Origin of the sequence: Burkholderia sp. Ac-20349, assembly GCF_017104865.1 — a bacterium.
Taxonomy (GTDB): Bacteria; Pseudomonadota; Gammaproteobacteria; order Burkholderiales; family Burkholderiaceae; genus Burkholderia; species Burkholderia aenigmatica.
The window spans coordinates 1-50,651 of sequence record NZ_JAAGPM010000054.1 but is presented as its reverse complement, the minus strand read 5'-3'; the positions used below and the strand labels follow the sequence as shown (position 1 = coordinate 50,651).

The window sequence follows — 50,651 nt, the reverse complement described above, 5'->3', positions numbered from 1 at the left end:
TGCGTACCTCGAGGCCGGCCTCGCCGGGCTGGGCATTCTGTGGCTACCCGACTACATGGCCCGCGCGCATCGCGCCCGCGGCGAACTCGTGCCGCTGTTCGAGCGATGGCAGCTCGAACCGATGCCGCCTGCGCCGCGAGCGCGCCTGCCAGCACGAGCACGACGTCGGTCGCCGCGATCGCGGCACGCCGTATCGCATTCGTTCCACCGGACCTCGACTGCATCGTCACGCACCATGCGCCGGGAACCCGCAACGCCCCTCCGGCATGCGGGGGCGAACCGGCGTCGACGTCGGCCGCGCCGCGCCGCGCGTGCCGAGCAACCTGCGATAGTCGGCGCGAATCAGGTCGTAGCATTCACACGCGTGATGTTCGAGGCCGTCGCGGTCGAGCACCGTGATGCGGCCGCGGCGCTGCCGGATCAATCCGGCTTCCTGCAGGTTGCCGGCCGCTTCCGTCACGCCTTCGCGCCGCACGCCGAGCATGTTCGCGATCGTCTGCTGCGTGACGGCCAGTTCGTCGCCGTCGATGCGATCGTGCGCAAGCAGCAGCCAGCGGCTGAGCTGCTCGCTGACCGAGTGATGCCGGTTGCACAGCGCGCTGCGCGAAATCTGCGCCATCGTCGCCTGGCAGTAGTTCAGCAGCAGACGATAGGTCGCCGGCGAGCGCTCGAATTCGGCACGCATCACGCAGCTCGGCACGCGATAGGCCATCCCGCCGATGCGCACCTCGACCCGATGCGACACCGAGGCGCCGCCGGCCAGCGTGGCCAGCCCGACCACCCCCTCTCGGCCGATCTGCGCGACCTCGACCATCGCACCGTCCTCCATCAGGTGCTGCACCGACATCATTGCCGTCGTCGGGAAATGCACGTGGCGCATCGGCTCGCCGACCCGGTCGAGTGCCCCGGCCTTGACCCGGACCAGTTCCAGATGCGGCGCCATGGTGCGGATGCTGTCCTCCGGGAGGGCTGCGAGAATGGCATTCGCCGAGTAGCTCGAGTGAAGATGAAGCATGTCTGTATCCCTTTTATTGTCCGCACCGCCTGCTGCCGCGTGCACGGAACTCGTTATCGCGATGCGCGCCCGGACGTTCCCAGCGGTTGCGGCCCACAACCCTGATTCCGACCGACCATCGGCTTGTCGCCGCCGGATCGAGTCGACCGTCCCGTTTCGACACGCCAGCCCGAATAAGCGATTTACGTGCCAATACATGCCCATCCTTAATATGTGAATCACGCCGGATTTAGATCGCCCGAATAATCGGCTAAAAAACAAAAAACCGTCTCATTTCCGGACACTCTTCCGGACCATGGACACTGCACGCCATTTGACTGATCATTTCTTTTGCATCGAGCCGAAGCAGCCGAACCGGTGCCACGAGGCTTGTCGCTCATATACTTACAGTCTATTTTCAATTGTTTACATGACGTCCCGGACTTTGCTCCGCGGAGACACCCCACCTCACACGGTCGTTTGAAACTGTCTCAAATTTGAATCGACACACTAATTCAATACTCTGTGACCTATCGCACACTTCGCACGCAACACATTGATTTTCAATCGCATTCTTGCGAGCACCATTTATTTGTCAAATAATGTTCAATGCCCGTCACGCACTCTCCCCACGCGATACGCGCCGCCACTCGATTGATTCACGGCTGACACCGAATGAATCGCCGCCGTCGCATTCTGTTTTCGGATGATTAATTCCGGCGAAATGAATCATTAAATCCAGATAACGTTTGCTCTCACGCAAAAATCGTCAAACTTTGTGAAATGACGCAATGTGCAATTGATCCAATTCAATAGCGTGCTAGCCTTTTCGCCAGTACCGTCACTCCATTCATGACGAACACAAGTCCGCACGAGCGTGCGAATTCCCCTTTCCGGGGTATCGCCGCGACGACGCGCGACCGCCACCCTACGAGGATGCGCCGTGACTCACCAGGCCCCTGACGCCGTCGCGCACGCGAACGGCATGATCGAGCTTTCCCACAGCTTCGACGCGAACCGGTTTCTCGCGGCCATCGACCGCGACGAGCTCGCGACGCTGGCGCCCCACCTTCAACTCGTCCACCTGAAATCGGGGCAGGTGCTCTGCGAACCCGGCGAAATGCTCGCCGCGGTCTACCTGCCCGTCACGACCGCGATTTCGCTGCAGTACGTGTCGTCCGGCGGCATGACGCTGGAAGTGGCGGAGATCGGCAGCGAGAGCGTGGTATGCGACGACGTGATCGGCGGCAGCGGCCGAATGCCCTGCCGCGCAGTCGCCTGCCGCGACGGCTTCGTCTACCGGCTCGACCGGCGCATGTTCGCCGCCGCGTTCGATGCGTCGCCGGTGATCCGCCATCTCGTGTTCGTCTGCGTGCGGCTGCTGATGGCACAGGTCTCGCAGATCACGTTCTGCAGCCGTCATCACGTGCTCAAACATCAGTTATGCAGATGGTTCCTGCTGGCATACGACCGCACGCGCAGCATCGAGATCCAGGTGACGCACAGCATGCTGGCGCAGATGCTCGGCGTGCGGCGCGAGACGGTGACCGATGCGGCCGGCGAAATCCAGAAGCTGGGCCTGATCCGGCAATACCGGAGCTCGATCGAGCTCGCCGACCTCGACGGCCTCGAAAAAATGTCGTGCGGCTGCCGGGCGATCGTGCGCGACGAGATGAGGCGCATCCTGTCGGCCGACTCGGGCGTGCCGGCCGCATCGCGCACCTGACCGGCCCGCCTGCGCGGCGCGGCGCTTCGTTGCGCGTGGTTAGCTCGGGGTTAGCTGTTTGTAGGGTGGCGAACAGAACGCAGTGTCTGCCAATGGTCTACTGATGCCGGACTGCCGGGGGGACGTCAGCGCGTATCGCGCGTCTGCCCGAGCGGACGACACCACGCACGCCGGAGCAGCACGTGAAAAACGAAATCAGAACCATCCTGAAGCACGTCGCCCACCTCGAAGCCGCGATCGATTCGATCGGCGACGGGGACGACCTCTACGAAGCGGGCCTCTCCTCGCTCGACACGATCCAGCTGATGCTTGCGGTCGAGAAGCAATTCAACGTCGAGATTCCCGACGAGATGCTGAACCGCAACCTGTTTCGCAGCATCGATGCGCTCGCGGACACGATCGCCACGCTGCAACGCACCGAGCATTCCGCATGAGCGCGCCGCTTCCCGAACTCGCAGCCGACAGCGATTCGCGTCGGCTCGACGAGGCCGCGCATGCCGTCGCGCAGATCGCCGCGCAGCACGCGGACGCGGTCGACCGCGACGCGCGCTGCCCCGTCGAGGCGATCGAGGCGATGCGCGCGCGCCGCCTGCTCGGCGCGATGGTGCCGGCCCATCTGGGCGGCGCTGGCGCGTCGCTGGAAGACATCGTGTCGGCCTGCTCGATTCTCGGCCAGGCCTGCGCGTCGTCGGCGATGGTGTTCGCGATGCACCAGATCCAGGTCGCGTGCATCGTCGATCACGCAGCCGACCAGGGCTGGCACAAGCTGTTCCTGCAGCAGCTCGTGCGTCACCAGTGGCTGCTCGCATCGGCCACGTCGGAAGACGGCGTCGGCGGCAACCTGCGCGCGAGCCAGTGCGCGCTCGAAATCGACGGCGGCGAGTTCCGGCTGCGCAAATCCGCGCCGACGATCTCGTACGGCGACTATGCGGACGGCATCCTCGCGACCGCACGACGCGATGCGGACGCGCCGGCTTCCGAACAGGTGCTCGTCACGCTGCTGCGCGACGGCTACACGCTCACGCGCCGCGGCGAATGGGACACGCTCGGGATGCGGGGCACCTGCAGCAACGGCTTCGAGCTCGACGCGCAAGGCGCCACCGTCCAGTGCCTGCCGGTGCCGTTCGCGAAGATCGCCGAGGAAACGATGGTGCCGGTATCGCACATCCTGTGGGCCGCCGTATGGATCGGCGTGGCCGGCGACGCGTTCCATCGCGCACACCAGTTCTTCCGCGCGCAGGCACGACAGACCGATGGCGCACCGTCGCCCGCGTCGCGGCGCATCGCCGAATCGCTCGCGCTGATGCAGGCGATGCAGGCCCGCGTCGACAACGTGCTGCGCCTCCACGCGAATGCGACGGCGCGCTCGTGGTCGGCCGGCATGGCCTGGGCCGCCGAAATCAACACGCTGAAGACCTACGTGTCGACGACCGCGCTGGAAGTCGCGCACCAGGCCATGATGATCTGCGGGATGGCCGGCTACAAGCAAGGCACGCCGTTCAGCATCGGTCGCCACATTCGCGACCTGCACGCGGCGCCGCTGATGATCAACAACGACCGCATTGCCGCCAATACCTCGAACCTGCTGCTCGCGCTGCGTCCTGCGACGCTGGAGAAACACTCGTGAACGATCGCCTTGCCGTGCCCTCCTCCGCCTCCGCTCCCGCCGACGCGCCGCTCGACCGCGCGGGCGTCAACCCGCTGCGCGACGAACTGATCGATGCGGGCCTGCTGGTCTCGACCGGCATCCAGGGCCTGTTCGGCCGCAGCGAACGGTTCGAGCGCGTCGTCGAAGCGCTCGATGCGTTCGTCACGCGCATCGGTGCCGACCAGCAGGCGGAAGTGCTGCGCTTCCCGCCGGCGATGAGCCGCACCGAGTTCGAGCGCAGCGAATACATGAAGAGCTTCCCGCAGCTCGCGGGCAGCGTGCATGCGTTCTGCGGCGACGAGCGCCAGCACCAGCGCGTACTGCAGTGCCTCGATCGCGGCGACGACTGGACGGAAAGCCAGAAGCCGACCTACGTCGTGATGACGCCGGCCGCGTGCTACCCCGTCTATCCGGTCGTCGCGCGCGCGGGCGCGCTGCCGGTAGACGGGCGGATCGTCGACGTCTTCTCGTACTGCTTCCGCCACGAGCCGTCGCTCGATCCGACCCGGATGCAACTGTTCCGGATGCGCGAATACGTGCGGATCGGCACGCCCGAGCAGATCGTGTCGTTCCGCGAGACGTGGATCGAACGCGGCACGCGGATGATCGAGGCGCTACGCCTGCCCAACGCGATCGATCTCGCGAACGACCCGTTCTTCGGGCGCGGCGGCAAGATCGTCGCGAACAGCCAGCGCGAGCAGAACCTGAAGTTCGAGCTGCTGATCCCGATCGAGCACGACGGTCGCCAGACCGCCTGCCTGAGCTTCAACTACCACATGGATCATTTCGGCCTGCTGTGGGACATCCGCACCGCGACGGGCGACGTTGCGCACACGGGCTGCGTCGGCTTCGGCCTCGAACGGCTCACGCTCGCGCTGTTCCGCCATCACGGCTTCGACCTCGACGCATGGCCGCGCGAAGTCCGCGACGTGCTGTGGGGCACGCCATGAGATTCGTGTCCCGCGACGGCGAAGACGCGTCGTTCGAGGATGTGCGCCACCGCGCGCGCCACTACCGGCCGCATCCGCTGCACAGCCAGGAGATGGTCTGGAAACAGACCAACTGCTACGTCGACATGTGGCTCGAGGTGCTCCGGTGGTGGGGCTTCAATCCGTACGCGGCGCTGCCGTTCACGATTGCGCTCGACTTCGAGGGCGACCAGTTCACGTTCTTCAAGTTTCCGCACGACGAACTGGAGCGGCTGTACGGCATCGTCGTGCAGGAGCACTCGATCTACGAACCGCTCGACCTGCACATCGAGACGCAGGTCGCGCGCGGCCACCTGATGATCGTCGAAGTCGACGCGTGGTTCCTGCCCGATACGCGCGGCAGCAGCTACCGCACGCAGCACACGAAGACGACGATCGGCATCGATGCGATCGACCGCGCGAAGCGCCAGATCGGCTATTTCCACAACAGCGGCTATTACGTGGCCGAGGATGTCGACTACAACGGGCTCGTCGGCGGCAGTTCGCCGATGACGCTGCCGCCGTACGTCGAATGCGCGAAGCGGCGGTTTGCGCCGCTCGACGAGCGCGCGCTGTGCGAAACGTCGCTCGCCGCGCTGCAGCGCCACCTGCGGCGCCTGCCGGTGGTCGACCCGATCGCCGCGTTCCGGCGGCAGTTGCAGACCGACGCGCGGACGCTCGCCGACTCACCGCTCGAGCACTTTCATGCTTACTCGTTCAATTCGGTTCGGCAGCTCGGTGCGAATTTCGAACTGTTCGGCCACTACGCGCGCTGGCTGCAGGCCAGCGGCTGCGTCGGGCCGTTCGCCGAGATCCGCGCCGCGTGCGATCGCATCGCGTCCGAAGCGATGGTGCTGGAATTCCGGCTCGCGCGCGCCTGCGCGCGCGGCAAGGAAGAGCACGGCGACTCGACGCTCGAAGCGATCGAGGCTGCGTACGCGGATGTGGTCGCCTGCGCGCGGCAGATCGGCTTGCCGCTGCGGCACCTGACGCCCGTACACAGCGACACTGCGGCACCCGTGCCGGTCATGCGGTGACGCGCACGCGTGCCCTGCCCGCGTGGTCGATGCTGGCGACGGCCGCGGGTGCCGCACGGGAACCGCGCGACCTCCCGGCCGCCGGCGCCGACTGGATCCCGGCGACCGTGCCCGGCACGGTCGCGCAGTCGCTCGCGCTCGCCGGCCGGCTCGACGACGCCGAATCGCTCGACGAGCGCGACCACTGGTACCGGATCGAACTGCGCGGACACGGGCCGCGCGTGCTGCGCTTTCACGGCCTTGCGACGCTCGCGCAAGCGTGGCTCGACGACACGCCGATCCTCCGCTCCGACAGCATGTTCGTCGCGCACGACGTAGCCGTGTCGCTCGACGGCACGCACCGGCTGACCCTCTGTTTCCGCGCGCTCGCGCCGCACCTGCACGACACGCGCGCGCCGCGCCGCGCGCGCTGGCGCACGCGGCTCGCGGAGCCGGCGGCACTGCGCACGATCCGCACGTCGCTGTTCGGACACATGCCCGGCTGGTTCCCGCCGCATGTGCCGACCGGCCCGTGGCGGCCCGTGGACGTGCTCGATCCGGCCGACGGCCCCGTTCTCGTCGAATGCGACCTGCATGCGCGCATCGAAGGCGACACGGGCTGGCTCGACGCGGAACTGACGTTCGCCGCACCGCTGCCCGACGCGCTCGCGGCACGGCTGTCATGCGGCCAGCACCACGCCACGCTCGAACGGGCCGGACCCGACCGTCTGCGCGCAAGCGTCGCGGTGCCCAGCGTGCGCCGCTGGTGGCCGCATACGCACGGCGAGCCGGTGCTGTACGACATTGCACTGCATATCGGTGACGAGCGGCGGCCGCTCGGCGCGACGGGTTTCCGCACGATCGAGGTCGACGCCGGCGCCGACGGCAAGGGTTTCGGGCTGCGCATCAACGGCGTGCCCCTGTTCGCGCGCGGCGCGTGCTGGAGCAGCGCCGCGCCGCTCGCGCTGCACGCGGACGACGCCACCTACGCCCGCCTGCTCGGGCTCGCGCGCGACGCCGGCTTCAACATGATCCGCGTCGGCGGCACGATGGCCTACGAGGCCGATGCCTTTCACGCCTGGTGCGACCGGCTCGGGCTGCTGGTCTGGCAGGATTTCATGTTCGCGAACTTCGACTATGCGCTCGACGATCCCGCGTTCGCGGACAACGTCGATCGCGAGGCGCGGCAGTTCCTCTCGCGTCACGGCGCATCGCCGTCGCTTGCCGTACTGTGCGGCGGCAGCGAGATCGCGCAACAGGCCGCGATGTCCGGGCTCGGGCCGAAGCAGCGCTTCCTCGAGTTGACCGCCGAGCGGCTGGCCGGCCTTGCAGCCGCACGCCGGCCCGACCTCCCGTACGTGCCCGATTCGCCCGACGGCGGCGTGCTGCCGTTCGCGCCGCGCGAACGCGTGTCGCACTACTACGGCGTCGGTGCGTACCTGCGCCCGCTCGACGACGCGCGCCGCGCGGACGTGCGCTTCGCGAGCGAATGCCTCGCGTTCTCGAACGTGCCGTGCGATGCGACGCTCGCCGAGCTCGGCTGGCCCGGCGTGCACGAGCCGCGCTGGAAGGCCGCCGTGCCGCGCGACCCCGGCACGTCGTGGGATTTCGAGGACGTTCGCGACCACTATCTGCAGACCCTCTACGACGTCGCGCCCGACCGGCTGCGGCGCGAGGATCCGGCGCGCTACTTCGAGCTGTCGCGCGCGGTGATCGCGGACCTGATGCGCGACACGTTTTCCGAATGGCGTCGCACCGGCTCGCGCTGCGCCGGCGCGCTCGTCTGGCAATTCCTGGACGTGATGCCGGGTGCCGGCTGGGGCATAATCGACGCCGCGCACCGGCCGAAATCGGCGTGGCATGCGTTGCGCCAGGTCCTGCAACCCGTGCAGGTGCTGGTCGTCGACGAAGGCTTGAACGGGCTCGACGTGCATGTCGTCAACGAGCGCCCCGCGCCGCTGTCGGCAACGCTCGAGCTGGTCGCGCTGCGCGACGGCCGCACGCCGGTCGCGCGGGCCGGCTGCCCGGTGCGGATCGCGGCGCACGACACGCTGCGAATCGGCTCGGCCGAGTTGCTCGGCCGCTTCTTCGACTGGACCTATGCGTACCGCTTCGGGCCCTGCGAACACGACACCGTCGTCGCGACGCTACGCGCCGCCGACGACGGCGCGCTGCTGTCGCAGGCGTTCCATTTCCCGTCCCGCACGCACCCTGCCGTGCTGGCGCGCCGCGAACTCGGGCTGGAGGCGTGCGTGTCGCGCACCGGCGACACGTGGCACGTCGACATCGACACACGGCACGTCGCACGCCATGTGCAGATCGATGCGCCGGGCTTCATGCCGCGCGACGACTGGTTCCATCTCGCGCCCGGCACGCCGGCGCGTGTCGTGCTCGTTCCGCTCGAAATGGGCGGGAACAACGGGGCCGCGGCCGATGGGCCGCCCGTGGTGGAAATCCGGGCCGTGAACGCCGCACGCACGGTGCGCGCCACGCAGGCAGGTTGACATGACGCTCGCGGCTGCCGAACGCCGCGAGCGCCCCGGTCGTATCTCAGTCGGACGAGCCTGTCCCGCGCGGCCGCTCGATTCCGTAAGCCTCCATCCAGCGATACAGCGTCGCACGCGACACGCCGAGCTCGCGTGCCGAAGCCGCAACGCGCCCGCGCGTGCGCAGCAGTGCGGTTTCGATTGCCTCGCGCTCGATCGACTTGCGGATGTCGGCCACCGACGGTGACGCGGCATCGAGACAGTATTCGAGTTCGAGATCCTGCGCGGTAATCAGGCGCCCTTCCGTCATCACGACCGCACGGCGCACGCGGTTGATCAGCTCGCGGACGTTGCCGGGCCAGTCGTGCTTGTAGAGCGCCGTGATCGCATCCGTCGAGAAGCCGCGCACGCGATGGCGCGCATCGCCGCGAAAGCGCTCGAGCATGTGATGCGCGAGCAGTTCGATGTCCTTGCCGCGCGCGCGCAGCGGCGGCTGGTCGATGCGCATCACGCACAGTCGATGGAACAGGTCCGGCCGAAAGCGTCCTTCCTCCATGGCACCGCGCAGGTCGACGTGCGTCGCCGATACGATCCGGACATCGACCGGCACCGGATCGCTGCCGCCCAGGCGATGGATTGCGCGCTCCTGCAGAAAACGCAGCAGGCTCGCCTGGCTCTCGTGCGGCAGGTCGCCGATCTCGTCGAGCAGCAGCGTGCCGCCGTTTGCCGCTTCGACATAGCCGATCTTGCGCGCGTTCGCGCCGGTAAACGCGCCGCGCTCATAGCCGAACAGTTCGGACTGCAGCAGATGCGGTGGAATGGCCCCGCAGTTGACCGCGACGAACGGGCCGTTGCGGCGCTCCGAATGGCGATGGATCGCGACGGCCGTCAACTCCTTGCCGGTGCCCGTTTCGCCGAACACGAACACCGGTGCATCCGTGCGCGCGAAGCGCCGCACCGTGTCGAACAGCCGCAGCATCGCGCTGCAGGTGCCGACGATACCTTTCTCCTCCGATTCGAGACGTTCCCGGTCGCGCGCGAACAGGCACTCCATCCCGTACGCATGGCCGACCGTATCGGCGATCCGCTGGTGCGATGCGGGCAACGTGACGTAATCGAAGCAATAGTCGCGCAACAGCGCGCGCACGTTCGGCGAAGCGGTCTGGCCGGCGTCGACGAGTGCAACCCAGACGACGTCGCGCATCGACGCGCAGGTCGACGCGATGCTGCCGATCGCGTCGGCATGGCCGCCGCTGAGGTCGAGGATGCCGCAGGTGATTTCGCCGGACGTTTCGCGCAGGTCGCTCGCCTGCGCGACGATCGACACTTTCCAGTCGCGTCGCGCCAGTTCCTTTCGCAGCATGACGGACGGCGACTGCGTCCAGTAAATCAGCGGACGCTGCCCGTTACCACTCCCCGCGCCGGCGCTCTTATCGCGCGTTATTGGCATATTCATAGCGAACCATCACTTTCTCCACTCCGCGAACCGTTCGCGTGCGCTGCGGCCGGCGGCGCATGGCCGCCTTTCCGCGCTGCGTTTCCGCAGCTTTGGCGAAGATCGAAACTGCACACGGCGAGAGCCCCCGGAGGTCGAGCCGGATGTCATCCGGCCTCGTTGTCATCGAACTCGAAGGGAACGCGCGGCTGCGGGAGCCACGACGTCCCCGCTTTGAGGCGACCCGCCATCCAGGCGGAGCGCGTCGGCAGACGGGAATGCCGTCGGCATGTGCGTCACGTCGTACACGACAGGTGCGCCCGATGCTGAACCGGATGGCCGCCAACCCGTTGCCGGAATGACCGCCGCATCCCATCCGCTCCTGAATTTACACCCCGTTTGGAGATGGTCTTGTTACCAAAAGATAAACCTGAATCAACCGGTTACGCGACTGGTCGCCCCGCACTACACGCGTTTGACCACTCAGATTTGATTATCTATGAGCATTCCAGTCAATCAGTGGCAAATACTACTTTTCCGCAAAATGGGGGGGGCTGATTGCCCGTGATTTCCATCGAAATCCCCGGGAAAGGCCGGCACCGCGTTCCACTCACCGCATAATCGCGCGCGCCGCCGGACGGCCGCATCGTATCGCGATGGCGCACGGCCCGCTCATCCCCCGCTCGTCCGTTACACGCCGTAATCAACCGCCCTCCATCGCGCATCGAATTTCGCGGTGCCGACGCGCGGCGAAACGCATGTCGCTCGCGCCGGTCGTCCTCCGGCGCATCGTCGCGGCCACGCGTGAAACCGGTTGTGCCGACACCGATCTCCCGCAGTGCAGCATGACGGTCCGACGCGCCGTGCATGGACCCGCCGCGACTGTGCGTTGCACTCCGTCGGCGCGAATGTGGCCTGCACGTGGTCGCAATGGGCCAGGCCGCACCGCGCGATTGCCAGCGGCAACCACGGTAGATCGCTGCGGTAGCGCATGCGGTCAGACAACGGCATGCGGATGAAGGACGTGTGCGCCGCACGGGCACGCACGATCCTGAAGAAATTCGACGAAGCAGCATTGGGTCGGCCTGCACCAAGCTGCCGACCGCCTGCGTGAATATGTGCCCGGTACCGCCACGCACGACCGGCCCGTCGTGAACGCTCGCAATCTTCAAGTCCTGCCCCCGGTTCTTTATTGACATGCGATGTTGACTGGCCACGCATCGAGGCGGGCCACCAGGATCGCGGCCATTATGGAAAAGCACCGGCTGCCGTGGTGTGTGCTACCGCACTTAGCGACGCTCGCGCGGCAAGCCGCGGCTGCGCGTACCGCGCCTGCCGTGCGAATCCGGATCGTGAGTACGCTTTCGAACAGACCGACGCACGGCGTCCCCGGATGATGAGGATCGCCGCGCCGCACGGAACGATCGCGTCCGTGCGGCACGGCGTGCCGAAGGCATCACGCGAGGACAGCATCATGGAATGGCATTGTTGTGAATTCGAACATCTGGGCGCCGTCGATCTCTATGCAATCCTGCGCGCGCGCAACGCCGTGCTGGTGGTCGAGGACGCGCACACGCATCTCGACATCGACGGCAAGGACGCGGGCGCGCTGCATGTCTATGCGAGCGTGCGCGACGGCGACACGATGGAAGTCGCGGCCTACGCACGCATCCTGCCCGGCGACGACATCGATCCGGACGTCGTGATCGACAAGGTACTGACGAGCGAAAGCTGTCGCGACGACGATACGCTCGAGCGGCTGATCGAGCGTGCCCTCACCGCCGCGCAGGCTGCGTGGCCCGACACCGCGGTGCGCACGCACGTGCCGGCGCCGCGCCAGGCGTTCTACAAACGTTTCGGATTCCGCAAGGCCTACGGCCCGTATCTCGAACAGGGCACGCCATTCATCGGCCTGGTCCGGCCGGCCAGCCGCGCCGCCGGCGCGCTGCGCAACCTGCTCACCCGGACCGTTTCGGCGCACCGGTCGCGCAACGACGACGCGCGAACCGACAGCCATGCACACAACCGGCTGCCCGCCGACACTGGAGCCAATCGATGACCCCCACCCTTCGCCCGGTTCCCGAACCCGAGCTGCCGCACATCCTGCCCGTGATTCTCGCAGGCGGCTCGGGCACGCGACTGTGGCCGCTGTCGCGCGAGCAGTATCCGAAGCAGTTGATCGAGCTGGTCTCGAACGAATCGCCGTTGTCGACGACGGCGCGCCGCCTGAACGGCATCGCGAACGCGTCGCTCGGCGACACGCTGCTGCTGGTCTGCGGCGAACAGCATCGCGTCATGAGTGCCGCACAGGTGCTCGGCCGCGCGGCGCCCGCCCGCATCCTGCTCGAACCGGCGGCACGCAACACCGCGCCCGCGCTCACGCTGGCGGCACTCGACGCGAACCAGCTCGCGGACGATCCCGTGCTCGCGGTCATGCCGGCCGATCACGTGATCGCCGACGTCGGCGCATTTCAGGACGCGATCGCACGCGCGGCGCGCTACGCGCAGGAAGGCGCAATCGTCACGCTGGGCGTGCTGCCGCGGCGCGCGGAAACCGGCTACGGCTACATCCAGGTCGGCGAGCCGCGCGCGGGCCGCCACGGCGGCCAGGGTGGCTACGCGATCGCGCGCTTCGTCGAAAAGCCCGACGCGGCGCTGGCCGAGCGCTATCTGCAATCGGGCGACTACTGGTGGAACAGCGGGATTTACGTCACGCGTGCGTCGGTCTGGCTGCGGGCGATCGGCACGCTCGCGCCCGACATCCATGCGGCCTGCGAAGCCGCATGGCGTGCGGGCATCGCCGAGGATCCGTTCTTCCGGATCGACGCGGCGGCCTTCGACGCGTGTCCGTCGGACTCGATCGACTATGCGGTCATGGAACGGCTCGCGGAACACCGCGAACTCGGCATCGAAGGCATCGTGGTGCCGCTCGCGGCCGGCTGGTCGGATGTCGGCACCTGGGATGCGATCTGGGAGATCATGCCGAAGGACGATCACGGCAACGTCGCGCGCGGCCCGATCGTGTTCGAGGACACGCAGGACAGCCTCGTGCGCTCGGAGGGCCGCCTGATTGCGTGCGTCGGCATGAAGGACGTCGTCGTGATCGAGACGCCCGATGCCGTGCTGGTCGCGAACAAGCACGACGTGCAGCGCGTGAAGAACATCGTCGCGCGGCTGAAGACCGAACGGCGCCCGCAGGCGAGCGAACACCGCAAGGTGCAGCGGCCGTGGGGACACTACGATTCGATCGATCTCGGCGAACGCTTCCAGGTAAAGCGGATCGTCGTCGAGCCGGGCAAGCGGCTGTCGCTGCAGATGCACTATCACCGCGCCGAGCACTGGATCGTCGTACGCGGCACGGCGAAGGTGACGCGTGGCGACGAGACGTTCCTGCTCTGCGAGAACGAGTCGACGTATATCGCGGTCGGCGAACTGCATCGGCTCGAGAATCCCGGCCGGATTCCGCTCGAAATCATCGAGGTGCAGTCGGGTGACTATCTCGGCGAGGATGACATCGTCCGTTTCGACGATCAATACGGGCGGGCCGTCGAAGTACGGGAGGCAAAACCGGCCCCGATTGCGTCAAAGAAAACGCACGCGCCAGACGTCGCTCGATAAGCACGTGCCGACCATGCCGCCGAACAAGTGGAAGACCGGCGCGCGGCCAGCCAGGTTCCGGCCGTCCAATGTAAGCCATCGCACCCAGCACGTCGCACGTGCGTAGCACAATGCTTCAGACACGTGGCGTCACACGTCCTCGAACGAACGATCACCGTTGCGCGACATGAATCGTCCGATCCCTTCCAGCAGCAAGGACGCATTTCGTCCTCTTGCCATATCGGTGCCCCATCGAGTGGATCGATCCCCCGACAACGTCGACATATCGCGCGCCCGAGCGAGGTAGAACGGACACGGACGGCAAGACTTCATTCCATCCATTCACTTAGTCATACATATTTTTAATGTTCCCCATCGACCGAATTGAATGTCGTCGACATGGCGACCCGTCGGATATTCGCTTTTGCGGTCGACCTCGCGTCATCCGGTCGAACAGGCAGCCCAGAAGATGACCACTCAAAGGATCGTTCATATCGTCGAAGCGTTTGGTGGTGGCGTGCTTTCAATGCTCGTCCATCTCGCCAATCACGCCGCGGCAACCGGCGTCGACGTGACCGTGCTGCATTCCATTCGCCCCGAAACGCCGAACGATTTCCCGACGCTCTTCAGGCCCGACGTCAAGCTCGTCCACGTCGACCTGACCCGCGAAGTCAGTGTCAAGAAGGACCTGCTCGGTTTGCGCACGCTGGTTCAATGCCTTCGTGAATGCCGTCCGACGGTGATCCATCTTCATTCGTCGAAGGCCGGCGTGCTGGGACGAGCCGCAGCAAGGATCGCCGCACCTGCCGCAAAGGTGCTCTATTCCCCGCATGGCCTGTCGTTTCTGCGCTGCGATGTTTCCCTCGCGAAGCAGTTCGCCTACCTGAGTTTCGAGCGAATGGCAGCCCTCCTCGGCGGAACCATTGTCGCCTGCTCGGACAGCGAACTCAGGGAAATCAAGGGAAGAATTCGAGCGAAATCGGCCGTGCTGGTGGAGAACGGCGTCAACGTCGTCGAGATCCCTTCGCGTCGGGCACGTGACGATCACAAGATTGCAATCGGAATGAGCGGTCGCGCGTCGTTCCAGAAAAATCACCAAGCCTTCGTACAGCTGGCGTCCGAGCTGCACGACGCCGACGTCGAGTTTCTCTGGATTGGCGGAAACGCCGAAGAGATTCCGGATCCTCGAGACAGTCAGGCAATTGTCTGCAGCGGCTGGGTGACGCGTTCGCGCGCACTCGAGTTGACGTCCGGACTGGACATCTACGTCCAGACCTCGCGCTGGGAAGGCATGCCGCTGGCACTGATCGAGGCTCAGGTGGCCGGCCTGCCCGCCGTGGTGACGGACGTCGTCGGCAACCGCGACGTGGTCATTCACGGTGTGACCGGATATGTCGCGTCAAGTGTCGACGAGATGTCGCGGTATGTGGCCCTGCTCCGCGACGACCGGCAGCTTCGAGAACAAATGGGGGAATCTGCCAGAAAGTTTGCGCTCCATCGGTTTTCGATGAGTTCCATCTTCAGGCAGTGGCAGTCCCTTTACGGACTGAACGCACGCCAGCTTCGCGCCGATGCCCGGTATTTCGAGCATGCCGCGCCTGAGCAGGTCAAGGCCTGACCCATCGCCGAAATCGCGAACCGTGCGGGTCCGCCTCGACAGCGATGCACTCGGCAAATCGGTCGCCCCCCAACAATCGAACCGATGCACGTCATGGACACGATGCAGGCGGTGCGGTTGAACACGATACGGACGCGCGCCGCCACGCATCGATTACTCCGGATTTGACATGAGCAACCTCAAAGAACCCAGGAAACTCGTTTATAACGGCCGTTTCGCCACCCAGAAAACGACAGGAGTGCAACGCGTCGCACGCGAGTTGATCGCTGCACTGGTCCGGTCGCAACCGCAAGATTCCGTCACGCTCCTGGTTCCGCCACATACCGATGCCGTGGTGAGCGGCACGAAGACGGTCAAGGTCGGTTTCGCCAAGGGCGTGATCTGGGAGCAACTGGTCCTGCCTCTATTTGCTCACCGCGACCGGATCGTCAACCTCAGCAATTCAGGTTCCATTTTCCTCGGCAACCAGATCATCTATATGCACGACGCGGCGGTATTCGACACACCCGCGCACTTCTCCCGACCGTTCCGGGCCTGGTACCGGATCATGTTCTGGATTCTTGCGCGCACGTCCGTTTGCGTGTTGACGAACTCCAGCTTCTCGCGCGATCGCCTCGCACACCACTGTGGTGTTTCAACGGACAAAATCAGCGTCGTACCACTGGGTTCGGACCACCTCGACGCACTGGAGCCAGACCCGAGCGTATTGAAGGAGCACGCGCTCACGCCCGGCCGGTTCGTGCTGGCGGTCAGCAGCATGAACCCCACCAAGAACTTCGGCCGGCTGATCGAGGCATTTCGGCAAATCGACGACCCGTCGGTCGATCTCGTCATCGTCGGCATGCGCAATACCGCCGTGTTCGGCGTGCAGGACGAGATCTCCGCGCCCGAGCCGAACATCAAGTACGCCGGGTACATCAGCGACGAGAAGCTGAAGGCGCTGTACCAGCATGCGGCCTGCTTCCTCTATCCGTCGATTTACGAGGGGTTTGGCATTCCGCCGCTCGAGGCGATGCGATATGGTTGCCCGACCCTGGTGGGAAGATCGGCAGCGCTGCCGGAAGTCTGCGCCGATGCGGCGCTCTATTGCGATCCCTATTCGTCGGACGACATTGCAGAAAAATTGCGCAATTTGCTCGATTCTGCCGATCTCAGGGCGGACCTGAAACGCCGGGGAGCCATCCATGCCGAGCAATACAGCTGGAGCAAGAGCGCGGAAATGATGACGCGGATATTCAATACGCTTTGAGCTGGCCGATGCGAGTCGAGCCGGATCAACTCGGTTTCGACTCACTGTTCATCGGACGGAGAATGAGCGCTCGCCGCCAGCCGGCAAGCGCTCGCCCACGTTGACCGCCCCCTCCGATGCCGTTCTCCAGCGCGGCAAACGACACCAACCGAACAGCGTGGGACCGTCCCCTTTCCCCGGCCTCGTCGGTGCCGCTACGTGAATCCACGACACCGTGGTTTCCCGACATTACACGCGCTGGCGCTCGGTCGAGCGAACCGGAAAACCACGCATCCGCACGCGTTCGACGACCGGCCGGCTCGATCCAGTGTATGTATTGAAGACGTGCCCCGTGATATCGGCACCGATACTCCGCAAACGCGACAACGCAGTCTCAACGTCGGCGACGCGCGTCACGCCGCTGCGTGAAACAAGGACGTGCGCGTCGCACTTCACGCCGACGATGCCAAGCACGTCGTTGTTCGGCAGCAGCGGCGGTCCATCAATGACGACGAAGTCGTAACGCTCGCGCAATGACGCGATGAGTGCCGTGAACCCCGCGCCTTCCAGCAACTCGCCAGGAGACGTCTTGACCGGAGCACCCGCCGGCATGATCGACAGGTGGCTTCCCGCCACAGGTAACGTCACGGTATCGGGCGACACCGAGCCGTCGAGCACCTGGGTAAGGCCCGGACCGCCGGCCATCGACGAAGCACGCAAGTCGGCGTTGATCAGCAGCACGCTGGCGTTCGTTCCCGCCAGCAGGTACGCCAGATTCGACGACACGAAACTGCAGCCGACGCCCGCTGTCGTCCCCGTGAACAGCAAGACCTTGCCGCCCTTGCCACCCTGACCAGGCGCCGCGAGTATCACCTTCAGGCTCGCTCGCAATGCGCGCACCGAATCGATACCCGTGTCGTCGGGATGCGTCGCGGCCAACGGCAACGCTGTCAGGCGCGGTCCGCCAGGCGCGGCTGCCAATGCAGGCGACGGCGCCACGATCGCGAGACAGGGGCGATCGGCCACCCTGGCCAACGCGGCTGGCGAATGAAGTTCACGGCGATACAGCGACAGCAGATGCACACCCGTCAATGCGAGGAACACCCCTGCAAACAGCGCGCCGAGCACGACGATGCCGCGCTTGGGCCACACCGGCCGGAACGGTGCGACTGCCCAGTCGACGGCCGTCACGCCCGGCGACGCGCTGGAAATGGCGAGCTCGAGCTGCTGCGCGTTGGTCAGCACACTGGTGTAGAGCTGCGTCGCGATCGTCACCTGGCGCGACAGCCGCACGAATTCGCGCTGCGTCGTCGGCAACTGAGCCGCCATTGCACTCGTGTCACGGATCTCGCGCTTCACCTGCTCGAGCTGCGACTGCACAGTCTGATACTGGAAGCTCTTTGGCAGAAAACGCTGCCTGACGTCGTCGAGCGAGATCTGCAACGCGGTCTGGTGCTCGGCCAGCGTGTTGAGGCGACTGATCAGCGCGGCGCCTTGCTGGTCGACGTCGATCGCACCGTTCTGCGTCCGGTACCGGTTCAGATCGTCCTCGGCTTTTTGCAAGTCGTGCTTCAGTACCGGTAGCCTTTGGCGCAGCGAGTCGAGATTGCGCCGTGCGCGATCGGTCCGAAACGCGAGGTCACGCTGCAGATATTGCTGCACGATCGCGTTGACCATCTTTTTCGCTTCCCGCGCACTGTCCGCCTGGTAGCTGAGCCGAATCATCGAAGGCGATTCCAGTGTCGAGTCGCGGTTCGGCACGACCGTCTTCAGATGCTTCGATACGTTTTCGAAAACGAGCGGCTCCGGCTGCTTGCGCACCGTGAATGCGATACCCGGACGAGCGCGCAACACGTCGACGCGCAGCCGGCCGGCCGTAGCTTCGCCCGGCAACCTGAACGGTACCGTTTCACCGACCGTGCCATGCGCAAGCGCATGGTTGTCGTCGTCCTGGAGCGTCCAGGTGCTCGCGTCGTCCGCCACGATCCTGAATCGATCGCCAAGCGCATTCGTCGGAATCGAGAATTCGCCGATGTCGAGCCTCTCGCCCCCCCACGCATAACCGGTCAGCCCCAGTGGCGCCGGCGCGAGCGTATCGTCCGAATCCGAGCGCGATGCGACGATCGAACCGATCAGCGGAAACCGGCTTGCATTGCGGATATCGAGATCGGCACCGGTCGCCTCGATCGCACTGTCAATGACCGCGCGGGAAATCAGCATCTCGCTTTCGTCGGACGCGGACGGCGACGCCGCGATCGTTCCGGAGACGTCCGACAGCGAACTGATCGAAGAGCCGGGCTTGGTCTGGACACGCAGCAGCGCTTCGGCCCGATACTGCGGCGTGGCCAGCAACGCGTACAGCACGCCAGCAGCGAGCGTTACGCCGATCGTTGTCAAGAACAGGCGGCGATGCTGGGTGACGGCTTGCCAAAGCTGCACCATCCCGGATTCGTCCGGTACTCGCTGCGGATATTGGATGTTTCGTGCGTTGGATGTCATGTTGATTTTCTGTATGAGGCGACCGTTTCCGATCTTGCTTGCCGGCTATCGGCCAGCCGCCGAGACGATGAACACCGGGCCCTGCTCTTCGCGGAGTGTCAGCCGACGACGCGTGATGTCGAGCGACGCTCCATAGAGATCGGATGCGGACGTGCCGGCAGCAGGCAACTGCGACAGGTCGACGTCTACCGCGCTGTTTTTTTCATAGCACCAGACCACGTACTTCACGACGCCGTCGGCCCGCAATTGCAGGATGGCAAAGCGGCGGACCGGGTCGAGAAACAATCCTGCGTCGCGGGCGTTCGCGGTAAACGAGAACAGATGGCGCACCGCGACGTATGCGGGCAGCGGCGTGTTATCGGCGTCCAGCAGGCCGAAATTGTGCTCCATGTTCTTCGGGTCGCGGCCATCGTTGCGCATGTCGTAGTAGGCGGTGAGCCCGATCTGCGCGATCCAGTCGACCAGCAAACGCCGTACCGCGTAGCGCGCCTGGCGCTCGCGCGCGACCGGATCGTGACCGTCACGGGTGTGCGCCACGTACTTGTATGCATAGGTCGGATACGACCATTCGGTGGCCCAGATGGCGGGAGCGATACGATACGTGGCGAGCTCGCGCGTGAGCGCAGCATAGTCGCCCAACGCGGTTTCCGGCGCACTCTGCCGATACGGATGTACGCTGACCGCATCGGGTGCGGGCTGCGATGCGCTGCCGATATCACCGACCGCCCGGATGAATGTCATGTCGACCTGCTGAACGCCGCCTGTCGCAACGACCGCATTCGGATTCGCCGCCTTGACCGCCCGGACGGTCGCTTCCAGCAGGTTCCGGTACGCGGCCGGCGATGGCGGCGCGAGCCAGTAGTCCTTGTGATCCTGCTCGTTCCAGACTTCGAAGCGTACGGGCTGATCGCGATAGTGCCGCGCGGCTTGCGTCGCATACTCGGTGAATGCGTCGATCTGTGCGGGCGACGTCGGCGGCTGCTTGGGCGCGTATCGCGGATGCCCATAGCCGAGGATGAACAGCGCGCCGAGCCCACGCGCGCGCAGGTTGGCGACGAGTGCATCGTAGCGCGAGAAATCCCAGCCTTTCGGCGTTTCCACCGAATCCCAGAACAGGTCGGTACGGACGAACGAGAAGCCGGCGTCTCGTACCGCGTCGAGCAACGCCGGATCGGCGATCTCGTGAATCGCGACACCCGAATTCGCGCGCGTGTCGAAAAAGCGCGGGAGCGCGACGAACGGCAGCGTCGACGTTTGCGTCCCATTCGGCAGGACGACGGCCGGCTCGTCCGAGCTGGCGGGATTCGATGCCGTCGATATGACGACGGCCCCAAGCAGCGCGGTCGCGAACCACCTCGCCCACGACCTCGCGCGTGCAGGTTGAATGGTCAGGCTCATCGACTGCCCACCCAAGTCGCCGCGCGTCCCGGGGCATCGCGCCCGGCTCGACGCTCACGGCCGGCATGCACGGTCAGCGTGCGGATCGCGAGGCCCGTGAAGAGCAGACAGCCAAGCGCTTCGAAGATGTCAGTCGTCACGCCGCTCAACAGCACGAAGAGCAGCATCAGCCACGCTCGCGGGTCATCGGTACGACTTGCAAGCACGCGCTGCGCAAATACGAGCATGACGAGCATGGCTCCCGCTACACCGAGATTCGCGACGACATAGAGCGCGGCATTATCGGAGTAGCCGGTATTGAAGCCGAAGTCGGCCGTATAGTAAGCCGTCGCGGAACCGAAGCCGCCGGGCCCGACGCCGAACCAGAGCAGGTTTGCACTCGCCATGCCGTCGAGCAGCTTTGGCCACGTGTTCAACAGCCGGTCCTGCATCGAAGCGAGCGACCCCGTATCGGGGACACCCACGTTGATCGTCGCGGCGATCACCCACCCCGCAACGGGCAATACGATCATCAAGCTCGTCAGGACGATACAGGCGCGTCTGAGGCCTGCCGTTTTCAGCGCGGCGAAACAGAGCAGCACGAGCGAAAGCGCAATGAGTGTCGTCTTGTTGGTGGTGGCCCAGATCGCGGCCGCCGACATTGCGAGCAGCGCCGCGATGGCCATCGCGTTGCGCAGGCGCGGGACGAGCCACGTGGTCAGCAAACCGATCACGAGGCCGGTCGTGGCGCTGCTTCGACCAAAGCCGGTCAGGCGCGGGACGGTACCGACGTAATTGGACGACGCGAGCTGCACATTGACGCCGTCCACGTCGATGCTGCCGCCCACCCATGGCAGGTGTACCAACCCGTTGAGCATGACGCCGGCGCAGCAGGCCGTCGTCAACACGACGAACGCGAGCCGAATCGGGCTCGACTCGAGCATGTCGAGCGCGCCGGGCGGCATCAGGAGCACGAACAGCAACGGCGCGACCGTCCAGATCCAGAAACACGCGGCCACGAGACTGACGCCGTTCGCGAGCGAAACGCACAGCTGCACGGCCAGGTAACTTCCGACGAGCAGCGTATCGATGCGCGGGCGTATCACGAGGCCGAGCACGATGCAGCCGACCATCAGCGCCTTGGGCAGATAGCCGAGCATCGAAATGCCGGCGAGCGACGTGTAGTAGCGGATCGCGCCGGAAAAGACCTCGCTCGCGATCGCGATCATGAATGTGGCGGCCCAGAGCCGGTTAATCGATCGGTTTCCGTTCATGATGCTGGAGACACATGTTGTCGAGCGGAGCGACGCGAAGGCGTGGCGCGCGACATGGTGCGCGCAAGCCGCCCCGTGCGAATTGCGCCGACCAGGTGCGGCGAAGTACCGCCGGCCTGCGTTCAGGTCCGGCCAGTATAGGTGGGCGCACTCGGAAGAAACGTTCGACAACCCACACTTTCAGTGCCCGCCGCGTGGCGGAATCGCGCCGCCACCGTCCCCCGCGTCGTACGTGCAGCACCGCGAATCGCGTCACCCCGAACGCACCGGCACGTTGACCAGACCAACCCGTTCGCGACGGAGAACGTACGCAAGAGCGACCGCGACGGCCGTTTCGGCGATCAATACTGCGATAGCGGCGCCCCGCTCGGCAAACAGCATCGCAAGCGGCGGCAGCAAGGTCACGTTCAACATGCCGGACGAGATCAGGATGACGCTGAAGGCACGCTTCATGCCGAGCGGCAGCATCGTTTGAACACCGAACAGATCCGTCATGCAAGCCATGAACGGCACCAGGGCCAGCCAATGCAGCACGCCGACCGTCGGCGCGAACGAACTGCCGTACAGGATCCGGACAGCAATCGGCGCGCATGCGTAGATGGCTGCCGACATGGCCAGCACGAGCGCGCCCTGCACGACGATCAGCTTGCGCAGGAACGCAAATGCCTCGTCGCGAGCGTGATGCATCAGATAAGTGACATGTGGATAGGTTGATGCCCGCAGCGGCTGCAACAGACCCACCGCGGCCCGGATCAGTTTGTCACCTGCAGCGAAATAGCCGGCGGCGACGTTACCCGAGACGATGCTCAGCAGCACGGTATTGGTCGACGCGTAGAACGAGATCGACGTCGACGCGAGGAACACCTGAAAGCCGGCTTGCAGCGCTGCGACGATATCGGCAAACCGCACGTGTACGCGCTCGATCTCGCGCCGAAAGAAGAGATATGCCAGCAACGTGATTCCGCACAGCAACGGCACCGCCGCGTTGATCATGACCGCCGGCAGGAGATCGTCCGGCGTGCGCACCCACAGGAAGAAGGCGGCGACACTGAGCACACGGTACACAACCACCGTGACGCTGTACACGCTCAGCCGCTGGATTCCCTGGAAGTACCAGCCTGGTGTAAGCGCGGCGCCGATCGCCATCCCGAATCCGATGAGCAGCGCCGTACGCTCCGCTGCGAAATGCGGAATCAGCATCGTCAGTGCAATGAGCACGACGAAGCCGGCGACGGTGATCAGCCACTGGGCGCAAACCGTCGTCCAGAAAATGCGGGAGCGCTCCGCCCTGTCTTTCGCGAGCGCGACACGCGGCGTTGCGGTCAGGTCGAAACTGTAGTTCGCCAGATTGATGAAGTACGTTGCAACCGCCAGCACGAACGACAGCGTGCCGTACTGTTGCGGGCCGAGTACACGCGTCAGCAGCGGCAACGTGACGAGCGGCACGACATATGTCGAGATTTGCAGCGAAAACAACAACGCAAAGTTTTTTCGAACGGCGGTCATCGTGCTTTCCGGGCTGAATGTGAACCTTGCACCGACCGTCAATGTGCCCGCGTGCGCGGACCGTCCCCGCCGATGCCGAGCACGGCGTACAGCGACGACGCATAGCAGTCGACCGAGTAGAGCGACCAGTCGTAGCGACGGTTCTCTCTGTCGAGGTGCGCCCGCAATTCGACGAGTGCGCGCGCGAAGTCCTCAGGCGTATTCCGGTAGCAAATCTTGTTGCCGATTTCGTCGCCGAAGGTCGACAGGCTTCCGATGTCGTGCACGAGCGCCGGCAGGCCGAGCATTGCGGCTTCAACGATGACGAGGGGCGCGTTTTCCACCCAGATCGACGGCAACACGAGGGCATCGTGCATGGGCAGTGCCGCGAACAACGTGTCGTGATCGAGGCGTCCAGCGAAACGCAGCCGCCCCGATTCGACGAGTGTCGCGTACTGATTTTCCAGGTTGCTCCGCTCAGTTCCGTCACCGTAGATGGTGAGCGACGCAATCGCATCGCCGGCCGGTTCGGCCATCCGTGCAAGAAACGGCGCAAGGCCCTTGTCCGGCTCCACACGACCGACGAACGCGAGATCGAGACGGTTGCCTCTCGCGGGCTTCGGTGCGCGGGAAATCAGCCCGGCGTCGATCGGGTTCGGCACCAGTGTCGCGGGCGTTCGACCTGATCGTGCGATCAGGTCGCGCATGAACGGGCTTGGACAGAGGATTTCGTCGAACAGGCCGATCGGGTCGAAAAGTGCATTGACCGCATGCCAGTGCAATTTCTTCGCGATGTCGTGAAGAAAGCCGCGCGGACTGGCGGCGAAGGCAAAACGCCGGGCGCGATGCAGTTGGTCGAGCGACAACGGCCGCGCCTTTCCCCGGGAATAGACCATCAGACCGGGGTTGTAAAACAACAGATGGTAGTCGTGCGCGGTCATGTACAAGCCACATCCCGAGCGCCGCTTGTAGCGGGCCAGCACGGGCAGGATCGCGCTCGACAGCAGATTGTGATAGTTGTGAACGAGGATCCGTTGCGGACGAAATCGCTCGAGCAGCGTGACGAGCGCACGCGCAGCCGCAGGCGACCACGCGCGCGAACGCCGGCTATCTTCGACATCCGGCAGCGCGTGCTCGTCGAATGTTTCGACCACAACGTCATCACGTGCGCGCAGCACGTCGACCGATACTCGATAGACCTCCTCGGCTCCGCCCCTGCGAACGAAGTCGTTGATGACCAACACACGCATCACGGCCGGCCTCAATGTACGTTGCACTGTGAGCGCGACGCGTCGTCACGGTCTTCGTACGCGGGAAGCGGCTCGGCGCTCGGGCTCCACGAGCCCGCGCCAAACCGACTTGCATGCTCGGCCTGCCGCGCGCGGCGTTTGGTCGTGTTTCGGCATTCGTGGCGGTTTCGTTGCATCGGCATTCCTGAACGGCCTCGTGGCGCCGACGCCGTTGCAGGCGGAACGACACGAGAAAAGGACACCGCCACGATAATGTTTCGGACACCGGGGATCTGTTCGCACGGTTACTTACGGGCGGTTTCAAACAGGTGTCCCGGCGCACCCGGGCGTGTTACGGTCCGTGCACCGTCCGCCTGCCAGCCGTTCAGTCGTCCGCGAATGGCCGGCCCCGCCGCGTTTGCGTCTGTCCGGTGCTTGCCGAAATGCTACGGAATCGCGCGTTTCGTCTTCGTTTCCGCTTTTGTTTGCGCAATGACGCCGACGCCAGCGACAGGCACCGCCGGCGCATGCCAGCCAACCAGCAACGCAGCGCATCGATCGATCACGTATTGCGCAGCAACCGCACCGTGCAGCGAGTGATCGAGTGCATCCTGCGTGTCGACCGATACATTCGGCAAGTGCGCGAACGCACCGGACGATGCCGAACCGAAATTCCGGACCATGACGTCGACGCCCGCGTCGAACGTACCGTAGATCAGATGAGTCTGGATGCCACGCGCAGACATGTCGCGCAGCAAGCCACGGGGCGTGTCCTTGCCCGGCCCCCGGCCGACACGCTCCATGAAGCGCCTGACCGGTACGCTCATGACATCGGTGACGAAACGGAAGAGCGCACGTAATACCGGGCGCAGGTCGCGCCCCTCGGTCAGCAGGCGGCGCCACTTGTCGAGGTTGCGCAACGAGGCGGCATAGCCGCGCATCGAATTGGTCTGGTTATTGACGACGTTCGCGAGCCTCTGCCCGCGCGGCCATATGAAAACCGGGAGATTGACCGCGATCACGCCGGCCAGCGGCCCCTGCGCGGCCGCATGAAGCGACGCGTACGCCCCTGAGCAGATCCCGAACGCAACGACTTTGTGGTGGCCGGCATCTTTCAGCCAACGCGCGGCCGCAACCATGTCGCCAATCGCCTGGTCCGAGTACGGAATGTCCGTCTGGTCGTCACGCGCACGCTGGCTGCTATCGCCAATCCCGCTCGAATCGATACGCAGGCTGCGGATGCCGAGCCCCGCGAGCGAACGGGCCAGTCGAACGGCGAGGCGCCCGTCGGCGATGCGCGGATTGGCGGCCGTATTGGCGATCAGCAAGGTGGGCGCACTGGCGCATACTCTGTCGCCGGCCGGTTCACACAACACCCCGACCAGTGATTGCGGGCCGACTCGGACCACATGTTCGACGCAGCCGTTGCCCTCCAGGGCGACTCCGCGCACGGGGCGTTGCGTGGTGACGCGAACGACCGTATCCGCACCGTCGTCGATCCAGCTCGCGATCGTATCGGGCAACGCATCGGGCAGCCGTGACCAGAGCGGTTCGCGCATCGCAACCGCCCAGTCCTGGCACGTATGAACGCTCACCGGGACACCCCGTGCCTGCAGTGCGTCCGACAGCGCAGCACTGTCGCCGTACGGTGCATCGACGAGCAACGCACGCGTCGGCAACGTGCACATGTTCGCGGCAGCGTGGCTCAGGTCGATGCGCCGGAGCGCGCCGACGAGATCGTCGGGATACGCATGGCCGAGTACGTTGAACGGCCGTTCGTGGCGAACCGCATCTCGTACGGTCGGCGGCACGTTGTCGAGCCAACGCTGTGCGACGAGGGAAAGCTCGCGTACATAGCTGCGACCACGCACGATGGGCGCAACTGCGACGAAACGCGTGAGCCCCGGCATGCCATCGGCCGCAAGGAGTGCCAACGCCGCGCCGGCGCGCACGCCGACGAGCGTCAGGCTGTCCGGCGCAACGCGTTCGTGCAGTGTCCGAACGGCCCGCTGGATGCTCGCAAGCATGCGCTCGAAGCGATCCGCATCCTGTTCATCGCCTAGCGAATCGCCGCTCGCCGGATAGTGAAACCTCAGCACCGGGAAGCCACGATCGGCGAGATGCTCGGCGAGTGAGCGCACCAGTTTATGAAGCCAAAGCGCCTCGTGGCCGAGCGGTTCGCAAATGACGATGCCATGAGAGCGATTGCCCTCGTGAAGCCAGCCGACGCATCCATCGAACTGGATGGGTGTCATGGTTTGGTCCTTGTTGTAAGTGTCTGACGGGCCGGATTTCAATGCGTGCTTGCCGCAGGCCATGGGGCAAGGGGTCGATCGCTACTCGCATGAACGAAGGGACGTGCGCGCCGGATGCGCGAACGTTCGCCGAGAACCACCCCGATCCGCGGACTCTTCGTCGTTGAGATTGCTTTTGAGAATGTACTTAATTCGCATTCCGTCATATCGCCATTTTTCACGCCGGATGACCTCGATGCGCCAGGCAGACGGCCCCGCTCGAATGTCTACGGGTAGTAGATCATTCATTTCTGACGTATTCCGTACGTCACATTACAATTTCAATACACTGAACCACACCGTTGCACGATCAAGTCATTCGGTACGCGCTTCACGGTGTAACGGCGCGGGCCGTCAACGCACCCTGGGCCGCAGACGGAATCAGCAGGTTCACGACGCGGCTCCAGCGCACCAGCGATGAGGCGTCGACGAATACGACGTCGCGCCGCTCGAGCGCAAACTGATCGGCGAGCGCGTACGATGCCGGCGCACTTCCGTCCAGGTGATAGACCTGCGGCCGGTTGCCGGGCCCGCGGCGCACCACGTAGATCTGTCGTGCGTCCGACGTGTACTGACTCACGCCGCCCGTGTCGCCGAGCGCTTCGCCCAGGCTCATTCGCCCGTCGGTCAACGTCAACGTTGCCGGGCGCGACACCTCACCGAGCACGAACACCTTCGCGTCGCTCGTCGCACGCACGCGCACCAGATCGCCGTCGCGCAGCAGGATGTTCGACGGATTCACGCCGGCCGCAATCATCGCCGGCAAGCTCACGTTCACCGTCTTGCCACCCCGCGTCACCGTGACTTGCGACCGATCGGCCGCGGTCGTGAAGCCGCCTGCGCGATCGATCGCTTCGGGCAACGTCATCGGCATGTCGTTGACGATCTGCAACCCGGGCGTGCGCACTTCGCCGTCGAGATAGACGCGCTTGCTGCGATACGCCTGGATGCGCAGCGCAATCTGCGGCTTGCGCACGGTTTCGCCGAGTCGCCTGGTCAGCGCCGTGCGAGCCTCCGCTTCGGTCATCCCTGCCACGTGTACGAGGCCGGCGTATGCAAATTGCACGTTGCCGCTCGCGTCGACCGTGTAGCCCGCCGTGACCGAGTTGGTGCCGATATTGTCGCCATTCGCCGCCTGGGCTGTGGGCAGGTTCAGTTCCGGGTGATCCCATACGACGATGTTCAGCACGTCGCCGGGACCAATGACGTACGCCTTCGGCGTGCCGAACAAGTTCCGGACCTCGGCGTCGACGCTGGCGGAACGCGTAGCGTGCTGCTGCTCGACAAACGCCGGCGTGATCTCGATCAGGTCCTCGCTCGACACGTTCTGCACGCCGTCGAGGCCGCCCGCGCCCGATGCGGCGCCCCCCACGCGCGCATTCGCGTCGCGTTCGGCCGGCGCGTGGTAGGTCATGCCGGGCGCAAATGCACATGCGCTCAGCGCACACACGGTCACCGCCGCCGCAAGCCGTCGCGGTGAACCGAGCCTCGATATGGTTTGTGTAGTCGTTGACATCGTATGTTTCCAAACAGTGCAGAAACCCGCCCAACATGACGGATTACCGCATTACGCTTGCCGGCACGGCCCGCGCTGCATTGCCGCGCATCCCTTGTCACCGCACGTCAGTCCGTGCAGGTCATCATGAGCGGCACCATGTCGCGCTTGTCTGCATCCTGTCGGCCGGCACACTCCACGACAACGTACTGCGCACCGGCGCACGCATGCATCGCCGCGTCGAACGCCGCCCGACAGGAATCGGGCAATGCGCGCTGGCGCAACCCTGCCGGTCGTGCTCCGGCCGGGTTGCTCAACCGCTGATACTTGATTGGACACTGCCTGGCGCCGTGTGTATGTGAGCAACCCCACCGAAAACCTATCTTCATACGAACATCTGATCGGGCCCCGAGGATCACGCCCCTGCCCGGCCGACCACACTGCCTGAATCCGGCGCCCGGCCGCCGCGAGCGCGGTCGCCGGATTCGTCGTTGCAAAAAAAAAGCGCACCGATCGGTGCGCGTTGCGGTGGAGGACCCTGTCACCAGGTGGCTAGGGCAACGTTGTCAACCGCCGCACCATTTGTTCAGCGTCGCGTCGAACGTGAACGTCAGAACCTGACCGATTGCCATGACCACATTCGCCCCGGTCGTCGTCTGAAGGTTCGCGTTATTCGCAATCGTGCAGTTCCCGTTGGTCGCAACGATCTTGACCGACTGACCATCAATGCCGCCGGTCAGGTTCGTCAGCGTCGTCGGCAACGCATAGTTCGCCGTCAGTTTGCTGATACCGGTCACGCTCGGCGCCGAGCTTGTGCCGACGAAGCCGTTTGACCAAAGCGCCATTGCATTGCCGGCGCTGTCAGCCGTCGGCGCGCCATAGCTATAGCGAACCAGCCCCGTGGCATTCTCGATGTGAAACTGCCAGGGCCAGATTTGCAGAAGGCGCCCGCTTGCCCATGCGCTATTGACTGCGCGCCCGTAGCGGTCCTCTGGAATATATTTGTAGCGGCCGGCCACACCATTGCCTTGCGACGCGTCGACGCAAATCTTCGAGAAGTATTCACCGGCCGGGATGTACGACGTACTGGATAAGGACGGCGTAAACGTATAGGTGTCCGTTCCTGCCGTCACGCTTCCGGCACGCGTAATGGTGCCGGTGACACCGAAGATCGTCGCCAGCGTCGTGTCGCCGGTCCCGTTGGCCGCATTGACCGGCATGAAAATCGACAGGTTCGGTGTCGTGCCGAACGACCAGCCCGGAATCGCCACGGCCCCCGTACCGTTCAGCACGATCGCTGAGCCGATCTGCTGGAACACGCTGTCGGTCTCGCAATCGATTCGTAGATTGTATGGGCCCTCGGTCGCGATAAAGACCGCTTCAGCACATCCGAAGAAGTTCCTGAACTTGATCGCGTTATAGCCGACGTTCCCGATGACCACGCCCTTTACCGTATTCGGGAATGCAAAGGTAAATTCATTGTCAGTCGGATAAACATTGAAATTCGGGTTCGGCAGAATCTCCGCCGCATAGTCGTTGCGGGCGCTCAACGGGAAGTTGATGTCGAACAGACAGTTGGTGACCTGCCCGACGACACTGAACATGCGCCCTCCACTCAGTCCCATCGTTTTCATGCGATCGTGCAGCACGATGTTGCGCGCCTGGATACCGTACAGCGGAAATCCCGTATTCGACGTTCGCCGGTCCTGCACGGCGAGCGCCGTGCCGTAGCTGAAGATGATGTCGATATTGTTCAGGTTGAACAGGTTCGACGAATCGGATCCGGGGGCGGCTGGACTGTCATCAAGATAGATGCCGAAGCTGGGTGTGTTCGTCGACAGGTCGCCGCAATGCCTGATCTTCATCGTATCCAGATTGACTTCGCGTACGTCGGCGCGCGCTTGCGTCGATCCGCTTCCGGTATCCATCCACAGCACGCCACCCCCCCTGAAATACAGGCAGTTCACGTGCGCGACGTCGAGCCAGTCCACGTTGCCTTGCAATACCAATCCATGTTGAAGCGATGCACACGCGCGATTTCCCTGAAGGGTAAAGTCACGCAGCACGCAACCGGCCAGGACGGCCGTGTTGGATGTCCATGACACGTTGCCTGTTTGCGGCAGATCCGTCGCTTCGTTATTGAAACCCGCGTTCAGCACCGTCAGGCATTGACCGCTGACGCCGGCGCCAAACTGGATGATCGAGGTGCGCGCCGAATGCCCGAACAAGGCTATCGGCTTCGTGATCGCTGGAAGCGCGCTACCCGAATAGTAGACTCCGGCCGGAAGATCGCCTTTAGCCGGCCAGATGGTCATCAGGTAGTTCAACCAGGCCGTCAGGGCCGGGCCGTCGTCGCTGCCGTAGACCACATTCGCAGCCGTGGCGGAGGCACTGGCTGCTTTCGCGAGCGTCACTTGCGTTGCGCTGACGAACGCCGCGATCGTGGTGGAGACCACAAGCGTCGCGACGCCACTTGCATTGGTCGTCGCGATATCGATTCGCTTGCCCACATCCGCAGCCGTGAATGCTGCCGACGCCGACGTCAACGCCGTCGACCCCGACGTCGTTACCCCGTCATTGACGATCCTCGTGTTGCCCTTCGCGCCGAAGTATTTGGCGCTGACCGGCAAGTTGGCAGGCAGTGCTGCCGGCAGATCGATCCATACCTGCGTGGTGCCCGCTGCGAGATTGACGACAGCCCCGCCGTTGCTCGACGCCAATACGGTGGTCCGCGACAGCGTATTCCCGCTGACGTTGTACGTGCCGATTCCGATCTCCCAGTTTCCACTCGGGGAACCGGCACCGGTCACGGCCTGCAACCCGTAATAGAAGGTATCTGCATTTGCACAAACGGACGAAAACGAACGGAATCCGGTCATTGCCCCCGCAAGAGAAAGCGCCCCCGTGCCGGTAGTCGTCGTCGTTTCCTGAACACGATCCTGAAGCTGGAATGCCATATCGATCCTCGAGGTGTGGTTGATGGATACGCTTGATGAATGTTGATGAAGACGTCGCATGCGCCGTGTCGACCGGAGCGTTTGATTCGGGCTTCTCGCAGCCACAGCGGGCGGGCCGCGCGGCCGTCCCGCTGATCCGGCGGATCGGTATGATCCTGACTTCCCCTCGCCGCCTGGATGCCGACCTGAGGACGTGCGTTACTGCCCGAGTCGGGGAATCATCGTGACCGTTGGCGCGGCGCTATAGGTGACCGTCATCGCGTCGCCCGGCTTGAGATCGATCAACCCGTTCGTCAATCCGGACGCATAGGCGGCCTGCCCGTTTCGGGACACACCGATCGACGACACGGTGCCGCCGGCGATCGACATGCTGACCGCACTCGGGTTGCTGTTCGCGAACGTCCACGGTGAAGCCCCCACCGTCTGCACAACCGGCGTCAGTTGCACGCCGAAGCCGACAAAGCCGTTTTGCGCAACGTTGTCTTCGCTCCACGACGTATAGGCCCATGAGGTCGACGAGATCAGTACGTCGATTGCACGGGGATAGTTGACCGGCTGGGCCATATAGTTTCCCCGCAGCTTGAGCGACGCGCCGGCCGTGAGCGCGCCGACCGTGATGAGGCGAGCAAAGCCGTTGCAGCAGCCGATATTCTCCCCAGTGTTGCCGCTGATCTCCGTGAACGACGTGCAGGATCCGTCCACATAGATACCGTCCTTGGAAATGCCGGACATTTGATTCTTCGAAACGATGCATCCACGGGTGTTGTAAAGCGTGATCCCGGAAACGGCGCTCAGTCCACCGGTCCCGGTGAACGTGATCGACGCGCCGCTGGCAATTCCGCTGCCCGTGACATTGCTGGACAGCGTAACGGTCGGGCCATTTCCGTTACCGGAAACCGATGTCACGTACGTGCCGACCGGGATATTCGCTCCGGATACGCCTTGCCCCACCGCACAACCGCGTGCCGACGGGTACGGCGTGAACGTCAGCGTGTTGGTTCCCGCCGCCGCTGCGGCCGAGGTCGCAATCGTTTGAGACGTCATGCACACCATCGGCGTGAAGACGATGGACGTGCCGCTCGCCACCGTGCCGGTCGTCGGCTTGCTTAGCGTCACCAAATTCGCCGTCACGCCGATCACGAAGGTTCCGGCCGCGATGTTGGGTCCACTGACGCCCTGCCCGACCGACACGCCTGTCGTTTCGTTTCCCGGTGACCCGAAACCATAGTTGTCGTTATAGGTCACACCCATCGTCGTGGCGAACGTCAACGATGTCGCGGCACTCGGAGCCGACGCGGTGGTCTTGATCGTCGCACCGAACAGGCCGACACCGGAAAAAATCACGGTCCCGCCGCTCGGCACGGTCGCATTCTTGTTTAACGTAACCGTCGATACGCCGGCCGATACGACCGTGCCGATCGGCACGCTGGTCGATCCGTTGAAATACCAGGCCGTCATGCCGACGGCGACGCCAGGGGTATTGGCAAAGTTCAGCGTCGTCGATGCCGACGTCGCAGCGATCGTCGTCAACGGGAATCCGTTCTTGTTGTTCGGATCCCATGCATTGCTGATCGTGTTCTGAGAAATGTTGACGTGGATGTTGTTTCCGGCCGGCTGCCACAGACCGATCGGCGTGCCCGCGGCATTCTTGATCGTGTTGTTGACGATCGTGATGTTCGAATTATTGAATCCGGCCGTCGCGGTCACGACCAATGCGCCATAGCCGATCGGCCCGTTTGGCGAATTGACGATTGCGCCGATGTTGGATTGAACTCCGCACGTATCCAGAACGTTATTGGCGACCGTCACGTTGTCATTGCCGTACGACTGGTAAACGCTCGTCAACTCCGATGCCACATAAATACCGGCCGCCATCGGGTTATAGATCTGGTTGTCGGTCACCGTGATGTCTTGCGCACCTACGATCGCGATGCCGCGCGCATATTTGGTGCCTACCACCCGGTTGTTTGCGATCGTGACGCGGCGAGGCCGGACGCCCTCGTTGAAATAGCCAACCACCGCAAACGCGTCATCGCCGCCGTTGATCACCTCATTGTTCGTAATGGTGATATCCGAGCTTGCCTTGGTCACATGGATGCCGTCATGCCAGATATCGAGCAGCGTATTGCCGAACACCTTCCCGTTGGCGCAACTGCGCATGATGGCGCCGCCGCCGGCCGAGTTGTTGAACTTGCACCCCGAGATTTCAAACTGACTGCAGTCCTGCAAATTGAGTGAGCCGGCATTCTCGTCCGGATAGTAGGCGGTCGCATTCTTTGAAAAGAACTGCAGATTCTGAATTTTGAAATTACTGGCGCTGCGCCAGTAAATCACCGAATTCTGGCCTTGCGCTGTCGTGCATTGCAAGATCGAGTCCCACCCGGCTCCGACGATCGACGCCGTTGCCGTCAGCGTTGTGTTGTACAGATAGGTACCCGGCGGGAAATACAGCGGGATCCCGGCATTGAGCGCCACCTGGAGTGCCGCCGTATCGTCGGTCACACCGTCACCCATCACCCCGAATCGCCTCACGCTCATCGGGAGATCGACCAGTTCCTGCAGAAGCGGGCGGGCGGTCAGGCCCGTTGCGGTACCTACAACGTATGTAGCCGGAAATTCTGCTGTCATTCAGGCGCTCCGTATCGTCGCAATTCGATCGCGATGCAAAGAAGTCAAAAAAGGGGAATCTGAAGAGCATGAGCGAGCACGATCGTTCGCACTCGCCCATTCCAGAATAGAAGCGCCATTCGTGACAAACCGTGCGCGACATGACTGAAGCCCGATTCGATGCGCACGCAACGACCCGGATCGCATGCACCGCCCGATTTCCCCGCAAACGCGCCTGCGACAAGGTACTTCTTACCCAGCCACGCCTCCATCATCGGGAACGATGACCGCCTTTCCACCCCGCTGCGCGACCGTGCCGAAGAAAGATCGGACATATCGGTATAAACACCGATGCTGTAGTCAAACTACATTCATACCATTAGTCGCTGCAGAGGATCGCTACATCCGATCCGGCAGCGTCGGGCGGCCCGTGCGTCACCGTCCGCGTGTACCGGTCGAGCCCAACCGGCCGTAACGATTCCCCGCCTGGCCTGGCATGCCGACGCGCAACCACCCAGCATCGCCAGCCGAATGCGTCCGGTGCGAATCCACCGGACGTGCGCAGCTCCAGACATCATCCGAACAACCGGCAATACGATCATGGAGAGCAACATGCGGGACACACTCTGGCCGGCCGTCGTGCTGGCAGCGACCCTCTGTACCACCGCCTACGCGGGCGACGCCGATTTCAACGCGCAGGGCGACGCCACCGATGCGTTCGCGTCGGCCGCGGCGGTCCGGCGCGCGGACCTGCTCGTGCGCAAGATGACGCTCGACGAAAAACTTCAATTCATTCATTCGCAATACGAAATGTCAAAGGTGCCGGGCGGCGGCGCCGGCTATATCCAGGGTGTGCCGCGGCTCGGCATTCCCGACCTGAACATGGTCGATTCGGCGACGGGTTCCGGCAGCACGTCGCAGGCCAGCACGACGTTCCCTGCGACGATCGCCGTCGCCGCGAGCTGGGATCGCCGCCTGTCGTACGACTACGGCAAGCAGGTCGCGATCCAGTTGCGCGCGCAAGGGTTCGGCATGGGGCTCGGCGGCGGCACCAACCTCGCGCGCGAACCGCGTGGCGGCCGCCTGTTCGAGTATCTCGGCGAGGATCCGCTGCTCGCCGGCGACCTGCTCGCCGAACGCACGCTCGCCACGCAGCGGCAGAAAGTCATCGCCACCATCAAGCACTACGCCGGCAACGAACAGGAGCACGGCCGGATGGGCGGCAACACGCAGATCGACGAGCGCACGCTGCGCGAACTCTACCTGCTGCCGTTCGAGATCGCTGCGAAGCGCGGGCGGCCCGGCAGCGTGATGTGCAGCTACAACCGCCTGAACGGCGCGTATGCGTGCGAGAACCCCCACCTGCTGAACGACGTGCTGAAGAACGAATGGGACTTCCAGGGCCAGGTGCAGTCCGACTGGGGCGCGACGCACAGCACCGCCGCCGCGATCAACGCCGGGCTCGACGAGGAGGAAGACGTCGGGCCGAGCGTGTACCTGACGCCGGCGGCGGTCAAGCAGGCCATCGCGAACGGCTCGGTGTCGACGGCACGACTCGACGACATGGTGCGGCGCAAGCTCGCGGTGATGATCCGCGTCGGCGTGATGGACGATCCGGCCAAGGGCGGCGGCACGATCGATTTCGCGGCCGCGAACCGGTTCTCTCAGGCCGCGTCCGAGCAGTCGATCGTGCTGCTGAAGAACGACGGCAACCAGTTGCCGCTCGCCGCGTCGGCGCTGGCGCGCATCGCGGTGATCGGCGGCCATGCCGACACGGCCGTGCTGTCGGGCGGCGGCTCGGGCAACACGCGCGACCCCGTATCGGGATCGTTCGCGGGCTGCGGCGGCCTGACGTTCGGGTCATCGACGGGGTGCAGCTGGTGGCGCAATCCGTGGCTGAAGGTCGACGTGCCGATCGTCGCGGCCATCCGTGCGCTCGCGCCGGCCGCGCAGGTCACGTATGCGGGCAACAGCGACCAGCAATCGCCGTTCCGCGCGTACACGCAGCAGGAGATCGACCAGGCCGCGGCACTCGCGGGCCGTTCGGACGTTGCGATCGTCGTGGTCGCGCAGCCGGCCGGCGAGGATTTCGGCGATCTCCAGAGCCTGAGCCTCGCGAACCCGTCGAACCAGGATGCGCTCGTCGAAGCCGTCGCCCGCGCGAATCCGCACACGATCGTCGTCGTCCAGAGCGGCAACCCGGTGCTGATGCCGTGGAAGGACCAGGTGTCCGCGATCGTCGAGGCGTGGTATCCGGGCGAAGCCGGCGGCAAGGCCATCGCGAACGTGCTGTTCGGTGCGGTCAACCCGTCCGGCAAGCTGCCCGTCACGTTCCCCGCGCGCGATCAGGATTCGCCGACCTGGGGGCAAAACGGTGCGTTCGACAACGATCCCGTCTATGCGGAAAAGCTGAACATGGGCTATCGCTGGTATGACGCACGCAACATCAAGCCGATGTTCGAGTTCGGCTACGGGCTGTCGTACACGCACTTCGCGTATTCGGGGCTGTCGGTGTCAACGCAATGGGACGGGTCGCTGAGCGTCGCGTTCACGGTGCGCAACGACGGACGCGTCGCCGGCGCGGAAACGCCGCAGGTCTATCTTGGCGTGCCGTACAAGGACGAACCGCCGAAGCGGCTGGTCGGCTGGGAGAAGATCCGGCTGAATCCGGGCGAGACGCGACGTGTACGTGTCACCGTGTCGCCGCGGATGCAAAGCGTGTGGGATACGTCGCGTAACGGCTGGCGCGTGGTGCCGGGCGGAACGGTGTATGTGGGTGCGTCGTCGCGGGATATCCGGTTGCAGGGGCACTGAGCAGGAATGCCCCCACGGTAGAGCCGCACACGTCGTGCGCGGCTCTACCGTATTCCCCCCGCGAACCTTACCGGAACAGCAACGCCAGCAACGTCGCGAGCACGGCAATGGCGGCGATCCCCGCCGCCATCCCGGCCAGATGCGCGGCGACCACCAGACCCGCCGGCAATCGCGTCGATGCCGCGCCGCTCGCCCCATCCGCCGGCCCGGCCCGCGCTTGCGACGCGACGCCGGTCATCACACCCCGCTCCCCTCGAGCGTATCGAGCAACGGCCGGGCCAGATGCAGGACCTGGTACACCGTGCCCGCGCCGCCATCGTCCGGTTCGTGTTCCGATACGAGTACGCGCGTCAGCCGCCAGCGCAGCGGATCGAGGCTGACGGCGGCCGCGACGGTGCCCTGCCGCGCCGCCGCTTCGCGATTGCGTGCGACCTCCTGTGCCAGCGTCGCATCGAGGTCGGCATCCGCCGGAATATCGATCGCTTCCAGCCGCACGAAGCGCCCCGTCGACGCACTGCCCTTGCGCGCATCGAGCGCGACCTGCACGTCGATCGGCGCGCGTCCGAAGCTGTCCGTCACGACCTGGAAGCGGCCATCCGTAACGAACCCGGCGAACGCCTGCTCATTGCGCCACAGATAAAGCGATGCATAGCCGCTTTCCGTCGCGCCGTGGCGGCCGGCCTCGCGCAGCAGGAACCCCTTGAAGACCAGATCCGGCGTGTCGTCCCAGAGCCTGCCGCGCTCACGCACGCGATTGCGGATGATGTCGAGGTCGTAGTCCGCCGGCAGGCGGTGCACGTAGTACGCGGTCAGCATGATCGACTCCTGGGAAAGATAAGGGAGATTCCGAACGGCTTGAGAACAGCGTAGAAGACCTTGAATCATTTGAAAATACGATGGCAGAATATTTCAATGATTTCATTTCTCAATGGATGAGTGTGCGATGAAAACGCTCGACATCGAAGCCGTGCAGGCGTTCGTGCTGACCGCCGACCTCAAGAGCTTCACGCGGGCCGCCGAGGCGATGGACACGACCCAGTCCGCGGTGAGCCTGAAGATCAAGCGGCTTGAAGACGGCCTCGGCCGCCGCCTGCTGGAACGCACGCCACGGCAGGTTCGCCTGTCGGCCGACGGCACCGCGTTCCTGGAGCCGGCGCGCGAACTCGTGGCCGCTCACCAGGGTGCGATCGGCGCGTTCGGCGCCGGCCAGCGGCGGCTGGTGATCGGCGTGAGCCATCATGTCGTCGGCGCCGATCTTCCGATGCTGCTTCGGCGCATGAGCGAAGCGGAACCGGGGCTCGTACTGGAGATCCGGGTCGCCGCATCGCGCGACGTGCTCGATGCGTTCGACCGCGGCCAGCTCGACGCCGCCGTCGCACTGCAGCACGACAGCCGGCGGCTCGACGGTGAAACCCTGCTGTCGGAATCGTTCGGCTGGATGGCCGCGACGGACTTCGAGTACCATCCGCCGCAACCGCTGCGGCTCGCGACGCAGGCCGAGCCGTGCAGCGTGCGCCGCATGGCGATTGGCGCACTGGACGAAGCCGGCGTCGCCTGGACGGAAGTGTTCGTCGGTGGCGGCGTGGCGACGATCGGCGCGGCGGTATCCGCGGGGCTGGCGGTCGCCGCGCTCGGGCATCGCGTGGCGCCCGTCGGATCGGTCGACGTGGGTGCGCGATACGGGCTGCCGCCCTTGCCGACGCGCGACGTGGTGCTCTACTCGAGCCTGACCGATGCGCGGGCCCGGCAGGCGCTGCGCACGCTCGGTGCGGCACTGCGTTCGTCGGTCGGCGTGCGGTGATGTCGCGCTTGAACAATCCGGAGAACAACATGCGCCCGCTGGACGAACTGATCAACGAACGCGAATCCGCGCTCCCGACTTTGATCGAGTGGGCGGCAGCAGCCCGTCACCCTTGCGAAATACTGCCCGCATCCGATCGGCGTGGCGAAGTGCTTTCAGCGCTTCAGGTATCCACCCGATCGACCCTGGGGGCCATCGCCTATTCGACCGGCGGCATACTGGTGGACGGAGGCTACCTTCGTCTGCTTGGTTCAGGCCACCCCAGGCTGCCCAGAGACATCGTCGGCTGGAACACGGGGCGATCGTCCGGCTTTCTATTGATCGCAGACGATGCCGTCGGCGGCTTCTTCGCGTTGAACGGAGGCGCACTTGGGGATGACACGGGTTCGGTGTACTACTTCGCACCCGACACGTTGAGATGGGAGCCCCTCGAGATCGGGTATAGCGACTTCGTGCGGTGGTCGCTCAGCGAGAAGCTGCACGACTTCTATGCGAGCTTGCGCTGGCCAGGCTGGCAAGCTGATGTCCAGCATCTGACGACGGATCAATGCTTCAACTTCTATCCGTTCCTGTGGACGAACGAAGGCTCGGTGGAACACAGCAGCCGCCAGGCGGTCAGCGTTTCCGAGCTGTACGCGCTTCATGTCAGTCCCGGATCGGGGGCGCCACGATAACCCTAATCGGCCACGACCGTTGAATAGCCGCCCCCCGCTAACTCGGCGGCTGCCATAAGTTCTTGTGGCGCAGACAGCGATCAATCGGAATGAGGCGTGCCCGGCGCATCTTCGTCACGTCGCCACCGTCAACGGACTCGAATACCATGCACGCGCATGTCAGATAATCCTCTTCGTGAACCGATGAATCCGTATACGACTTCGTCGTATACGGATGCTGGGTCGTTGAACGCATGCACGCCCGGCTGCATCGCTTTCATCGTCTCCGGACACGCTTCGGGTGCCGAGCAGACTTTATGAAACCGTCTCTTAAAACCCCGGGGCGCGGGGAGCTTCATTCGTATCAATTATCCGACGCAATGTCCCAGTATCGATCGTTCCAGAATATGGAATAAGAACGGTTGGCATCGAGTGTGTAACTTACAATGCGCCCGCTCTTTGTACCGTTTGCAGTAGAAATGGATACGGTGTATGTGTTGCAGGCAGGATCACCAATATCCATCCGCTGTCCGGGTTGTAAGGTAATTCGGCTCGAGCCGGATTTCCCCGCCCCGTCGCGACATGTCACCACCAAATGATGGACCGAGTCCGGATCGCTTGTGATCGAAAAATCCCCAGCGATTGCCGATGTGGCGATCAATGCCGATGAAGCGAGCAGCGCCAGGGGAATAATCTTCATTCGTGTTTGCTCCAGGTGTTTGTACAGGTGTGGTTGGTTGTTTGCACTGGTCTCAAAGCTGTAAAAATAGCGAAGGGATCTCCATGAAAAAGTGCCGTCTCGACTGAAAAACAACAGACTTTTTTGTGCTACCCGACCGAATTGTTTCGCCGCGCGTCAGTTTCGTCGTGATTAACCGCAGCCGCCGCGCTGTATACCTCGTATACAGCGCGGCGGCTTATCGACCGGCTCGCACTTCCCTACGATGTCGGCCGTGAGTTGCACTGCTGCCAGCCCAGATTGACTCCCCGGTGTATTCAATTGAGCCACCCAAAGCCTGACCGACCATCATGATTAGCGAATCACCGATCCAGACGCACAGTTTTCACAGCGACGATCCGGACGAAGTTTCGGATTTCATCGAGAAGATTTATGCGGATAACCGCTTTCGCGCGCAGCATGCGGACCGGAAGGCCGTGAATATGGGCGGCCAGGAATGGAACGGAATCGGCATATACGACGTCGATTACGAGATGCCGTTTCATTTCCACTCGTCGGAACCGCGTCCCAATTATTTGTTCCTGTCGTGCCGGCGCGGTGGTTCGACCTATACGAGCGGCGGAACGGTCGCACAATGCGCGGTCGGCGACGTGATGCCGATTTCGTCGACCGGCATGTCGACCTGCGTCACGCAACCGGAGGGTATCGGCCATCTGTCGGTGATTGTCGATGCCGGCGATCTGAACGACTTCGTGTCGCAATGGATCGGCAAGCCGCTTGCCGCGCCGGTCAGGTTCGACATGAAGCCGGTCGCGGCGGACGCGGCCATCGAATGGAATGCCGCGGCGGACTGCCTGCGCCGGATGATGCTGTTGACGCCCGCACCGGAGGCGGCCATTCGTGCACTGTACGAGCACATGCTGAAACACATGATGTTGCGGCACGGCAGCAACTACAGCGCACTGTTTGCGACGGATACCTGCGCGACCGAACACACCGCGCGTTCCGCGGTGGCGATGATCGAAACCGACCCGATGCGATGGAAGACGCTCGGCACGATCGCACATGCGCTCGGCTGCCCGACCGGCGCGCTGGAGAACGCGATCCGCCGGCTGACCGGCCAGCCTTCGACCGCGCTGTTTTTCGACGGGCGGCTGTACGGCGTCCGCCGTGCGCTCGCCAAAGGCGACGGCAGCTTCGTCGGCACGCTGCATGCATTTGGCTTCGCGCCGTCCAACCGCTTCGTGAGTACCTATCGGCAACGCTTCGGCGAGCCGCCGAGCGCGACTTACCGGCGCAATCCGAACGCGGCCGACATCCGCAACGATTTCCGCGGGCTCGCCGACACGTTGTGTGAAACGAAGGTCAACCGCTTCATCGACGAGTCCCTCGGCAAACCGATCGGCCTCGCCGACCTCGCGCGCCTGGCCTGCCTGAGCGAACACGCGACGATCGCCGCGTTCAAGGAGCAGTTCGCACGCACGCCGATGCAGTACGTGATCGAACGGCGCCTCCAACGCGCGCGCTGGCGACTGTGTCATACGTCCGCGAGCATCCTGTCGATCGCGCTCGAATGCGGATTCGGCAGCCAGAGCTATCTGACGACGCTGATCAAGCGTCATTACGGCGTCACGCCGCGTCAGCTTCGCCTCGCGGCCACGACGGCCCGCAGCGACAGCAACGACCGGTAAGCCGTGCGCGGCGCGATTCACTGCGCCGCGACCGGACAGTTCGTCTCACCTTCGCGGCAGTCGAGATAGCGTTGCAGCGCGGCCGATCTCGACTTCGTCGCCTCCTCCAGACATGCGGCGCGTGCGAGCGGCTCGGCCGAGCCTCCCGCCACGCCGATCGTCTGGAACGCGCACTCGGTGTCGCGAAACGCGATCCATGCGCGCTGCGCTTCGGTCAGCTTCCTCGCACCGTCGCGATCGTCCTTCAGCCGGCTCTGCAATGCGCGGTAGCGACGGTTGAGCTCGGCGTCCGCGCGCGCATAGCCACGGCTCGCGCATTCGTTCATCGCGCGTTGATCCTGCGGATTCGCACAGTCCGGCGCCGCATGCGCATCGTGTGCGGCGAGGACGGCCAGCAGCATCGCAACTGGCGCGAGCTTCGAGCGGATCGTCATGTGTGCCTTCCTCCAGCTTGATCGTGATACGGTTCGCACCCGGGTCACCGCGCAGCGCCCGCGTCCTGCGCACGCCATGCGCGCCGCTGTTGCGACAACCGGCTCGCAGCCACCCGCGCGGCCTTCCACCACGCGAACGGCCGCGGATCGGCCAGCATGCTGAGCGCGCGCGCATAGTCGAGCGCGAGGCCCGGCGTCCACGCCATCGTCACCGCACGCTTGCGAATCTGCGCGGCCACCCACAGCTCCGGCGTAACGAGCACGCGCAGAAAACTGCCCCACCCGGTCCCGCCGCCGCGCAACCGGCCGACCGCGCCGTCGATCGCCGCCTCGAGCGCGTAGGCGACGGTGCTCGAACAGTTCCGGTGCGTGAGGTTGTACGTCGCATTCGCGCGATAACGCTCCCAGAATGCGTGCAGCTTCGCGGGGTCGTAATTGCGGATCCGCACGCGCACCGTCGACGGGCACCATGCCGTCGACTCCGTCGCATAGTCCGGTTGAAACGTGCCGGGCACGTCGTTCTCGCGCGTCGCGCGCAAGATGCGCCCGAACTCCGACGGCGAGCGGTCGATCTCGGCCGCCGGATACAGGCTGATATAGATCCCTTCCGGGGATTCGAGCGCCGCGTGCCCGGTCGAGATCGTGCCGTTGACGTCGACCGCGGCGATATAGCGGTCGACCACCGGATGGTGCTGAGCCTGCGCCTTCGACGTACCGGCCGGCGTCCACACGTGCACGGTCAGTGCACGCTCGTGGTCGGCCGGCGGGCCGTCCCATTCATTGCGATCGAACCGGCTCGCGCGCGTGGCCGAATCGGCGTCAGGCAGCAACGCGGATCGCCGCGACACGTTGAATGCCGGATTGCGCTCGAGCCGCCGCACGCGAGCGGCGAGCGTCAGCATGTTGATACCGCCGAAGATCAGGAACAGCCCGAGACAGTACGGCAACGTGCCCGCGTAATGCGTCGGATAGGGCTGGTAAAAGAACGCCGCGATCAGGATCTCGAAGACACCCCACGCGACTGCGGCCTTCCAGCGGCGATACCGGACGATCCAGGCGGATACGCATTGCAGCAGCCCGTCGACGAGAAACAACGTCCCGAAGATCATCGACAGGATCAGGTTGCCGTGATGGTGCCCGGCAAAGATCAGCACCGAGGCGGCGACGACCGCGATGCCCTTCACGTAGCGCAGCGCGCGTTGCCCGCCGACGCCGGTCCATGCAACCGCGAGCGTCGCCAGCCCTTCGAGCAGGAACAGCCACGCGAACAACGTGATGGGGAAATGCATTGCGCCGTCGAGTGCATCGACGAATACGACGATCCCCGCGACCGCCCACACAACGCCGATCCAGACAATCCCCGTCGCACGCGTGCGCAGATAGTCGACGCCCAGCAACAGCATTACCAGTCTCACCATGGTCCCTTACCTCATCATCGCCGGCCGCGACTGCGCGATACGCGTGTCGCGAACCTGCGGCCGGGCGCGTGCTTCATTGTTCGTACGTCCGTGCAAGCGGCAGCGACGCGCGGATCGCCGCGGAGAAGTCGCCATCGATCGTCGCGCCGGGCGGGCGTCGAATCAGGCTCGCCGTCTTCAGCGCGTCGAACGGCATCGATGCGTCGAGCAGGCCGAGATCGTGCCCGTATCGATCCGCATAGCCACTCAGCAAGACCATCCAGCTGTATCCGACCTCAGGTGCAACCGCCCTGACGTGACGCAGGATGTTCGTCGTACAGTTGTTGAACAGCGTGTTGTAGAACTCCGGGCGGTTTTCGAGCGCATGCACGCGGCGCAGGTAATCCGCAAACAATGCGCGCGCGGTGTCGGACGTGACGTGCGCACGGAACAGATAGACGCGCTCCTTGCGCACATCGCTGCGCACACCGATCAGGTCCCGTTCGTCGGCGACGACGTACACAAGGTCGTACAGCGGCAGGAAGCCTGCGTAGGGCGAATAGCGTTGTCCGTGCCGCCGGCGCGTCTCGATCGAGATCGCCACGTATCGGCCGTCGTCCAGCCCGAAACTCAGGAACACGTGCGCGATCGCCTCGGCCGTCCAGCGCGACACGACCAGATCGACCGTCGTCACCGCATCGAGCGCGAACGTGGCGTCGTAGTACGCAGGCACGCAGTCGTCGCGCGTCCGGTATCTGAAGTTGCGCACGTCGCGCACCGTGACCCGCGGTCCGCGCCATTCGACACGCGCGACACGCGCGTATTCCGGCACCCACACGGCCGGCGCGCGCGCAAGCCGGATCAGCGACGACAGCGGGTTCATTCCAGCCCTGTCGCGGCGTCCGGTTGCAGCGCGTCGTCGCCCGTGGCGCGATCGCCCGCACCGGGTACGCGCCGCGCGGCAATGCGGCAAGCTGTCGTCGATTTCGTCATGTCGATTCACCCGGTATGCGGTCAGCGAAAGCCAGGCGACACCGATGCCGCGCGATGCCGCTTCGAATGCGGCGCGTTACTTCGTCGTGTACCCGCCGTTGATCAGGATGGTCTGGCCGGTGATCCACCAGCCGTCGCTCACCAGATGACGAATGAACGGCACGACGTCCTCGATGTCGGTGAGGCCCGTCGTGCTGAACAGCGAGAGCGCGGCTGCCGTCTTGTGATACGCAACCGCATCCGCGCCCTCGGCAGGATAGAAGAACGGCGTATCCATCGGCCCGGGCCCGACGGCGGTCACGGAAATGCCCCGCGCGCCGAATTCCTTTGCCGCCGCGCGCGTGTAATGCTCGACCGGCGCCTTGGTGCCCGCGTATGCCGCGTAGAACGGCGTGAACGCACCCAGCAACGACGTGACCAGCGTGACGATCTTGCCGTTGTCGTTCACGTGCTTGCCGGCTTCCCGCAGAAAGAAAAATGCCGACTTCGCGTTGACCGCGCTCATTTCGTCGTACTCGGCCTCGGTGATCTCGGTGAACGGCTTTTTCAGGACCTTGCCGACCGTGTTGATCGCGATGTCCGGCCGCCCGATCGCCGCTATCGTGTCCGTGAACAGCTTCTCGACCGCGCCCGCGCTCGTCAGGTCGGCCTGGAACGCGACCGCCTCGGCGCCGGCGGCCCGGATCGCCGCGATCGTGTCGACCGCATCGGCCCTCGAGCGCTCGCTGTTGTAATGAATCGCAACCGCTTTCGCGCCCTGCTGGGCCAGATCCCGCGCGATCAGTCCACCGAGATTCTTGGCGCCACCCGCGATCAATACCGTCTTGCCCGTAATCTGATGATCCGCCATCTCCACTCTCCGAGTTTCCGGAAACACGCCGCCTGCATCGGTCGATGGGCAACACTATTCCGCGATTGATTAAAAGCCGGCGCCCTGAACGATTGAATCCCGCACGCTAACAATCCCAAATTCATGGCGGCAAGACATACCGATTTCGAATCAATCAGCGGGCGAAAAAATAACGCAGGCAACGCACCGTGCGCCGAAAATCCTACCTCTAACGGCGACCATAAATTTCCATAAAATCATCGGATTTTTTTGAAAGACGACCGCCTCGTGCTGCGGAACAATCGAGCCGCCTTCAGGCAAGAAAATGCGGCTTTTCTTCAGACAAACCCCGACGCAATGCCGCATCGTCGTTCAGGGTCTGCGTCGCTCAGATGAAAACGTCATTCTTTCGCGCAGGTCCCACTGCTCATGAACGAAATCATTCGCCACTTTCAGACGACCCGCTGCATATCCCAAGGCTATCTGGAGGCCATCGATATCTCGAAACCGCTCAACCGCCACGACGTTTTTGACGTATTGGCTCGGAACGTCGCGGTGTCGTACCTCGAGAGCAGGTTCCCCCTTCCCGTTGGCTTCGATCTGATGCAGCAATTGGTGAGGTTGTCGAATTTCGACTTGTCGCCGTACACGTGGGACATATTCGAGGCTTTCGCGTGCGGCGCCTATCGCACCGACGCCTATCCCGTCGATCTCGATCCGGCGGTCCATCACACGATACCGCGCCTGCACGAGGTACTAAACCTTCGTCGCGACAGCTTTTTCGCAACGCAAGCAGCCAACCTGCACACAAATTGAAACCGGTCGAAAGCCGGTTTTCGTTGGCGGCTCATCCGGCATGACTACTTTCGCCTGACGCGGGAATATCCGGCGAGCGGGTCGAATTTTTATCCTGCTCTTGCGCGGCATCAGGGCGACTCCGACGTCGCTCCGATGCGGCTTCCCCTGCGTCGGAAACACGCGCTTTACTGAGGTACGACACAAGGTTGCCCCTGCGATTGCACGACGATCTGGTCGGACAGATGTATCCGGTTCGCGAGATCGATCACGCCGAACTGGAAATTGAAATTCTGATAAAAATTCTTATCGGTCGAACTCGGGATCGATTCCTTCTTGAAGACCATCGCCGTTTCACCCGGCATCTTTATGATCTGATTTTCATTTGGAGACCAGTCGTCCGCCGCCCAGGTGGAAGCGACCAACTCCCATTTCGGATCGACCGGCTGTGCGTGTCCGGCCGCCGAACTCAGCGTTGAAACGTAGTTCGACACGGTAATCTGCCCCGACTGCCCCTCCTGAACAAGCAGGAAACCACCCTCGGGTTTGCTGCCCTCTATTTTCTTCGTGACGGGTATCACATATTTCGCATCACTCTCGACAGTCCGGACGAGTCGATTTCATTATCTCCGCCACCGCAAGCAGCCAGCATGAGACCGAGCAGTGCGCCGGCGAGATACATCGATACGAACTTGCGCACGCGTCGCGAAATGACCGTCATCTTTTACCCCCGTAACCCAGATCGCTATTTCGGCTGGACGAGCGTAATTGACAATCCACGTCATTTCTTTCAGAAAACTTGTGGGAAATCCTGAAACTGCAAGCCCGCTAATGGCATCGATCACTTTGCGACGGCTGCCGGGCAAGCATGCAGGAGCCCGCGCTTGTACCGGGTGCATCCGACGACTCAAGGCCGGCGTACTCCGGCTCATCCGCAGCCCCTCGAATCAACGCACGCAACATTCGATAGCCAGGACTTGCCGACGTACTGACCTCAAGCCTCCCCCATCGTGGTCTGAGGCGTGTTCTGGTCGCAACGAAATGCATCGACGCGTGCCACGGTAAAATTCTCTCGCTTCATTCAGCCCCATCCATGTAGGCTACCTGTAGGCAAGCCTTGCTTACACGGGCCGACATCGATCAACATAAAATCAAGCAGTCGACTACAAAAGCCATTGATTTCGCTACACTTTTTTTCACCCGGACAATGATCTATTCGCTCGCCACCACCTACATCCGGGAACTCGAGATCCGCAAGAGCCGCTTCATCGCGTACGCAATTCCCGTCGAAGACCGCGACGCGGCGATGCAGGCGCTGCAACGCCTGCGCGACGAGCATCCGGCCGCCACCCACGTATGCTGGGCACTGCTGGCGGGCGGCCAGTCGGGCATGTCGGACGACGGCGAACCGTCGGGCACCGCAGGCCGTCCGATCCTGGAAGTGCTGCGCCATCACGATCTCGACGGCGTGCTCGGCGCGGTCGTGCGTTACTACGGTGGCGTAAAGCTGGGCGCGGGCGGGTTGGTACGCGCGTACACCGATGCAATCGCGTCGGCGCTGCTCGATGCCGAGCGCATCGAACGCATCCGCTACACGCGGCTCGCGATCGAGATCGGCTATCCCGAGGAGGCGCGCGTGCGCCGCTGGATCGAACAAGCGGGTTATGAACTGGTGGACAGCGCGTACGGGATGACGGTGAAGCTCGTGATCAAGCTGCCCGAGACCGCCGACGGGAATGCGCGAACCGAGTTGTTCGACCTGACGCAAGGGCGATCGGGCTTTCCCGATCTGTGACGAACGGCAATCGCCCGCTCCGTCGCGCCGGCTATCTGCAAATTCCGCCGAAAAATCAGATACATCCGATAGAAAAAACGCGCGCCGCCACTTAATCTCACCGGGTTCCCGGCGACTCGCGCCACAAACGTCTTACCCGCAGGCCGGCACAGGCAGCACGTAACCGCCACCGGCCGAGGCGGCACGCCAAGGCCGGGCGTGCCGACGTGCGGTTCGTCACGCGTCGCCAATCATCCAAAACTCGGCTACGGGATAACGGACGCATGCATCAGGTACAGACACTGCAAGCCCAGCTGGCGGAACTCGATCGGCGCATCAAGGCGGCACGGAGCCGCGAACGCAGCGCGGTGCTGGCGCAGGTGCGCGAGCTCGTCACGAGCTACGCGCTGACCGCACGGGAAGTCTTCGGGCAGGGCTACAGCCATCGTGCAAAGCTGTTCACTGTCGGCGTGAAGTATCGCGACCCGGCAACCGGGGCGACATGGAGCGGGCGCGGCCGCGTACCTGCATGGATCGTCGGGCGCGACCGCACCGCGTTCCTGATCCAGGAGTAACGCGCGCCGCGTTGCACGGCGCGCCCCTTCATCGCATCGAACCCGCCACGACCGCTCAGTAAGTATCCGGCACGATCATGTCGTCCGGCGTCGGCCGGCGGATGTAATCCTCGTGATGCTCGCGCGGCGGCAGGTCGATCGGCGCGTGCGGCACCTCGTGATACGGCACCTGTTGCAGCAGATGGTGAATGCAGTTCAGCCGCGCGCGCTTCTTGTCGACGGCCTGCACGACCCACCACGGCGCTTCCGGAATATGCGTGCGCTGCAGCATCTCTTCCTTCGCGGCCGTATAGGCTTCCCAGCGGCGGCGGCTTTCCAGGTCCATCGGGCTCAGCTTCCACTGCTTCAGCGGATCCTCGATCCGGCTCTGGAAGCGCACTTCCTGCTCGTGATCGGTGATCGAGAACCAGTATTTGACGATCTGGATCCCGCTGCGCACCAGCATCTTCTCGAACTCGGGCACCGAACGGAAAAACTCCTCGTATTCGTCGTCGGTACAGAAGTTCATCACGCGCTCGACGCCCGCGCGGTTGTACCAGCTGCGGTCGAACAGCACGATCTCGCCGCCGGCCGGCAGATGCGCGACATAGCGCTGGAAATACCATTGCGTACGCTCGCGGTTGCTCGGCGCGGGCAGCGCGGCGACCCGGCAGACCCGCGGGTTCAGCCGCTGCGTGATGCGCTTGATCGCGCCGCCCTTGCCGGCCGCGTCGCGCCCCTCGAAAATGACGACGAGCCGGTGCCCCGTGCTCACGACCCAGTCCTGCAGCTTCACGAGCTCGCCCTGCAGCCGGAACAGCTCGCGGAAATACTCCTTGCGTGCCTCGCGACGTTCCTGCGAGAACAGCAGGTCGTCGTTGTCGTCGAAGCGGCGGTCGTCGAGCTCCATCTCGAGCTCTTCGTCGTACGCGTCAACCAGATCTTCCTCGAAACGGCGCTGGCGCGCCTCCATCGACTCCATCGACTCCATCTCGGTGAGGTTGTCGGTTCCGGTCTCGGTGCGGGTATCGTTGTCGCCCATGGGGCCTCCTTCCATCATTGACGCAGCCAAACTCCGCCATTATCCCAGTGTCGCGCGTCAAAATCATGAAATGAGGGCCGCCACACCCGTCAGAAGCGGTACGCGAGCAGCACGCTGGCCAGCACGGGGTTCGCGGAGATATCGAACGTGTTCGACGCGAGCTGCCGGTTCGGCTGGTCGATATCCAGCGTGATCTTGGTCCGCAACGGGATATAGGTCACCATGCCCGTGATCCAGAACTGGCGCGTGATCTGGTAGCTCGCGCCGACGGTGAACACCGGCTCCCACACGCTCTTCACCTTCGCCGATACGTTGGTCTTCCCCGACAACAACAGGTCGCCGCCGGCATCCCAGATGCGCTGGAACAGCGACGGATCGAGCAGCAGCGACTGCAGGCTGCCGATGTCCCCGCCCGCTGCGAGCAGCCCGCCGAGCGACGCGAGCTTGCGCTGGAACACGGGATTCAGGTTCGTGTTCGTGAAGCGCGTATAGCTGATGCCGATGCCCGCGAACGGGCGGAAACGATCGTCGCGCTCGCCGAGGTAATACTTGAACACGACGGACCCGAGCCACGCGCGCGTGGTCGCGAGCGGGTTGCTTTGCGTGTTCGCGAGATCGATCAGCGGCAAGCGCCCCTGGACACCCGAAAATATCCGGTCGAGCGGCAGCGCGATACTGCCGTTCCCGCGCAGCGTCAGTACCGGCGGGATGCCCCCGCCGAGTTCGGCCGCCCAGTTCTCCGAGAAAAAGTGGGTAAACGTGAACGCCAGCGTGTTCGTATTGCTGAGCGACAGGCTCGAACCCTGGTTCTGGAAGCTGTTCAGCCCGAGTGCGTCCGTGTGCGTCGTCACCGGCGTCGATCGGCCGGTCGTGCCGACGAAGTGCCAGCCGAGGGCGACCATGTTGCGGTCGTCGCCCATCAGCTGCGTCAGCAGCGGCAGCGCCTGGGCGGCCGGCAGATCGGGCAGCCGCGACGGGTCGATGGGATGCAATTCGTACGGCATCCGGTCGGCATGGACGACGCCGCGCGCCGGCGCGTCGTTAGCCGCCTCCTGCGCGGCGCCTGGCTTGCAGCCGGTGCCGGCGTCACCGCCGCCGTCGTCGAAGCCGATGCCGGCCGCGCCGTCGTCGTGCATTGCCGCCGCTCAGTGCCCCCGTCACCTGATTCACCACGCCTTGTACCGGCGCCAGCGGCTGCACCGTGCCGCCGCCACCGCCGAGTGCCCCCGTCACCGCCCCCACGGCGCCCGATAGTGCCTGGC

General features: G+C 64.2%; 37 protein-coding genes and 2 pseudogenes. 18 read left to right on the top strand and 21 right to left on the bottom strand.

Translation table 11 applies throughout. The features are described 5' to 3' along the window. Window positions 1-127 (top strand): annotated as a pseudogene (locus G3N61_RS39610) (LysR family transcriptional regulator); the annotation flags it as partial. Window positions 128-226: 99 nt separating this feature from the next. On the opposite strand, the gene G3N61_RS19155 reads toward G3N61_RS39610, so the two are convergent. Then, window positions 227-1,015 carry a Crp/Fnr family transcriptional regulator gene (locus G3N61_RS19155; RefSeq protein ID WP_205823320.1) on the bottom strand — a complete coding sequence of 263 codons (789 nt, stop codon included), beginning with the start codon at window positions 1,013-1,015 and terminating at the stop codon, window positions 227-229. Window positions 1,016-1,937: 922 nt separating this feature from the next. Here G3N61_RS19155 and G3N61_RS19150 point away from each other — a divergent pair. From G3N61_RS19150 to G3N61_RS19125, 6 genes are all read left to right on the top strand, one after another. Next, window positions 1,938-2,720, top strand: coding sequence for a Crp/Fnr family transcriptional regulator (locus G3N61_RS19150; protein ID WP_205823319.1), 783 nt, complete (start codon window positions 1,938-1,940; stop codon window positions 2,718-2,720). Window positions 2,721-2,902: 182 nt separating this feature from the next. Further along, a complete protein-coding gene (locus G3N61_RS19145) occupies window positions 2,903-3,154 on the top strand; it encodes an acyl carrier protein (protein ID WP_043183482.1) in 252 nt (83 codons plus the stop codon). Continuing rightward, window positions 3,151-4,347 (top strand): acyl-CoA dehydrogenase family protein, encoded by a 1,197-nt coding sequence (locus G3N61_RS19140; RefSeq protein WP_205823318.1) that lies wholly within the window; start codon window positions 3,151-3,153, stop codon window positions 4,345-4,347. The genes G3N61_RS19145 and G3N61_RS19140 overlap by 4 nt, the downstream gene beginning before the upstream one ends. Continuing rightward, window positions 4,344-5,318, top strand: coding sequence for an amino acid--[acyl-carrier-protein] ligase (locus G3N61_RS19135; RefSeq protein WP_205823317.1), 975 nt, complete (start codon window positions 4,344-4,346; stop codon window positions 5,316-5,318). Before G3N61_RS19140 ends, G3N61_RS19135 begins: the two co-directional genes overlap by 4 nt. Beyond that, window positions 5,315-6,373 carry a DUF1839 family protein gene (locus G3N61_RS19130; RefSeq protein ID WP_205823316.1) on the top strand — a complete coding sequence of 353 codons (1,059 nt, stop codon included), beginning with the start codon at window positions 5,315-5,317 and terminating at the stop codon, window positions 6,371-6,373. The genes G3N61_RS19135 and G3N61_RS19130 overlap by 4 nt, the downstream gene beginning before the upstream one ends. Beyond that, the gene (locus G3N61_RS19125; RefSeq protein WP_205823315.1) at window positions 6,370-8,856 is read left to right on the top strand and encodes a glycoside hydrolase family 2 protein; all 2,487 of its coding nucleotides are present in this window, start codon (window positions 6,370-6,372) and stop codon (window positions 8,854-8,856) included. Before G3N61_RS19130 ends, G3N61_RS19125 begins: the two co-directional genes overlap by 4 nt. A 46-nt stretch (window positions 8,857-8,902) precedes the next feature. Here G3N61_RS19125 and G3N61_RS19120 read toward each other — a convergent pair whose 3' ends face one another. Then, a complete protein-coding gene (locus tag G3N61_RS19120; protein WP_043183473.1) occupies window positions 8,903-10,294 on the bottom strand; it encodes a sigma-54 dependent transcriptional regulator in 1,392 nt (463 codons plus the stop codon). A gap of 1,453 nt (window positions 10,295-11,747) precedes the next feature. Here G3N61_RS19120 and G3N61_RS19115 point away from each other — a divergent pair. The 4 genes from G3N61_RS19115 to G3N61_RS19100 all read left to right on the top strand — a co-directional run bounded on the left by G3N61_RS19115 (window position 11,748) and on the right by G3N61_RS19100 (window position 16,737). Continuing rightward, the gene (locus G3N61_RS19115) at window positions 11,748-12,332 is read left to right on the top strand and encodes a drug:proton antiporter (RefSeq protein WP_043183916.1); all 585 of its coding nucleotides are present in this window, start codon (window positions 11,748-11,750) and stop codon (window positions 12,330-12,332) included. Next, window positions 12,329-13,891 (top strand): mannose-1-phosphate guanylyltransferase/mannose-6-phosphate isomerase, encoded by a 1,563-nt coding sequence (locus tag G3N61_RS19110; RefSeq protein WP_205823314.1) that lies wholly within the window; start codon window positions 12,329-12,331, stop codon window positions 13,889-13,891. Before G3N61_RS19115 ends, G3N61_RS19110 begins: the two co-directional genes overlap by 4 nt. A 448-nt stretch (window positions 13,892-14,339) precedes the next feature. Then, window positions 14,340-15,488: a glycosyltransferase gene (locus tag G3N61_RS19105; RefSeq protein ID WP_089453132.1), complete on the top strand. Its 1,149-nt coding sequence runs from the start codon at window positions 14,340-14,342 to the stop codon at window positions 15,486-15,488. 169 nt (window positions 15,489-15,657) lie between these two features. Further along, entirely contained in the window at window positions 15,658-16,737 is a 1,080-nt protein-coding gene (locus G3N61_RS19100) for a glycosyltransferase family 1 protein (protein WP_089453133.1), read from the top strand. A gap of 228 nt (window positions 16,738-16,965) precedes the next feature. On the opposite strand, the gene G3N61_RS19095 is transcribed toward G3N61_RS19100, so the two are convergent. From G3N61_RS19095 to G3N61_RS19055, 9 genes are all read right to left on the bottom strand, one after another. Beyond that, window positions 16,966-19,158, bottom strand: coding sequence for a GNVR domain-containing protein (locus G3N61_RS19095; RefSeq protein WP_241017810.1), 2,193 nt, complete (start codon window positions 19,156-19,158; stop codon window positions 16,966-16,968). A 102-nt stretch (window positions 19,159-19,260) separates the two neighbouring features. Next, window positions 19,261-20,613, bottom strand: coding sequence for a cellulase family glycosylhydrolase (locus tag G3N61_RS19090; protein WP_205823312.1), 1,353 nt, complete (start codon window positions 20,611-20,613; stop codon window positions 19,261-19,263). Continuing rightward, window positions 20,610-21,866: a hypothetical protein gene (locus G3N61_RS19085; RefSeq protein ID WP_089453136.1), complete on the bottom strand. Its 1,257-nt coding sequence runs from the start codon at window positions 21,864-21,866 to the stop codon at window positions 20,610-20,612. Before G3N61_RS19085 ends, G3N61_RS19090 begins: the two co-directional genes overlap by 4 nt. A 252-nt stretch (window positions 21,867-22,118) precedes the next feature. Beyond that, the gene (locus tag G3N61_RS19080; protein WP_089453137.1) at window positions 22,119-23,372 is read right to left on the bottom strand and encodes an oligosaccharide flippase family protein; all 1,254 of its coding nucleotides are present in this window, start codon (window positions 23,370-23,372) and stop codon (window positions 22,119-22,121) included. A 38-nt stretch (window positions 23,373-23,410) separates the two neighbouring features. Next, the gene (locus G3N61_RS19075; RefSeq protein ID WP_205823323.1) at window positions 23,411-24,601 is read right to left on the bottom strand and encodes a glycosyltransferase; all 1,191 of its coding nucleotides are present in this window, start codon (window positions 24,599-24,601) and stop codon (window positions 23,411-23,413) included. A gap of 425 nt (window positions 24,602-25,026) precedes the next feature. Beyond that, window positions 25,027-26,835, bottom strand: coding sequence for an alpha/beta hydrolase (locus tag G3N61_RS19070; protein ID WP_205823322.1), 1,809 nt, complete (start codon window positions 26,833-26,835; stop codon window positions 25,027-25,029). Between the two features lie 370 nt (window positions 26,836-27,205). Further along, entirely contained in the window at window positions 27,206-28,390 is a 1,185-nt protein-coding gene (locus G3N61_RS19065; RefSeq protein ID WP_205823311.1) for a polysaccharide biosynthesis/export family protein, read from the bottom strand. A 545-nt stretch (window positions 28,391-28,935) separates the two neighbouring features. After that, a complete protein-coding gene (locus G3N61_RS19060) occupies window positions 28,936-31,326 on the bottom strand; it encodes a hypothetical protein (protein WP_205823310.1) in 2,391 nt (796 codons plus the stop codon). A gap of 198 nt (window positions 31,327-31,524) precedes the next feature. After that, the gene (locus G3N61_RS19055) at window positions 31,525-33,954 is read right to left on the bottom strand and encodes a right-handed parallel beta-helix repeat-containing protein (RefSeq protein ID WP_205823309.1); all 2,430 of its coding nucleotides are present in this window, start codon (window positions 33,952-33,954) and stop codon (window positions 31,525-31,527) included. Window positions 33,955-34,545: 591 nt separating this feature from the next. On the opposite strand from G3N61_RS19055, the gene G3N61_RS19050 reads away from it, so the two are divergent. Then, the gene (locus G3N61_RS19050) at window positions 34,546-36,747 is read left to right on the top strand and encodes a glycoside hydrolase family 3 C-terminal domain-containing protein (protein WP_205823308.1); all 2,202 of its coding nucleotides are present in this window, start codon (window positions 34,546-34,548) and stop codon (window positions 36,745-36,747) included. A 67-nt stretch (window positions 36,748-36,814) separates the two neighbouring features. On the opposite strand, the gene G3N61_RS19045 is transcribed toward G3N61_RS19050, so the two are convergent. Then, the gene (locus G3N61_RS19045; protein ID WP_205823307.1) at window positions 36,815-36,985 is read right to left on the bottom strand and encodes a hypothetical protein; all 171 of its coding nucleotides are present in this window, start codon (window positions 36,983-36,985) and stop codon (window positions 36,815-36,817) included. Continuing rightward, window positions 36,985-37,563 (bottom strand): DUF4865 family protein, encoded by a 579-nt coding sequence (locus tag G3N61_RS19040; protein ID WP_205823306.1) that lies wholly within the window; start codon window positions 37,561-37,563, stop codon window positions 36,985-36,987. Before G3N61_RS19040 ends, G3N61_RS19045 begins: the two co-directional genes overlap by 1 nt. Window positions 37,564-37,690: 127 nt before the next feature. Here G3N61_RS19040 and G3N61_RS19035 point away from each other — a divergent pair, with 127 nt between their 5' ends. Together G3N61_RS19035 and G3N61_RS19030 are read left to right on the top strand one after the other, a co-directional pair. Continuing rightward, complete coding sequence (locus G3N61_RS19035) at window positions 37,691-38,548, top strand: LysR family transcriptional regulator (RefSeq protein ID WP_175022212.1); 858 nt, start codon at window positions 37,691-37,693, stop codon at window positions 38,546-38,548. 29 nt (window positions 38,549-38,577) lie between these two features. Beyond that, window positions 38,578-39,222, top strand: a complete 645-nt coding sequence (locus G3N61_RS19030) for a DUF2625 domain-containing protein (protein ID WP_205823305.1) — start codon at window positions 38,578-38,580, stop codon at window positions 39,220-39,222. Between the two features lie 343 nt (window positions 39,223-39,565). Here G3N61_RS19030 and G3N61_RS19025 read toward each other — a convergent pair whose 3' ends face one another. Beyond that, window positions 39,566-39,901 (bottom strand): hypothetical protein, encoded by a 336-nt coding sequence (locus G3N61_RS19025; RefSeq protein WP_143331147.1) that lies wholly within the window; start codon window positions 39,899-39,901, stop codon window positions 39,566-39,568. A 329-nt stretch (window positions 39,902-40,230) separates the two neighbouring features. Between G3N61_RS19025 and G3N61_RS19020 the strand changes: the two genes are divergently transcribed. Further along, the gene (locus G3N61_RS19020; protein ID WP_205823304.1) at window positions 40,231-41,571 is read left to right on the top strand and encodes a helix-turn-helix domain-containing protein; all 1,341 of its coding nucleotides are present in this window, start codon (window positions 40,231-40,233) and stop codon (window positions 41,569-41,571) included. A 17-nt stretch (window positions 41,572-41,588) separates the two neighbouring features. Here the strand turns inward: G3N61_RS19020 and G3N61_RS19015 are convergent, their stop codons facing one another. From G3N61_RS19015 to G3N61_RS19000, 4 genes are all read right to left on the bottom strand, one after another. After that, entirely contained in the window at window positions 41,589-42,005 is a 417-nt protein-coding gene (locus G3N61_RS19015) for a lysozyme inhibitor LprI family protein (protein ID WP_089453148.1), read from the bottom strand. 44 nt (window positions 42,006-42,049) lie between these two features. Beyond that, window positions 42,050-43,423: a DUF308 domain-containing protein gene (locus tag G3N61_RS19010; protein WP_205823303.1), complete on the bottom strand. Its 1,374-nt coding sequence runs from the start codon at window positions 43,421-43,423 to the stop codon at window positions 42,050-42,052. A 73-nt stretch (window positions 43,424-43,496) separates the two neighbouring features. Then, window positions 43,497-44,285, bottom strand: coding sequence for a DUF4105 domain-containing protein (locus tag G3N61_RS19005; protein WP_241017809.1), 789 nt, complete (start codon window positions 44,283-44,285; stop codon window positions 43,497-43,499). Between the two features lie 186 nt (window positions 44,286-44,471). Next, on the bottom strand, window positions 44,472-45,245 hold the full coding sequence (locus G3N61_RS19000) for an SDR family oxidoreductase (RefSeq protein WP_205823302.1): 774 nt from the start codon (window positions 45,243-45,245) through the stop codon (window positions 44,472-44,474). A 408-nt stretch (window positions 45,246-45,653) separates the two neighbouring features. Between G3N61_RS19000 and G3N61_RS18995 the strand changes: the two genes are divergently transcribed. Then, window positions 45,654-46,040 carry a hypothetical protein gene (locus G3N61_RS18995; RefSeq protein ID WP_205823301.1) on the top strand — a complete coding sequence of 129 codons (387 nt, stop codon included), beginning with the start codon at window positions 45,654-45,656 and terminating at the stop codon, window positions 46,038-46,040. Window positions 46,041-46,207: 167 nt separating this feature from the next. On the opposite strand, the gene G3N61_RS18990 is transcribed toward G3N61_RS18995, so the two are convergent. Continuing rightward, window positions 46,208-46,600, bottom strand: a complete 393-nt coding sequence (locus G3N61_RS18990; RefSeq protein WP_205823300.1) for a hypothetical protein — start codon at window positions 46,598-46,600, stop codon at window positions 46,208-46,210. Between the two features lie 626 nt (window positions 46,601-47,226). Here G3N61_RS18990 and G3N61_RS18985 point away from each other — a divergent pair. Next, entirely contained in the window at window positions 47,227-47,814 is a 588-nt protein-coding gene (locus G3N61_RS18985; protein WP_043183437.1) for a YigZ family protein, read from the top strand. Between the two features lie 263 nt (window positions 47,815-48,077). Next, entirely contained in the window at window positions 48,078-48,368 is a 291-nt protein-coding gene (locus tag G3N61_RS18980) for an H-NS histone family protein (protein ID WP_205823299.1), read from the top strand. A 55-nt stretch (window positions 48,369-48,423) separates the two neighbouring features. Here G3N61_RS18980 and ppk2 read toward each other — a convergent pair whose 3' ends face one another. Together ppk2 and G3N61_RS18970 are read right to left on the bottom strand one after the other, a co-directional pair. Next, window positions 48,424-49,389, bottom strand: a complete 966-nt coding sequence (gene ppk2 / locus G3N61_RS18975; protein WP_205823298.1) for a polyphosphate kinase 2 — start codon at window positions 49,387-49,389, stop codon at window positions 48,424-48,426. Window positions 49,390-49,478: 89 nt separating this feature from the next. Next, a pseudogene (locus G3N61_RS18970) lies at window positions 49,479-50,519 on the bottom strand (OmpW family outer membrane protein); the annotation flags it as partial. Between the last annotated feature and the right edge of the window lie 132 nt (window positions 50,520-50,651).

Excerpts from the sequence above, each read along its gene's own strand:
- G3N61_RS19155 (WP_205823320.1), bottom strand. The coding sequence starts at position 1,015 with ATGCTTCATCTTCACTCGAGCTACTCGGCGAATGCCATTCTCGCAGCC.
- G3N61_RS19140 (WP_205823318.1), top strand. The coding sequence starts at position 3,151 with ATGAGCGCGCCGCTTCCCGAACTCGCAGCCGACAGCGATTCGCGTCGG.
- G3N61_RS19130 (WP_205823316.1), top strand. The coding sequence starts at position 5,315 with ATGAGATTCGTGTCCCGCGACGGCGAAGACGCGTCGTTCGAGGATGTG.
- G3N61_RS19120 (WP_043183473.1), bottom strand. The coding sequence starts at position 10,294 with ATGAATATGCCAATAACGCGCGATAAGAGCGCCGGCGCGGGGAGTGGT.
- G3N61_RS19115 (WP_043183916.1), top strand. The coding sequence starts at position 11,748 with ATGGAATGGCATTGTTGTGAATTCGAACATCTGGGCGCCGTCGATCTC.
- G3N61_RS19110 (WP_205823314.1), top strand. The coding sequence starts at position 12,329 with ATGACCCCCACCCTTCGCCCGGTTCCCGAACCCGAGCTGCCGCACATC.
- G3N61_RS19105 (WP_089453132.1), top strand. The coding sequence starts at position 14,340 with ATGACCACTCAAAGGATCGTTCATATCGTCGAAGCGTTTGGTGGTGGC.
- G3N61_RS19100 (WP_089453133.1), top strand. The coding sequence starts at position 15,658 with ATGAGCAACCTCAAAGAACCCAGGAAACTCGTTTATAACGGCCGTTTC.
- G3N61_RS19095 (WP_241017810.1), bottom strand. The coding sequence starts at position 19,158 with ATGGTGCAGCTTTGGCAAGCCGTCACCCAGCATCGCCGCCTGTTCTTG.
- G3N61_RS19090 (WP_205823312.1), bottom strand. The coding sequence starts at position 20,613 with ATGAGCCTGACCATTCAACCTGCACGCGCGAGGTCGTGGGCGAGGTGG.
- G3N61_RS19085 (WP_089453136.1), bottom strand. The coding sequence starts at position 21,866 with ATGAACGGAAACCGATCGATTAACCGGCTCTGGGCCGCCACATTCATG.
- G3N61_RS19080 (WP_089453137.1), bottom strand. The coding sequence starts at position 23,372 with ATGACCGCCGTTCGAAAAAACTTTGCGTTGTTGTTTTCGCTGCAAATC.
- G3N61_RS19075 (WP_205823323.1), bottom strand. The coding sequence starts at position 24,601 with ATGCGTGTGTTGGTCATCAACGACTTCGTTCGCAGGGGCGGAGCCGAG.
- G3N61_RS19070 (WP_205823322.1), bottom strand. The coding sequence starts at position 26,835 with ATGACACCCATCCAGTTCGATGGATGCGTCGGCTGGCTTCACGAGGGC.
- G3N61_RS19065 (WP_205823311.1), bottom strand. The coding sequence starts at position 28,390 with ATGTCAACGACTACACAAACCATATCGAGGCTCGGTTCACCGCGACGG.
- G3N61_RS19060 (WP_205823310.1), bottom strand. The coding sequence starts at position 31,326 with ATGGCATTCCAGCTTCAGGATCGTGTTCAGGAAACGACGACGACTACC.
- G3N61_RS19055 (WP_205823309.1), bottom strand. The coding sequence starts at position 33,954 with ATGACAGCAGAATTTCCGGCTACATACGTTGTAGGTACCGCAACGGGC.
- G3N61_RS19050 (WP_205823308.1), top strand. The coding sequence starts at position 34,546 with ATGCGGGACACACTCTGGCCGGCCGTCGTGCTGGCAGCGACCCTCTGT.
- G3N61_RS19045 (WP_205823307.1), bottom strand. The coding sequence starts at position 36,985 with ATGACCGGCGTCGCGTCGCAAGCGCGGGCCGGGCCGGCGGATGGGGCG.
- G3N61_RS19040 (WP_205823306.1), bottom strand. The coding sequence starts at position 37,563 with ATGCTGACCGCGTACTACGTGCACCGCCTGCCGGCGGACTACGACCTC.
- G3N61_RS19035 (WP_175022212.1), top strand. The coding sequence starts at position 37,691 with ATGAAAACGCTCGACATCGAAGCCGTGCAGGCGTTCGTGCTGACCGCC.
- G3N61_RS19030 (WP_205823305.1), top strand. The coding sequence starts at position 38,578 with ATGCGCCCGCTGGACGAACTGATCAACGAACGCGAATCCGCGCTCCCG.
- G3N61_RS19025 (WP_143331147.1), bottom strand. The coding sequence starts at position 39,901 with ATGAAGATTATTCCCCTGGCGCTGCTCGCTTCATCGGCATTGATCGCC.
- G3N61_RS19020 (WP_205823304.1), top strand. The coding sequence starts at position 40,231 with ATGATTAGCGAATCACCGATCCAGACGCACAGTTTTCACAGCGACGAT.
- G3N61_RS19015 (WP_089453148.1), bottom strand. The coding sequence starts at position 42,005 with ATGACGATCCGCTCGAAGCTCGCGCCAGTTGCGATGCTGCTGGCCGTC.
- G3N61_RS19010 (WP_205823303.1), bottom strand. The coding sequence starts at position 43,423 with ATGGTGAGACTGGTAATGCTGTTGCTGGGCGTCGACTATCTGCGCACG.
- G3N61_RS19005 (WP_241017809.1), bottom strand. The coding sequence starts at position 44,285 with ATGAACCCGCTGTCGTCGCTGATCCGGCTTGCGCGCGCGCCGGCCGTG.
- G3N61_RS19000 (WP_205823302.1), bottom strand. The coding sequence starts at position 45,245 with ATGGCGGATCATCAGATTACGGGCAAGACGGTATTGATCGCGGGTGGC.
- G3N61_RS18995 (WP_205823301.1), top strand. The coding sequence starts at position 45,654 with ATGAACGAAATCATTCGCCACTTTCAGACGACCCGCTGCATATCCCAA.
- G3N61_RS18985 (WP_043183437.1), top strand. The coding sequence starts at position 47,227 with ATGATCTATTCGCTCGCCACCACCTACATCCGGGAACTCGAGATCCGC.
- G3N61_RS18980 (WP_205823299.1), top strand. The coding sequence starts at position 48,078 with ATGCATCAGGTACAGACACTGCAAGCCCAGCTGGCGGAACTCGATCGG.
- ppk2 (WP_205823298.1), bottom strand. The coding sequence starts at position 49,389 with ATGGGCGACAACGATACCCGCACCGAGACCGGAACCGACAACCTCACC.